The organism is Lysobacter sp. Soil_N_51, from assembly GCF_057655755.1.
This window is the reverse complement of sequence record NZ_JBDGLR010000001.1, coordinates 114,182-171,852: the sequence shown is the minus strand read 5'-3', so window position 1 is coordinate 171,852 and position 57,671 is coordinate 114,182. Positions and strand designations below refer to the sequence as shown.

50 protein-coding genes and 1 pseudogene (2 of these 51 running past the window's edge) are annotated in these 57,671 nt (G+C 66.5%); 35 read left to right on the top strand and 16 right to left on the bottom strand.

The features are described 5' to 3' along the window. Positions 1–1,104, bottom strand: the 5' portion of a protein-coding gene (gene rnd / locus AC3A4T_RS00770) for a ribonuclease D (RefSeq protein WP_487673648.1). 21 nt of this gene lie to the left of the window's left edge; 1,104 of the gene's 1,125 nt are visible here — the first part of the coding sequence; it begins with the start codon at positions 1,102–1,104; the stop codon falls past the left edge of the window. 218 nt (positions 1,105–1,322) lie between these two features. Here rnd and AC3A4T_RS00765 point away from each other — a divergent pair, with 218 nt between their 5' ends. Both AC3A4T_RS00765 and AC3A4T_RS00760 read left to right on the top strand, forming a co-directional pair. Beyond that, the gene (locus AC3A4T_RS00765; protein ID WP_487673647.1) at positions 1,323–3,164 is read left to right on the top strand and encodes a formylglycine-generating enzyme family protein; all 1,842 of its coding nucleotides are present in this window, start codon (positions 1,323–1,325) and stop codon (positions 3,162–3,164) included. Positions 3,165–3,320: 156 nt separating this feature from the next. Then, positions 3,321–4,250, top strand: a complete 930-nt coding sequence (locus AC3A4T_RS00760) for a M48 family metallopeptidase (RefSeq protein WP_487673646.1) — start codon at positions 3,321–3,323, stop codon at positions 4,248–4,250. 254 nt (positions 4,251–4,504) lie between these two features. Here AC3A4T_RS00760 and phbB (AC3A4T_RS00755) read toward each other — a convergent pair whose 3' ends face one another. From phbB (AC3A4T_RS00755) to gluQRS, 4 genes are all read right to left on the bottom strand, one after another. Further along, a complete protein-coding gene (gene phbB / locus AC3A4T_RS00755; protein WP_096414957.1) occupies positions 4,505–5,245 on the bottom strand; it encodes an acetoacetyl-CoA reductase in 741 nt (246 codons plus the stop codon). Positions 5,246–5,421: 176 nt separating this feature from the next. Next, positions 5,422–5,934: a polyhydroxyalkanoate synthesis repressor PhaR gene (phaR, locus tag AC3A4T_RS00750; RefSeq protein WP_036112324.1), complete on the bottom strand. Its 513-nt coding sequence runs from the start codon at positions 5,932–5,934 to the stop codon at positions 5,422–5,424. Positions 5,935–6,281: 347 nt separating this feature from the next. After that, positions 6,282–7,022 carry an acetoacetyl-CoA reductase gene (gene phbB, locus AC3A4T_RS00745; RefSeq protein ID WP_056111780.1) on the bottom strand — a complete coding sequence of 247 codons (741 nt, stop codon included), beginning with the start codon at positions 7,020–7,022 and terminating at the stop codon, positions 6,282–6,284. A gap of 42 nt (positions 7,023–7,064) precedes the next feature. Further along, positions 7,065–8,006, bottom strand: a complete 942-nt coding sequence (gene gluQRS / locus AC3A4T_RS00740) for a tRNA glutamyl-Q(34) synthetase GluQRS (protein WP_487673645.1) — start codon at positions 8,004–8,006, stop codon at positions 7,065–7,067. A gap of 178 nt (positions 8,007–8,184) precedes the next feature. Here gluQRS and htpX point away from each other — a divergent pair, with 178 nt between their 5' ends. Then, on the top strand, positions 8,185–9,105 hold the full coding sequence (gene htpX / locus AC3A4T_RS00735; RefSeq protein WP_487673644.1) for a protease HtpX: 921 nt from the start codon (positions 8,185–8,187) through the stop codon (positions 9,103–9,105). A gap of 257 nt (positions 9,106–9,362) precedes the next feature. Here the strand turns inward: htpX and AC3A4T_RS00730 are convergent, their stop codons facing one another. Beyond that, positions 9,363–11,453, bottom strand: coding sequence for an EAL domain-containing response regulator (locus AC3A4T_RS00730; RefSeq protein WP_487673643.1), 2,091 nt, complete (start codon positions 11,451–11,453; stop codon positions 9,363–9,365). Positions 11,454–11,649: 196 nt separating this feature from the next. Continuing rightward, positions 11,650–12,675, bottom strand: coding sequence for an EF-P beta-lysylation protein EpmB (gene epmB / locus AC3A4T_RS00725; protein ID WP_487673642.1), 1,026 nt, complete (start codon positions 12,673–12,675; stop codon positions 11,650–11,652). 288 nt (positions 12,676–12,963) lie between these two features. Here epmB and efp point away from each other — a divergent pair, with 288 nt between their 5' ends. From efp to AC3A4T_RS00680, 9 genes and pseudogenes are all read left to right on the top strand, one after another. Continuing rightward, positions 12,964–13,530, top strand: coding sequence for an elongation factor P (gene efp / locus AC3A4T_RS00720; protein WP_056111797.1), 567 nt, complete (start codon positions 12,964–12,966; stop codon positions 13,528–13,530). Between the two features lie 305 nt (positions 13,531–13,835). Further along, the gene (locus AC3A4T_RS00715; protein ID WP_487673641.1) at positions 13,836–15,176 is read left to right on the top strand and encodes a TRZ/ATZ family hydrolase; all 1,341 of its coding nucleotides are present in this window, start codon (positions 13,836–13,838) and stop codon (positions 15,174–15,176) included. 169 nt (positions 15,177–15,345) lie between these two features. After that, positions 15,346–16,125: a bifunctional 2-polyprenyl-6-hydroxyphenol methylase/3-demethylubiquinol 3-O-methyltransferase UbiG gene (ubiG, locus tag AC3A4T_RS00710; protein ID WP_487673640.1), complete on the top strand. Its 780-nt coding sequence runs from the start codon at positions 15,346–15,348 to the stop codon at positions 16,123–16,125. Then, on the top strand, positions 16,122–16,832 hold the full coding sequence (gph, locus tag AC3A4T_RS00705) for a phosphoglycolate phosphatase (protein ID WP_487673639.1): 711 nt from the start codon (positions 16,122–16,124) through the stop codon (positions 16,830–16,832). The genes ubiG and gph overlap by 4 nt, the downstream gene beginning before the upstream one ends. After that, positions 16,814–17,572 (top strand): phytoene/squalene synthase family protein, encoded by a 759-nt coding sequence (locus AC3A4T_RS00700; RefSeq protein WP_487673638.1) that lies wholly within the window; start codon positions 16,814–16,816, stop codon positions 17,570–17,572. The genes gph and AC3A4T_RS00700 overlap by 19 nt, the downstream gene beginning before the upstream one ends. Positions 17,573–17,661: 89 nt before the next feature. Continuing rightward, the gene (gene folE2, locus AC3A4T_RS00695) at positions 17,662–18,597 is read left to right on the top strand and encodes a GTP cyclohydrolase FolE2 (protein WP_487673637.1); all 936 of its coding nucleotides are present in this window, start codon (positions 17,662–17,664) and stop codon (positions 18,595–18,597) included. A gap of 327 nt (positions 18,598–18,924) precedes the next feature. Next, complete coding sequence (locus tag AC3A4T_RS00690) at positions 18,925–20,691, top strand: sensor domain-containing diguanylate cyclase (RefSeq protein ID WP_487673636.1); 1,767 nt, start codon at positions 18,925–18,927, stop codon at positions 20,689–20,691. Then, a complete protein-coding gene (locus tag AC3A4T_RS00685) occupies positions 20,688–21,548 on the top strand; it encodes a hypothetical protein (RefSeq protein ID WP_487673635.1) in 861 nt (286 codons plus the stop codon). Before AC3A4T_RS00690 ends, AC3A4T_RS00685 begins: the two co-directional genes overlap by 4 nt. Positions 21,549–21,568: 20 nt before the next feature. Continuing rightward, positions 21,569–21,667 (top strand): annotated as a pseudogene (locus AC3A4T_RS00680) (hypothetical protein); the annotation flags it as partial. Between the two features lie 51 nt (positions 21,668–21,718). Here the strand turns inward: AC3A4T_RS00680 and AC3A4T_RS00675 are convergent. The 3 genes from AC3A4T_RS00675 to yidD are packed head-to-tail and all read right to left on the bottom strand — an operon-like array spanning position 21,719 to position 24,194. Then, positions 21,719–22,606, bottom strand: a complete 888-nt coding sequence (locus AC3A4T_RS00675) for a M23 family metallopeptidase (protein ID WP_487673634.1) — start codon at positions 22,604–22,606, stop codon at positions 21,719–21,721. Next, positions 22,603–23,934 carry a dihydroorotase gene (locus AC3A4T_RS00670; protein WP_487673633.1) on the bottom strand — a complete coding sequence of 444 codons (1,332 nt, stop codon included), beginning with the start codon at positions 23,932–23,934 and terminating at the stop codon, positions 22,603–22,605. The genes AC3A4T_RS00675 and AC3A4T_RS00670 overlap by 4 nt, the downstream gene beginning before the upstream one ends. After that, the gene (gene yidD / locus AC3A4T_RS00665; protein ID WP_051546794.1) at positions 23,919–24,194 is read right to left on the bottom strand and encodes a membrane protein insertion efficiency factor YidD; all 276 of its coding nucleotides are present in this window, start codon (positions 24,192–24,194) and stop codon (positions 23,919–23,921) included. The genes AC3A4T_RS00670 and yidD overlap by 16 nt, the downstream gene beginning before the upstream one ends. Positions 24,195–24,551: 357 nt before the next feature. Between yidD and dksA the strand changes: the two genes are divergently transcribed. After that, entirely contained in the window at positions 24,552–25,643 is a 1,092-nt protein-coding gene (gene dksA / locus AC3A4T_RS00660; protein ID WP_487673632.1) for an RNA polymerase-binding protein DksA, read from the top strand. A gap of 329 nt (positions 25,644–25,972) precedes the next feature. Further along, entirely contained in the window at positions 25,973–26,311 is a 339-nt protein-coding gene (locus AC3A4T_RS00655; protein WP_487673631.1) for a hypothetical protein, read from the top strand. 128 nt (positions 26,312–26,439) lie between these two features. Here AC3A4T_RS00655 and AC3A4T_RS00650 read toward each other — a convergent pair whose 3' ends face one another. From AC3A4T_RS00650 to cysS, 3 genes are read right to left on the bottom strand one after another with little or no spacing between them, the layout of a single operon-like run. Next, on the bottom strand, positions 26,440–27,696 hold the full coding sequence (locus tag AC3A4T_RS00650) for an MFS transporter (protein ID WP_487674023.1): 1,257 nt from the start codon (positions 27,694–27,696) through the stop codon (positions 26,440–26,442). A gap of 38 nt (positions 27,697–27,734) precedes the next feature. Further along, a complete protein-coding gene (locus AC3A4T_RS00645; RefSeq protein ID WP_487673630.1) occupies positions 27,735–28,184 on the bottom strand; it encodes a SufE family protein in 450 nt (149 codons plus the stop codon). Then, entirely contained in the window at positions 28,181–29,554 is a 1,374-nt protein-coding gene (gene cysS, locus AC3A4T_RS00640) for a cysteine--tRNA ligase (protein WP_487673629.1), read from the bottom strand. The genes AC3A4T_RS00645 and cysS overlap by 4 nt, the downstream gene beginning before the upstream one ends. A 313-nt stretch (positions 29,555–29,867) precedes the next feature. Between cysS and AC3A4T_RS00635 the strand changes: the two genes are divergently transcribed. From AC3A4T_RS00635 to AC3A4T_RS00580, 12 genes are all read left to right on the top strand, one after another. Beyond that, on the top strand, positions 29,868–30,341 hold the full coding sequence (locus AC3A4T_RS00635) for a hypothetical protein (RefSeq protein ID WP_487673628.1): 474 nt from the start codon (positions 29,868–29,870) through the stop codon (positions 30,339–30,341). 403 nt (positions 30,342–30,744) lie between these two features. Beyond that, positions 30,745–31,746 carry an N-acetylornithine carbamoyltransferase gene (locus AC3A4T_RS00630; protein WP_487673627.1) on the top strand — a complete coding sequence of 334 codons (1,002 nt, stop codon included), beginning with the start codon at positions 30,745–30,747 and terminating at the stop codon, positions 31,744–31,746. Between the two features lie 116 nt (positions 31,747–31,862). Continuing rightward, entirely contained in the window at positions 31,863–33,062 is a 1,200-nt protein-coding gene (locus AC3A4T_RS00625) for an argininosuccinate synthase (RefSeq protein ID WP_487673626.1), read from the top strand. A gap of 145 nt (positions 33,063–33,207) precedes the next feature. Continuing rightward, positions 33,208–34,299 (top strand): acetylornithine deacetylase, encoded by a 1,092-nt coding sequence (locus AC3A4T_RS00620; protein ID WP_487673625.1) that lies wholly within the window; start codon positions 33,208–33,210, stop codon positions 34,297–34,299. Then, on the top strand, positions 34,299–35,627 hold the full coding sequence (locus AC3A4T_RS00615) for an acetylglutamate kinase (protein WP_487673624.1): 1,329 nt from the start codon (positions 34,299–34,301) through the stop codon (positions 35,625–35,627). The genes AC3A4T_RS00620 and AC3A4T_RS00615 overlap by 1 nt, the downstream gene beginning before the upstream one ends. A gap of 1 nt (position 35,628) precedes the next feature. Beyond that, positions 35,629–36,252, top strand: a complete 624-nt coding sequence (locus AC3A4T_RS00610) for a GNAT family N-acetyltransferase (protein ID WP_487673623.1) — start codon at positions 35,629–35,631, stop codon at positions 36,250–36,252. Further along, positions 36,245–37,207 (top strand): N-acetyl-gamma-glutamyl-phosphate reductase, encoded by a 963-nt coding sequence (gene argC, locus AC3A4T_RS00605; RefSeq protein WP_487673622.1) that lies wholly within the window; start codon positions 36,245–36,247, stop codon positions 37,205–37,207. Before AC3A4T_RS00610 ends, argC begins: the two co-directional genes overlap by 8 nt. A 222-nt stretch (positions 37,208–37,429) precedes the next feature. Then, positions 37,430–38,752 carry a proline--tRNA ligase gene (proS, locus tag AC3A4T_RS00600; RefSeq protein WP_487673621.1) on the top strand — a complete coding sequence of 441 codons (1,323 nt, stop codon included), beginning with the start codon at positions 37,430–37,432 and terminating at the stop codon, positions 38,750–38,752. Between the two features lie 154 nt (positions 38,753–38,906). Further along, positions 38,907–40,196, top strand: a complete 1,290-nt coding sequence (argH, locus tag AC3A4T_RS00595; RefSeq protein WP_487673620.1) for an argininosuccinate lyase — start codon at positions 38,907–38,909, stop codon at positions 40,194–40,196. Next, positions 40,193–41,449 (top strand): glutamate 5-kinase, encoded by a 1,257-nt coding sequence (gene proB, locus AC3A4T_RS00590; RefSeq protein WP_487673619.1) that lies wholly within the window; start codon positions 40,193–40,195, stop codon positions 41,447–41,449. The genes argH and proB overlap by 4 nt, the downstream gene beginning before the upstream one ends. Continuing rightward, positions 41,446–42,732, top strand: a complete 1,287-nt coding sequence (locus AC3A4T_RS00585) for a glutamate-5-semialdehyde dehydrogenase (RefSeq protein ID WP_487673618.1) — start codon at positions 41,446–41,448, stop codon at positions 42,730–42,732. Before proB ends, AC3A4T_RS00585 begins: the two co-directional genes overlap by 4 nt. 106 nt (positions 42,733–42,838) lie before the next feature. Beyond that, positions 42,839–43,066 carry a hypothetical protein gene (locus tag AC3A4T_RS00580; RefSeq protein WP_487673617.1) on the top strand — a complete coding sequence of 76 codons (228 nt, stop codon included), beginning with the start codon at positions 42,839–42,841 and terminating at the stop codon, positions 43,064–43,066. 108 nt (positions 43,067–43,174) lie between these two features. Here the strand turns inward: AC3A4T_RS00580 and AC3A4T_RS00575 are convergent, their stop codons facing one another. Continuing rightward, a complete protein-coding gene (locus AC3A4T_RS00575) occupies positions 43,175–44,062 on the bottom strand; it encodes a LysR family transcriptional regulator (RefSeq protein WP_487673616.1) in 888 nt (295 codons plus the stop codon). A 143-nt stretch (positions 44,063–44,205) separates the two neighbouring features. Here AC3A4T_RS00575 and AC3A4T_RS00570 point away from each other — a divergent pair, with 143 nt between their 5' ends. Beyond that, positions 44,206–44,958: an SDR family oxidoreductase gene (locus AC3A4T_RS00570; protein ID WP_487673615.1), complete on the top strand. Its 753-nt coding sequence runs from the start codon at positions 44,206–44,208 to the stop codon at positions 44,956–44,958. Positions 44,959–45,148: 190 nt separating this feature from the next. After that, positions 45,149–45,823 carry a glutathione S-transferase family protein gene (locus tag AC3A4T_RS00565; protein ID WP_487673614.1) on the top strand — a complete coding sequence of 225 codons (675 nt, stop codon included), beginning with the start codon at positions 45,149–45,151 and terminating at the stop codon, positions 45,821–45,823. A 154-nt stretch (positions 45,824–45,977) separates the two neighbouring features. Here AC3A4T_RS00565 and AC3A4T_RS00560 read toward each other — a convergent pair whose 3' ends face one another. Continuing rightward, on the bottom strand, positions 45,978–46,559 hold the full coding sequence (locus tag AC3A4T_RS00560) for a TetR/AcrR family transcriptional regulator (RefSeq protein ID WP_487673613.1): 582 nt from the start codon (positions 46,557–46,559) through the stop codon (positions 45,978–45,980). A 184-nt stretch (positions 46,560–46,743) separates the two neighbouring features. On the opposite strand from AC3A4T_RS00560, the gene AC3A4T_RS00555 reads away from it, so the two are divergent. The 7 genes from AC3A4T_RS00555 (at position 46,744) to AC3A4T_RS00525 (ending at position 56,855) form a co-directional block, all read left to right on the top strand. Then, complete coding sequence (locus AC3A4T_RS00555; RefSeq protein WP_487673612.1) at positions 46,744–47,835, top strand: alkene reductase; 1,092 nt, start codon at positions 46,744–46,746, stop codon at positions 47,833–47,835. Between the two features lie 109 nt (positions 47,836–47,944). Continuing rightward, on the top strand, positions 47,945–48,946 hold the full coding sequence (locus AC3A4T_RS00550; RefSeq protein WP_487674022.1) for an NADP-dependent oxidoreductase: 1,002 nt from the start codon (positions 47,945–47,947) through the stop codon (positions 48,944–48,946). Between the two features lie 657 nt (positions 48,947–49,603). Further along, complete coding sequence (locus tag AC3A4T_RS00545) at positions 49,604–50,134, top strand: N-acetylmuramidase family protein (RefSeq protein WP_487673611.1); 531 nt, start codon at positions 49,604–49,606, stop codon at positions 50,132–50,134. Between the two features lie 73 nt (positions 50,135–50,207). Next, entirely contained in the window at positions 50,208–51,488 is a 1,281-nt protein-coding gene (locus tag AC3A4T_RS00540; protein ID WP_487673610.1) for a hypothetical protein, read from the top strand. A 377-nt stretch (positions 51,489–51,865) separates the two neighbouring features. Continuing rightward, complete coding sequence (locus AC3A4T_RS00535) at positions 51,866–52,525, top strand: hypothetical protein (RefSeq protein WP_487673609.1); 660 nt, start codon at positions 51,866–51,868, stop codon at positions 52,523–52,525. Positions 52,526–53,354: 829 nt separating this feature from the next. Continuing rightward, the gene (locus tag AC3A4T_RS00530) at positions 53,355–55,514 is read left to right on the top strand and encodes a CocE/NonD family hydrolase (RefSeq protein WP_487673608.1); all 2,160 of its coding nucleotides are present in this window, start codon (positions 53,355–53,357) and stop codon (positions 55,512–55,514) included. Positions 55,515–55,643: 129 nt separating this feature from the next. After that, entirely contained in the window at positions 55,644–56,855 is a 1,212-nt protein-coding gene (locus tag AC3A4T_RS00525) for a right-handed parallel beta-helix repeat-containing protein (protein ID WP_487673607.1), read from the top strand. 101 nt (positions 56,856–56,956) lie between these two features. On the opposite strand, the gene pgaD is transcribed toward AC3A4T_RS00525, so the two are convergent. Then, positions 56,957–57,671, bottom strand: the 3' portion of a protein-coding gene (gene pgaD, locus AC3A4T_RS00520) for a poly-beta-1,6-N-acetyl-D-glucosamine biosynthesis protein PgaD (protein WP_487673606.1). It continues 491 nt past the right edge of the window; only the last 715 of its 1,206 coding nucleotides appear in the window; the start codon falls outside the window, past its right edge; the stop codon is at positions 56,957–56,959.

Below are 57,671 nucleotides of genomic sequence, written 5' to 3'. Positions count from 1 at the left end.
GTCCGCGGGCGCGGTCAGCAACGGTGCGAGATCGGGTTCCAGCGCGGCGCGGCGCCAGCCGGACAGGGCGTCGGGCCAGGCGCCGTGATCGAGCAGGGCTTCGAGCCAGCGCCGCGAGGCGAGCACGCCGTCGGGCAGGCCGAGCGCGGCGCTGCGGCTGGCGACGGCGTCTTGCAACAGGCGCAGGCGCTGTTTGTCGCGGGTTTCGGCGACGCCGGCGTCGGGGGTCTGGTCTTCGTCGGGCTGGACCGCGGTCAGCGCGGCCCAGATCGTCTCGCCGAGCTTGCGTGGCGCTTTGGGATGGGCGTCGAGCTGGCGCTGCAGCGCGTCCAGGTCGGCCGGCGCCTGCCGCGCGATCGCCACCGCCAGTTCGTTGTCGAGGATCCAACTGCGCGGCTTGTCGCTGTCGCGCGCGTACACGTCGCGCCAGCGCAGCAGCCGCACCAGCCGCCGCTGCGCCGCCTGATCGAGAAACTGGGCGCTGCGCATCGACAGGTGCGGCCAGCGCTCGGGGCCTTCGTTCTCGGCGTTGATCACGGTGCGGGCGGCGTCCTCGGCCAGCCATTCGCGGCGGCCGAGCTGGCCGAGCATGCCGTCGAGCGCGTCGTGCATCGCGAACAGGTGCAGCACGTCGTCGGCGGCGTATTCCAGTTGCGACGGCGACAGCGGCCGGCGCATCCAGTCCGAGCGGGTTTCGCCCTTGGCCAGGGCCACGCCGGTCAGCTGTTCGACCAGTTTCTGATAACCCAGCCCGCTGCCGATGCCGGCCAGAGCCGCGGCTTGCTGGGTGTCGAACAAGGGCTTGGGCACCACGCCGCAGGCGTGCTTGAACGCGACCAGGTCTTCGCTCGGGCTGTGCACGATCTTGAGGATGTCGGTGTCGGCCAGGATCGGCGCCAGCGCGGCGGCGATGCCCGGACGCAGCGGGTCGACCAGCAGAATCGTCGGTTCGGCCTCGCCCTCGCGTTCGATCGCGATCTGCACCAGCGCCAATTGCGGCCAGTAAGTGCGTTCACGGATGAATTCGGTATCCAGCCCGATGCGCGCGGGCTTGACCTCGAAATGCGCTTGCAGCGCGGCGGGCGTGGTGATCCAGTCGGGCATGTTCCGATTCTTTCCGGTCGCGGCCGTTAGCGGGGCCGGGCGGGCGACAATAGCTTAAAGGGCCGGGATTGGGGATTCGGGATTAGGGATTGGCAACCGCCGATGCCTCGAAACCCGCGCCGCGCGGCCTTTACCAATCCCGAATCCCCAATCCCGAATCCCGGCCCTTAAGCGATATGCTGCATCAATCGCTCAATTCATCCGGGAGAGGTTGCGGTTTGCGCGCACTGATGTGGACCAGCATCGTGGCCCTGGGGCTGTTGACCGGTTGCGGCGACCGCGCCGGCAAGGCGGCCTCGACCGAGGTGGCCGCGCGCAAACCGATCGTGACCGTCAGCGCCGATCAGGCGGTGTCGCCGGTGCCGCCGTGGCGCGCGCCGGCGATCGCGGTGACTTCGGACAACGCCGAGGACCTGCGCAAGCGCGCCGAGGCCGCGTTGAAGGCGGGCAAGCTGTACGCCGATGCCGATTCGGCGATCCCGCTGTTCGTGGCCTTGCGCGGTTTCGCGCCCAACGACCGCCGCATCGCCGCCGGCCTGGATCGGGCGATCGCGCTGCTGCTGATCGAGGGCGACGCCGCGCTGAAAAAGATCGACGACGAGCCGCTGTCGCTGCGCGATGCGCATCAGGTGGCGGCGGTGGCGCGCGCGGTCGCGCCGGAGCATCGCAAGGTCGAGGCCTATCTGGAACGCGTGGATCGCGCCGATCAGGCGCAGGAGGCCGATCGCCTGGGCGAGGAGGATCTCAACGCCGGACGGATCGGCGAGGGCGCCCAGGCCGGCCAGAACGGCGCGCTGGCGCGATTCCGCGAGGCGCTGGAACTGCGGCCGGGCGACGTGCGCGCGCTGCAGGGCATCGCCGCGGCCGAGAGTGCGCTGATCCGCCGCGCCGAGATCGCCGCCGACCGCGACGATTACGCCGGCGCCGAGCGCTGGCTGGCCAAGGCCGCGCTGGTGCGGCCCAAGCTGTCGACCGCGTCGGATGCGCAGGGCCGGATCGCCGAGCAGCGACGTGCGCGGATCGGCAGCCTGCGCGATCAGGGCATCGCCGCGCTGCCCAAGCTGCGCGGCATCGACGAGGCTCGCGGCCTGCTGGCGACCCTGCTGCGGATCGCGCCGGCCGGCGACCCGGCCGCGGCCGAACTGCGCGAACGGATCGAACTGGCGACCCATTACGGCCTGTTCCGCCCCGGCCAGGTATTCACCGACGCGATGAACCTCGGCGGCCGCGGCCCGGCGATGGTGGTGATTCCGCACGGCGCGTTCGCGATGGGCGCGCCGGTCGGCGAGGCCGACTCCAGCGACGCCGAGCGGCCGCTGCGCACGATCCGTTTCGAGCGCGGCCTGGCGGTATCGCGTTACGAAATCACCGTCGGCGAGTTCCGCCGCTTCATGAATTCCAGCAAGCACCGCGCGCGCGCCACCCGCCGCGGCTATTCGACCGCTTACGACGAACGCAGCGGCAATCTGGTCCGGCGCGGCGGGGTCGACTGGCAGTCCGACTACGCCGGCCAGCCGGCGGCCGACAATCTGCCGGTGGTCCACGTCAGCGCCAAGGACGCGGCGGCGTACGTGGAGTGGCTGTCGGCGATCACCGGCCAGCGCTACCGCCTGCCGAGCGAGGCCGAGTACGAATACGCGTTGCGCGCGGGCAAGCAGGGTCGCTATCCGTGGGGCGACGGCGCGCCGAGCAACAAGATCGGCAATCTGACCGGCAGCCTCGACGTTTCGCCCAGCGGCCGGCATTGGCGCAACGCGTTCCAGGGCTACGGCGACGGCGCCTGGGGACCGATGCCGGTCGGCAGTTATCGGCCCAATGCATTCGGTCTTCACGACATGGGCGGCAATGTCAGCGAATGGGTAGCCGATTGCTGGCACGACAATTACCGTCGCGCGCCGCGCGATGGCGCGGCCTGGTTCAATCCGGGCTGCCGCACGCGGGTGTTTCGCGGCGGTTCGTGGTCGAGCTCGCCCGCGCAGTCACGCGCGGCGTGGCGTCAGGGCACCAGTGCCGACACCACCAACGGGCGCCTGGGTTTTCGCGTGGTGCGGGATATTTGAGATCGGCGGCCAGCGGTCCATGATGGACCGCCCGCGGCGGGTCGGCGGCAAGGCGGGGCAGGTGGGCGAAGCGAGGGCGGTGTGGTTCGCGCAGGCGAACGCGGCGCCCGATGGCAGGGCGATTGACGTCCGCGAGCAGGATTCGGGAGTGTGCAGATGAGTGTCTACGGCAACCAGGTGCAGGGCGGGCGGCGCGGTTTCGGCATCGGCGGCGGATTCCGCTGGCTGATCCTGCTGGCGTTCGGCATCTACGCGCTGGTGTCCTGGTTCGGCGGCGCCAAGACCGATCCCTACACCGGCGAGAAGGCGCACTACGGCGCCAGCGCCGACGAAGAGGTGCAGCTCGGCGCGCAGGCGTTCGAGCAGGTGCTCGGCGACGCCAGGGCGCAGCGCGCGTTGCTGCCGTCGAATTCGCCGCAGAGCCAGGACGTCAGCGAGATCGCCCAGCGCCTGATCGACAAGGTGCCGCAGGTCACCCAGACTCTGGCGCAGCAGAACCAGCAGGCCGCGCCGGAGGACTACAAGAGCTTCCAGTGGAGCGTGGCGGTGATCAATTCGCAGGAGGCCAATGCCTTCTGCCTGCCCGGCGGCAAGATGGCGGTGTACACCGGCCTGCTGCCGGTGACCCAGAACGACGATGCGCTGGCGGTGGTGATGGGCCACGAAATCGCCCACGCGCTGTTGCGTCATGGTTCGCAGCGCATGGCCCAGCAGAAGCTGGTGCAGATGGGCCAGATGGCCGCGGGCGTGGCGATGGGCGGGATGGACCCGCAACAACAGCAGATGATCATGGGCGCGCTCGGTGCCGGCGCGCAGTACGGGTTGGTGCTGCCGTACGGCCGCAACCACGAGACCCAGGCCGACAAGGTCGGTCTGATGCTGGCGGCGGCGGCCTGCTACGACCCGCGTCAGGCGATTCCGTTGTGGGAGCGCATGTCGCAGCTCGGCGGCGGCCAGCGTCCGCCCGAGTTCGCCTCGACCCATCCCGATCCGGCCAACCGCATCCAGACCCTTCAGGCGTTGATGCCGGCGGCGATGCAGTTCTACCAGGCCAATTGTGCGAACAAGCCGCTGGCGACGCGATAAGCGCATAGCCACGTTTCCGACTGTAGGAGCGGCGCAAGCCGCGACCGCGACCCCACGCTGACGACGCAATTGAGGATTCGCGGTCGCGGCTTGCGCCGCTCCTACAGTTGCAAGCGCGACCTGCGAGGCGAATACGAAAAACCCGCCGAAAGGCGGGTTTCTTGCTGTTGTTGCCTTAGCCTCGCACCGAATCCCGAATCCCGAATCCCGAATCCCGATTCCCGATTCCCGATTCCCGATTCCCGATTCCCGCCTCAAAAACTCATGAACAACCCACCATTCACCGGAATATTCGCCCCGGTGATGAACCCCGCATCGTCGGCGGTCAGGAACTCCACCGTGCGCGCGATCTCGCTGGGCTGGCCGAGCCGGCCGACCGGCACCGAGTCGATGATCTTGCTGCGGATCTCCTCGGGCACCGCCATCACCAGCGCGGTCTCGCAGTAACCCGGCGACACCGAGTTGACGGTGACGCCCTTGCGCGCGACTTCGCGCGCCAGCGCCATGGTGAAGCCGTGCATGCCGGCCTTGGCCGCCGAGTAATTGGTCTGGCCGAACTGGCCGGTCTGGCCGTTGACCGAGCTGATGTTGACGATGCGGCCGAAGCCGCGTTCGGCCATGCCGTCGACCGCGTGCCGGCACAGGTTGAACACGCCGTCGAGGTTGACGCTGAGTACCTCGTCCCAGGCGCGCTTTTCCATCTTGCGCAGACTGCCGTCGCGGGTGATGCCGGCGGCGTTGACCAGGATGTCGATCGCGCCGTCGGCGCCGACGATGCGCTCGATCGCCGCGCCGCAATCGTCGAAGTCGGCGACATTGGCCGCTTCGAAGCGGATGTCGAAATCGCCCGTGAGTTGCGCGAATTCGGCGATGCGTTCGGCGCGCGTGCCCAGGTCCAGCGCGATCACGCGGCGGCCGGCGCGGGCCAGGGACTTGCAGATCTCGGTGCCGAGACCGCCGATGCCGCCGCTGACCACGGCGATGCGTTTGCTCATGGAATCGTGCCCCTGCCTGGATCGCGCTGATGCGATCGTGTCGATTGGATCGAAATATTGGTTCGTGGCCTGCGAAGCGGCGCGGTCGATGCACGCGCCGCGAACCGTCCCCACGGTTCGTCGACCAGATTTCGCCCGTCGCGCGCCGTTTCGGGCACGCAAGAAAAAAGCGCGGTTCAACCGCGCTTGTCGGGCTCGCGCTTGTCCGGTTCGCGCTTGTCGCTCTTGGGCTTGGGCGTGGTCGGCTGACCCACGCTGCCGGACAGGTTCTGCTGGAATTCCTTCCACAGGGTCATGTTGCGCTCGGTGAGCTGATTCATCATCGCCCACGGCGTCTGCCCGAGCATGCCGCCCATCTGGTTGCGGAACTGCTGTTGCTGGTCGAGAAAGACCTGCATCGAGCGTTCCAGGTAGTTGCCCATGAAGCCCTGCAGCGAATCGCCGTAGAAACGGATGATCTGGCTGAGCAACTGGGTCGAGAGCACCGGTTCGCCGTCTTGTTCGTGCTCGGCGATGATCTGCAGAAGCACCTGACGGGTGAGGTCGTCGCCGGAGCGCGCATCGCGGACTTCGAACTCCTCGCCGTCGACGATGAGCTGACGTACGTCCTCGATGGTGATGTAGCTGGAGATCTCGGTGTCGTAGAGACGACGGTTCGGGTACTTCTTGATGATGCGGGTCGAGGCCATGGAGCTTTGGCTCTAAAACGTGGTGCCTTGCAGCATGGCGCAGGCCGTGAGGGCTTGCAACTGGGGCGTGTCGCGGGACGTGAGCGTCGTGCCGCGCGCGTCCGCAGGTAGCGGACGAAGCGATCCGGCGCGAGCGCCGGCGATCGCGCGATATCGCGAAAAATCGGCGCAAAAGCGCGGGTAATCGAAGCGCGCGGCACGATCGATGCGCGGCGTGGAAGCGGCGGCGAGGGCGCGGTCGAAGCGTGAACCGGTCAGTGTCGGATCGGGCCGCGCGGGACGGTCGCGGCCGCCGATGCGCGAACGCCGGAGACCTGAACAGGCCTCCGGCGCAGCGAGTGCCGGGTTTACCAGCCCATGTACTGGCCGCCGTTGGCGGACAGGTTGGCGCCGGTGATCCAGCCGGCTTCGTCGGGCACGAAGAAGCTAACCGCGTAGGCGATTTCTTCCGGCGTGCCCAGGCGTCCGGTCGGGATCTGGGCGACGATCTTGTTGCGCACGTCCTCGGGCACGGCCATGACCATGTCGGTGGCGATATAGCCCGGCGACACGGTGTTGACGGTGATCCCGAACTTGGCGTTTTCCTGCGCCAGCGAAATGGTGAAGCCGTGCATGCCGGCCTTGGCTGCGGCGTAGTTGGCCTGGCCGTACTGGCCTTTCTGGCCGTTGATCGAACTGATCTGCACGATCCGGCCCCACTTGCGCTCGCGCATGCCCTCGATCACCGGACGGGTGACGTTGAAGCAGGAGTTGAGGTTGGTGCCGATGACGTCGCTCCACTGCTCCGAGGTCATGCGGTGGAAGGTCGAATCGCGGGTGATGCCGGCGTTGTTGACCAGGATGTCGACCGGGCCGATCTGGCGTTCGATGTCGCGGATCAGCGTTTCGGCGTGTTCGGCCGAGGACACGTCGCCGTGAGCGATGGTCACGTCGATGCCTTGTTCCTTCAACTGCGCCTGCCAGGCGCGCCCCTTGGCTTCGTCCCGATAGTTGGTCGCGACCTTGTGTCCCATCTGGGCCAGGCGCTTGACGATCGAGGTGCCGATGCCACCGGTACCGCCGGTGACGAGTGCAACGCGTGACTGCATGCTGAGCTCTCCTTGACCGCGGGGGGCGGTCTCGGCCCGATTCTAGACAGCATTTGCGCCAGGGTCGTTGTGCATCGCGGCGAGACTGGAAAGGTGGTTCGGAATCTGTGCCGGACTGAACGAAACGCGTGCGGCATCCAACGCTTCGGTGACAGTCGCTACCGCATCGAGTGCGTGCGCCGACTGGCCCAGCGCGAGCCACGCGGCGCGCAGCGCGGGCAGCGGCTCGGCCGGGTCGAGCGGGCGCGCCGCATCGGACTTGGACAGCTTGCGGCCGTGCGCATCCAGCAATAGCGGCAGATGCGCATACGCCGGCGTCGGCAGGCCGAGCGCGCGTTGCAGCAGAATCTGGCGGCCGGTCGAATCGAGCAGGTCGGCGCCGCGGACCACATTGGTGATGCCCTGTTCGGCGTCGTCGACCACCACCGCGAGTTGGTAGGCCCAGTAACCGTCGGCGCGGCGTAGCACGAAATCGCCGACCTCGCGGGCGAGGTCCTGCGCTTGCGGGCCCTGGATCGCATCATCGAACTGGACGATGTCGCCGTCGTTCACGCGCAGCCTGATCGCCGCTTGCGGCGCCGCGGATTTGTGCGCGGTCGATGTCGTGGCCACGCAGCGACGATGGATGCCGCCGACCGCGGCGAGGTCGCTGCGGCTGCAGCGGCAGACGAAGGCGCGGCCTTGTTCGATCAGGTGGTCCAGCGCGTGTTGATACAGCGCGTGGCGCCGGCTCTGCCTGACCACGGCTTCGTCGCTGTCCAGGCCGAACGCGGCCAGCGCGCGCAACTGCCGTTCAGCCGCGCCCGGAACTTCGCGCGGCGGGTCGAGGTCTTCGATACGCACCAGCCAGTCGCCGCCGTGGTGACGCGCCAGCAGCCAGCTGCCGAATGCGGCCAGCAGCGAGCCGGCGTGCAGATCGCCGGTCGGCGAGGGCGCGAAACGGCCGCGGTAGCGGCGGGTGGCGGCGGCAGCATGTCCGGACAATGAACGAAGGCTCGGTCGGCGGTGCGGGTGTCGGCGATTCTCGTTGAATTAACGGCCGGTTCGCCACATTTACCGATAACGACGGCGGCGAGTACGCCGCCACGGGACACGCAATACCGGACACGGATGTTCGCCTGAAGCCGCGCGCGGTGCGCGGCACCATAAGCAAGCCACGACCATGTTCAAACGCATAGCGCTTTTCCTCGCCACCAACCTGGCCGTGCTGATCCTGCTCGGCATCGTGATGTCGGTGCTGCAGAACGTCTTCGGCATCCGCCTGGGCAACAACGGCGCGATCCTGGTGATGGCCGCGGTGTTCGGTTTCGGCGGCTCGCTGATTTCGCTGCTGAGCTCCAAGTGGATCGCCAAGCGCACCACCGGCGCCTACGTCATCACCCAACCGCGCAACGCCGACGAGCAATGGTTGCTCGCGACCGTGCGCGCGCAGGCGCAGGCCGCCGGCATCGGCATGCCCGAGGTCGCGATCTACGACGCGCCGGAAATCAACGCCTTCGCCACCGGCGCCAATCGCAACAACTCGCTGGTCGCGGTGTCGACCGGGCTGATACGCGCGATGACCCGGGACGAGGCCGAAGCGGTGCTCGCGCACGAGGTCAGTCACGTCGCCAACGGCGACATGGTGACCATGGCGCTGATCCAGGGCGTGCTCAACACCTTCGTGCTGGTCGCCGCGCGCGTGGTCGGCGGCTGGATCGACGCGATGATGAGCGGCGGACGCGAATCGCGCGGCCCGGGCTTGTTCTACTTCGTGACCGTGTTCGTGCTCGACATCGTGTTCGGCCTGCTCGCGAGCATGATCGCGATGGCGTTCTCGCGTTATCGCGAGTTCCGTGCCGACGCGGGCGGTGCGCGCCTGGCCGGGCGGCCGAAGATGATCGCGGCGTTGAAGCGCCTGGCCCAGACGTATGGCGAAAGCACCTTGCCCAAACAGGTGCAGGCGTTCGGCATCAGCGGCGCGGTCGGGCATGGCCTGTCGCGTCTGATGCGCAGCCATCCGCCGTTGGAGGAGCGTATCGCGGCGTTGCAAAATGCGGTCGATGAGCCGGTGCGTGGTTCGGGGCGCGTGGTTATGCGTTGAGGCGAGAGCAAAAGCAAACGCCGAGGCAAGAGCAAAAGCGAATCCCCCCTGGCCCCCCTTTTGCAAAGGGGGGGCGGCAAAAGCAGGGGCGTAACAAGAAAAAACCCGCCAGATGGCGGGTTTTTTCGTTACCGAGGTTTTAGCCTTTCCCGATTCCCGATTCCCGATTCCCGATTCCCGATTCCCGATTCCCGATTCCCGATTCCCGATTCCCGGCTGTGCCCCGAATCACGAATCCCCAATCACGAATCCCGGCCTCACTGGAAGTCGTAATCCATCTCCGGCCCCGCCGCGGCCAGGAAGTGACCCTGGGCGTAGTCGATGCCGGCGGCGAACAGCAGGCTCATGCTGGCCGCGTCCTGGACGAATTCGGCCACGGTCTGGCGGCCCAGTTCGCGGGCTTTTTCGGCGATCTCGCGCACGCGCTGCTGATGGTCGGGGTTGGAGGTCAGGTCTTCCATGTAGCTGCGGTCGATCTTGAGGAAGGCCGCATCGAAATGGGTCAGCAACTGGAACGAGTTGAGGCCGGCGCCGAACTGCTCCAGGCCGACGCGTACGCCATAGTGGTAGACGCGCGACTGGAACTCCTGCGCCGCGCGCAGGTTGGTGAATACCTTGGATTCGGACAACTGCAGCACCAGCAGCTTGCCGTCGGCGCCGTGCTTGGCCAGTTGCTCGACGATGTGCTGCTGCAGGCTTTCGTCCTGCAGCGAGGCCTGGGTGATCTTGACCAGCAAGGTGGTCTGACGGCCCTGGCGCATGCGCTCGCCGATCACCTGGATCGCCTTGCCCACCACCCAGCGGTCGATTTCCCACAACAGGCCGTGTTCTTCGGCGATCTGCAGGAACGACAGCGGCTGCACCAGTTCGCTGCTGTCGTCCGGGCCCAGGCTCTGCATGCGCAGGTAGGCCTCGTACATCTCGATCGGCTCGCCGTGCAGGTTGATCAACGGCTGGTAGTTCATGACGAAACGATCGGCGTCGAGCGCGTCGCGGATGCGCGCGACCCAGGCGGCGATGCGCTCTTCCTCGGCGCGATCGACCGCGCCGGGGTCGAACAATTCGGTGCGGTTGCCGCCGATGTCGCTGGCCGACTGCAGGCACTGGCTGGCCTTGCCGAGCACCGCGGTGACGCTGGCGATCTTCTCGCCGATCTGCACGCCGCCGACGCTGGCGGTGGCGCTGAGCGAGAGGTGGTCGGTTTCCAGCACCCGTCCGGCGAAGGCTTCGCGCAGCTTGTCGGCCAGCTCGGAGGTGTGGGAATGATCGCTGTGCAGGGTCAGCACCGCGAATTGGTGTTCGCCGAAGCGCGCGGCGATGTCGTCCGGGCCGATCGCCTCGCGCAGGCGCTCGCCGCAGGCCTTGATCAGCTGGTCGGCCTGGTCCAGGCCGATTTCCTGCAGCAACTGGTTGTAATGATCGGGCTCGATCAGCAGCAGGCCGTGATGGGCCGAGTTCTGCGCCGCATCGGCGACCGCGTCTTCGAGTGAGCGCAGAAAGGTCGCGCGGTTGAACAAGCCGGTGACCTGATCGCGCTGGCGCATCGCTTCGACTTCGCGCGCCAGTTCCGGATCGATCTCCTGGCGGCGCAGCACCACCTGCAGGCATTGCTCGCCCTCGTAGGTGGCTGCCGTAAATTCCATGACCGCCGGGAAGGCGTTCCCGTCGAGCGCGCGGGCCTGGGTCTCATAGCTCGGCGGCGGCGCGTCGCCCTTGCTGAGCTGCTTGAGCAATTGCTTGAAGCCGTCGACCTGGCCGGGCGCGACCAGGTCGAGCAGGGACATGCCCTCGATGTCCTCGAACGATTCGAAGCCGAAGATCTCCAGGTACGCGGCATTGGCGCGGATGTGCATGCCCTCGTGGATGTAGGCGATCGGATCGCGCGAGGAATCGATCAGCGCGTCGCAGCGGCGCTCGGTCTCGCGCACCTGCGCTTCCAGGCGGCGCAGCGAGCGGCGCGCTTCCAGGTCGGCCCATTCGGCGCGGACCACGTTCTGCAGATGCACGATGTTGGAGCGCAGGACCACGCCGCGCGCGCCGATCTCCATCACCGCGAGCAGGGCGGCTTCGTCGACGGTTTCCATCAGCACCAGCACCGGCAGGTCCTTGCCGCTGGCGTCGACGCTCTGCATCAGCTTGTGCATCGAGACGTTGCGCGAATTGCGCGCGGCCAGGACCAGATCGGGCGGATGCTGCAGGATCAGCGCGGTCAGTTCCTGTTCGTTTTCCGGCCGCGTGGGCCGCACCGCGATGCCGCTGTTGCGCAGCGCGCTGACGATGGCTTCGGCCGCCTCGACGCTGTCGTCGACGATCAGCAAGCGCAACACCATGTCTTTGCCGAATTGCATTGACCACCTCCGTGGGCCGGTTTTATGACACGAAGCGCCGGCCTCGTCCATGTAAGGACGAAAATGTGTGACCCGTTGTTGGGTTCGATCACGCGGTCGATGCGCTTTGCCGGCGCATGTGCTTGCGCCCGCGTGCGGTCATCGGACCACGCCCCCGATCGAACTCAAAGCATCAAACCCCAGACAGATTACAACCTTACAACGGACGCTTGCCCGGGTCGCCTGCCACTTCTCGCACCAGCTTGGGCACGAGGTAGCCGGAGATGCGCGCGGCGAGCCGGCGATGCAGCTCGCGCGCGGCGGCGTCGTCGATTTCGAAATGGGCCGAGCCCTGCACGCGATCGAGCTGATGCAGGTAGTAGGGCAGCACGCCGGCGGCGTAACTGCGCTCGCTCAGCGCGGCCAGCGCCTCGACGCTGTCGTTGACCCCGCGCAGCAGCACCGCCTGATTGAGCAAAGTGGCACCGCTCGCGCGCAGGCGCTGCATCGCGGCGTCGACGTCGGCGTCGAATTCGTTGGCGTGATTGGCATGCAGCACGATCGCCACCGGCCAGGGCAGGGCGCGCAGCCATTGGGTCAGGGCGGTGTCGACCCGCTCGGGCAGCACCACCGGCAGACGGGTGTGGATGCGCAGGCGCTTGATGTGGCCGACCTGGGCCAGGGCCTCGCTGAGTTCGGCCAGCTTGGGGGTGGCGAGCGACCACGGGTCGCCTCCGGACAGGATCACCTCGTCGATGTCCGGATCGGCGGCGATCGCCGCCACCGCCTCGCGCCAGCCGGCCGCGGCGGCGGTTTCCTCGGCATAGGGAAAGTGACGGCGGAAGCAGTAGCGGCAATGGACCGCGCAGCTGCCGGTCGCGATCAGCAGGGCGCGGCCTCGGTATTTGCGGATCACCCCGGCGCCGGCCTTGGCCGCGCCGTCGCCGACCGCGTCCAGGCTGAAGCCCGGCATCGGCCGCATCTCGTCGTCCAGCGGCAGGACCTGGCGCAGCAGCGGGTCGTTCGGATCGCCGTGGCGCATGCGCGCGACGAAGCCGCGCGGCACCCGCAGCGGGAACTGGGCCGCGGCGGCGTCGCTGATCGCCAGGCCGGCCTCGCCCAGGCCGAGCAGGGCCAGCAGCTCGCGCGGGTCGCGGATCGCATCGCGCCACAGCGCCTGCCAGCGCGCGGGTGCGGCGGCCGTGGGGGCTGGGTGTAAGGCGAGTGGTGCAGCAGGTATCATGCAGGGCTAGCCTTCAGGGTTCCGAATGCCGTCATGGGTTTCGGTGCCCGGGTCCCGACCACGCGGTGTACCGCTGCGGACGGGGCCGGCGCAGCCCGACATTCTAGCCTTCCGTCGCCGCACCGGCGGTCCGGGCGAGCCCGACCCCGGCGCTCCACCGACCCCGTCGCCGCCGCAGGCCGGTCCGGGTGCGCGCCGCCACGACGGCCAGCGGCAGCCTGCGGACCCCACGGTCGCGGACCACCGGCACCCTCATCGCCTCTACTTTCATTTCGCAGGAGTTTCAGCATGGCCAGCCTAGGCATGAACGACGTCAAGACCGGACAGAAGATCCTGGTCAACAACGACCCGTGCATCATCACCGAGACTGAGTACGTCAAGCCGGGCAAGGGCCAGGCGTTCACCCGCATCAAGTACCGCAGCATCAAGTCCGGCCGCGTGGTCGAAATGACCATGAAGGCCACCGACAACGTCGAGCAGGCCGACGTGGTCGACACCGACATGCAGTACCTGTACTCCGACGGCGAGTACTGGCATTTCATGAACCAGGAATCGTTCGAGCAGGTCCAGTCCGACAAGGCCGGCATGGGCGGCGCGGAGAAGTGGCTCAAGGGCGAGGAAGAGTGCGTGGTGACGCTGTGGAACGGCGTGCCGATCGCGGTCCAGCCGCCGAACTTCGTCGAGCTCAAGATCACCGAGACCGACCCGGGCGTGCGCGGCGATACCTCGGGCGGCGGCGGCAAGCCGGCGACCCTGGAAACCGGCGCGGTCGTACGCGTGCCGCTGTTCGTCGGCCAGGACGAGACCATCAAGGTCGACACCCGTTCGGGCGAGTACGTCAGCCGGGTGAAGTGACCTGAGGTTGATGGCGATGCAATCCGTGGCCGCATTGCGCGGCCACGGCGTTGCCGATACGTCAAAGGCTGTCGGGGCGCCTCAGAAATGCTCGCCACTGTCGTTGCGCTGATTTTCGCAACGGCCCCGTTCGGCAAGGCGGACGGAAATACAGCGACGGCAGAATGGACCGCGGCCCTGGGCCGCAACCGCCGACGCACTACCGTAGAAAGCTACCTACCAACGCGGCCGCAACACCCGGGTCGCGGTCTTCGTACACCCGGCCGGCCCGGCATCGGGCGGCCCGGCTACCAGAGCGAGCGCAGATGACCACCGACACCCAAGCCACTTCCTGCGACCTGTTGATCGAAGCAGCCTGGGTAGTCCCGGTCGAACCCCACGCCGTCGTCCTCGAAGACCACGCCGTCGCGGTCAAGGCCGGCGTCATCGTCGACATCCTGCCGATCGCCGACGCCCGCGCGCGCTACGCCGCCGCGGAAACCGTCAGCCGCCCCGAATCGGCGCTGATTCCGGGCCTGGTCAACGCCCACACCCACAACCCGATGACCCTGCTGCGCGGGATCGCCGACGATCTGCCGCTGATGCAGTGGCTGCAAGGTCACATCTGGCCGGTCGAAGCGGCGGTGATCGGGCCGCAGTTCGTCGAGGACGGCATCACCCTGGCGATCGCCGAGATGCTGCGCGGCGGCACCACCTGCGCCAACGAAAACTATTTCTTCCCCGACGTGCAGGCCGCGGTCTACAAACGCCACGGCTTCCGCGCCCGGGTCGGCCTGCCGGTGATCGATTTCCCGACCGCCTGGGCCAAGACCTCCGACGAATACTTCGACCGCGCCGGCGAGGTCCACGACCTGTGGCGCGACGACGCGCTGGTCGCGACCGCGTTCGCGCCGCATGCGCCGTACACGGTCAGCGACGCCAATTTCGAACGCGTGCGCATGCTGGCCGATCAGCTCGACCTGCCGGTGCATCTGCACACCCACGAGACCGCGCAGGAAGTCGCCGATTCGATCAAGCAGCACGGCCAGCGCCCGCTGGCGCGGCTGGACCGCTTGGGCCTGGTCACCGACCGCCTGATCGCGGTGCACATGACCCAGCTCACCGACGCCGAGATCGAGTTGTGCGCGCAGCGCGGGGTGAGCGTGGTGCATTGCCCCGAATCCAACCTCAAGCTGGCCTCGGGCTTCTGCCCGGCCTGCAAGCTGCACCACGCCGGAGTCAATCTGGCGATCGGCACCGACGGCTGCGCCAGCAACAACGACCTGGACATGTTCGGCGAGACCCGCACCGCGGCGATCCTGGCCAAGGCCGTCGCCGACGACGCCTCGGCGCTGGACGCGTTCACTTCGCTGCGCGCGGCGACCCTCGGCGGCGCCAAGGCGCTGGGCTTCGACACCAAGGTCGGCTCGATCGAGATCGGTAAGCAGGCCGACCTGGTCTGCGTCGACCTGGGCCAGATCGAGACCCAGCCGGTGCATCACGTGGTCTCGCAGCTGATCTACGCGACCGGCCGGCATCAGGTCGGCGACGTGTGGATCGCCGGCCGCGCCAGGCTGCGCGAGCGCCGGCTGGTCGACATGGACACCGCCGCGCTGATCGCCAACGCGCGCCAGTGGCGCGAGCGGATCGCCGCGATCAAGCGTTGAGCGCGGGCCGCGAAAAATCACGCGAAACACGACGACAAACACGTATCGCGCGGCATCATCGCGTCGCGTTAACACCGCCGCCGATGCGCTTGCCTCACACTATCGGCCCCACCTCGACGCCGTGCGCGACCCGTGCGCAGGCGCTCGACGGACACCACGAGCAGGACTCATGAGCGCAGCCAGCAACGCATCGACTTCCTCCGGCGATTCGTCCGGCACCGGCGCGAGCCACGACAATTTCAGCCAGGCCGAACTCGACAAGTTCGGCGCCCTGGCCAACCGCTGGTGGGACCCGCAAGGGCCGCAAAAACCGCTGCACGCGCTCAATCCGGTGCGTCTGGACTACGTCGCCCAGCGCGCCGCGTTGCGCGGCGCGCAGGTGCTCGACGTCGGTTGCGGCGGCGGACTGCTCAGCGAGGCGCTGGCCGGCGCCGGCGCGCAGGTCAGCGCGATCGATCTGGCGCCCGAGCTGATCAAGGTCGCCAAGCTGCATCGGCTGGAGACCGGCGTGGCGGTGGATTACCGGCTGCAATCGGTCGAATCACTGGCCGAAGAACGGCCGGAAAGTTTCGACGCGATCACGTGCATGGAAATGCTCGAACACGTGCCCGACCCGGCCGCGATCGTGCGCGCCTGCGCCAGGCTGCTCAAGCCCGGCGGCCGCCTGTTCGTGTCGACCCTCAACCGCACCCCGGCCGCGTTCGCGCTGGCGATCGTCGGCGCCGAGTACCTGACCCGGCTGGTGCCGAAGGGAACGCATCAGTACCGCGATTTCATCAAGCCGTCCGAACTCGCGGCGTGGTTTCGCGATACCGGCCTGCAACTGGAAGACGTCAGCGGTCTGATGTACGAGCCCTGGCGCAACACCGCGCGGATCACGTCGCGCACCGAGATCAACTATCTGGCCTGCGCGTTCAAGCCGGACGTCAAGCCGGAATCGGGCGCATGAGCGCGGCGGTTGCAGCCGACGCCGCCGCCCAGCCGGCACCGGCGTTTCCCAAGGCGGTGCTGTTCGACCTGGACGGCACCTTGCTCGACAGCGCGCCGGACATGCTCGCGGTCGCCAACCTCATGCGCGCGCAGCACGGGCTCGAACCGATGCCGCTCGACGACTTGCGCGCGCACGTGTCGAAGGGTTCGCGGGCGATGCTCGGCGCGGCCTTCCCGCACGTCGATGCGAGCGAGCGCGACGGCTGGGTACAGGAGTTTCTCGATCTGTACGAACGCGAGCTCGGCTTGCACGGCGCGCCGTTCGATGGCGTCGAACCGATGCTCGCGGCGCTGGAAGCCGCCGGCCGGCCGTGGGGCATCGTCACCAACAAGCCCGAATACTTGGCGCGCAAACTGATGCCGCTGCTGGGTTGGGAAACCCGCTGCGCGGTGCTGATCGGCGGCGACACCCTGGCGGTGCGCAAGCCCGATCCGCTGCCGTTGACCGTCGCCGCGCAGCAGATCGGCATCGATCCGGCCGATTGCGTCTACGTCGGCGACGACGAACGCGACATTATTGCCGCGCGCGGCGCCGGCATGGCCTCGGTGGTTGCGCTGTGGGGCTATCGGCTGGCCGAGGACGATCCGATCGCGTGGCAGGGCGATGTCCTGATCGATGCGCCCTCGGACCTGATCGAGGCAGGCGCATGGCCGGCGACGCGATGAGCGCGGCCGTGGCGCCCGCCGGGGACGAGCAGGCGCTGCACGATTTCGCCGGCAAATGGCGCGCGCGCTGGCCGGAATGGTCGGTGGCCGAAGTGTTCGTGCCGCGCGCCCAGCGTGCGACCGCGGTGGCCTGGGCGGCGTTGCAGCAGGAACTGACCGATGCCGCCTGGGGCGGCAGCGACGCCTTGCCCGGCGAAGCCAAGCTGGGCTGGTGGATGGAAGAGCTGCAAGGCTGGCGCCAGGGCCGCCGGCGTCACCCTCTGGGGCTGGCGCTGCAACGTCAGGCCGCGCCGTGGCAGGCATTGGCCGCCGCGCTGCCGGCGCTGCGCGACAGCCGCGAGCGTCCCGGCGATCGCGGCGAAGCCTTCGATCATCTGTTGCCGGTGGCCGAGGCGATCACCGCGATCGACGCGGCCCTGTTCGAACCGGTGCCCGGGCAACTGGCCGAAGCGGCGGTGCCGGCGATCCAGTCGTCGCTGCTCGAGGCCCGGCTGGTGCTGCAAGGCGACGCGGCGGTGCCGCTGAGCGTGGTCGCGCGGGCGATGGCGCGGCCGGGCGAGGGCGCGGCAGCCGAATGGTGCCGCGAGCTGCTGGCGCAATGGCCCGATCGCGGCGGCGCGACCGTGCCGCGGCGGCTGTGGACCGCGCTGGCGCATACCCGCCTGCAGCGCGGCGACGCGGCGCGGCCGCTGTCGCCCTGGACCGCGCTGCTGGCGGCCTGGCGCGGCGCCCGCAACTGACCGTTGCAGGGCCGGGCAGGGGCCCGCCGGCCCCGGCCGCTAGAATGGCCTTCGTTGCGTATCCCCCACGCGCCCCCATCTTCGTCGCCGTGACTACATCTCATCTGCCCAACCGCTCGACCCTTCCCGACGTCGCCTTCGACGCCGCCGCCGCCGCGCGTCCGCTGGACTGGGTCGGCATGGCCAATATCGCGCTGCCGTTGCGCATCGCCACGGCCGACGGCGGCGCGATCCAGGTCGCGGCCTCGGTCGACGTGTCGGTCGACCTGCGCGACGCCAATGCGCGCGGCATCCATATGTCGCGCATGTACCTGCAACTGCAGAACGCATTCGCCAGCGAAAGCCTGACCCCGGCCGGCCTGCGCCGCGTGCTGCAGGGGCTGGTCGACGGCCAGGGCGGCATTTCCAGCGCCGCGCGGCTGGTCCTGCGTTACGAACAAATGCTGCTGCGTCCGGCCCTGGCCAGCCAGAACGCCGGCTGGAAACGCTACCCGGTCGAGATCGACGCGCGCCTGATCGACGGCCACCTGCAACTGGGCCTGCGCTTCTCGGTCGAGTACTCCAGCACCTGTCCGGCCTCGGCGGCGCTGTCGCGCCAGCTCAACGCCGAACGCTTCGCCGCCGACTTCGCCGCGCTGCATCCGCTGTCGACCGCGGTGGTCAGCGACTGGCTCGCCTCCGAGCGCGGCCTGGCCGCGACCCCGCACGCGCAGCGCAGCCGCGCCGACGTGCGCGTCGAGCTGCGTCCGGCCTTCGACGAACTGCCGCTGACCGCGTTGATCGATGCGATCGAGCAGGCGCTCGGCACGCCGGTGCAGACCGCGGTCAAGCGCGAGGACGAGCAGGCCTTCGCCCGTCTCAACGCCGAGAACCTGATGTTCTGCGAAGACGCCGCGCGCCGCGTCGCCGCCGCGTTGGCGCGCGATCCGCGGATCGAACGTTTCGACGCGCAGGTCTCGCACTTCGAAAGCCTGCACGCGCACGATGCGGTGGCACGGGTCACCGGCGAGGGCGCGCGCGACTGATCCGCGTGTCCGGCGATGCGCGCCGGCGGTTCTAGTTCTAGCCACAGCCACTGCCACGGATCGGGCCGGGACCGCCGGCAGCGATCCGTGTGTCTCGCATCGACTTTGCATGGTCGGCCGGTTGGCTCGGCGCAACGTCCGCGATTGAGCGAAAAGCCACGCGGCGGCGATGTGAGGCGGTAGCCGGCGATGCCGCGCGAATGCGGCAAGGCACGCAACCTGGCGCGAAGGCGCAGACCCAACACCTAAAGCGTGACGGCCCCCTCCATCGGAATGCGCGGCCCTTGGGCTATGCTCGGGTCAGCAGACTTAATGACCGGAAGGGGCATGGGGAAACCCTGGCGTCGTGGCTGGCAGACCCTATTGGTTCTGCTGGGAATGTGGGTGGTGGCGGCGATCGCGTCGGCGCAGGCCGTAAGCCTGTCTTCGGTGGCTCAATCCGCATCGCAAACCGCACCCACCGGTCACCTTCCGTACGATCCCTCCGGTTACCGTCCCCCGTCGCTGAGTCTGGCGCGGCTGGGGCAGGACCCGGTGCCCGCGCGCGTGCTCGGCGGTGAGTTCGACAGCCGCTTCGAAGCAGTGTCGGGTCACGAAATCTGGGCGCCCAAGCGTCAGCCGGTGTGGTGGCGGGTCACTCTCAATGAGGACGTGGCCGCGGTCGATTCGCCCCAGTTGACCATCAACCGGCCGTACCGGCGCGAGATCGAGTTGTGGCGCCCCGGTGACGGCGTGCCGTTGCGCCGTTCGATCTACGGCCCCGACACCGATTTCAACCATTCCACCCGGATGATCGTGTTCCCGTTGCCGCACGGGCTGCGCAAGGGCGATTCGCTGTACCTGCGCGTGCTGGCCACCGACGTGCTGCCGTCGGACGTGCTGATCCAGCCGCTGGCCAAGGTCCAGCGCGAGGACATGCTGCACGTCGGCCTGCGCAGCGTGGTGCTGACCGCGATGGGCGTGGTCGCGGTGCTCGCGTTCGGTTTCTGGGTCGGCCTGCGCGAACGCGGCTATGCCTACCTGGGCCTGACCCTGGTGCTGCAGATCCTCACCCTCACCGCCGACGGCGGCGAGATGCGGGTGATCCCATGGCTCAACCAGATCGCGCCCGACAGCCGCACCAACATCGTGCTCAACACCGCCGCGGTGCTCGCCAGCATCCGCTTCCTGGTGTTCTTCCTCGGCCTGCGCACGACCCAGCCGAAGGTCGCGCAGATCCTCGACTGGCTCAGCGTCTCGCTCGGCGGCCTGCTGCTGGTGTCGCTGTTCCGCACCTGGAAGTACAGCGCGCTGTACGGCAACCTCAACCTGCTGATGGTGATCGCGCTGGTGCTGTACTGCGCCGCGGTCGCGGTGTGGCGGCGCCAGCGCGAAGCCTATTTCCTGCTGCTGGCGTGGTTGCCGCTGATGTCGCTGCTGGTCGCCCTGGTCGGCGCGCACCATCAGTGGTGGCCGGAGTATCACTGGCTCGAATACGCGTTCCCGGTCGGCCTGGCGTTCGGCGGCCTGGGCCTGCTGCTCGGTCTGACCTCGAAGCTGCAGCAACTGCGTCGCGACCGCGACACCGCCAACCGCCTGGCCACCTACGACAGCCTGACCGGCGCGATGACCCGCGCGGCGATTTCGCAAAGCCTGCGCAGCGCGGTCGAGAGCGCGCAGCGCTCGCGCCGGCCGTTGTCGGTGGTGTTCTTCGATATCGATCACTTCAAGCGCATCAACGACGAACACGGCCATCGCGTCGGCGACGAAACCCTGCGTATCGTTTCGCTGCGCACGCGCAACCGCCTGCGCGCCTACGACCTGTTCGGCCGTTACGGCGGCGACGAGGTGCTGGTGGTGCTGGCCGACACCTTCCTGCGCGATGCGGTGCGGGTCGCCGAGCATCTGCGCGAATCGGTCAGCGGCAGTCCTTTGTCGATCGACGGCCGCCTGTTGCCGGTCAGCCTGAGCCTGGGCGTGGCCGAACTGCTGCCCGGCGAAACCCCCGAGCAACTGCTCGAACGCGCCGACGCGGCCTTGTATGCCAGCAAGTCGGCCGGCCGCGACCGGGTCACCGGGCACAGCCCGGACACCGTGCGCGAGGTGGTGACGTGACCCCCGACGGCGCCGGATCGGTCGCGGTCGCCGCGGCGCAACTGCGCACCGGCGATCTGCTGCTGATCCGCCGCCGCGGCGATCTGGCGGCGTTGACCGCGTGGTTCGGCGACAGCGATTACGACCATGTCGCCTTGATCGGCCGCGCCGGCTGCGTGCTCGAATTCGCCGCCGACGGCGTCACCGAGCCGGGCTTGAACGATTACCTGCGCGCATCCGACCTGCTCGTGGTCGACGCGCGCCGGCCGCTGGCGGCGAATGGCGAGGTGTTGCAGGACAACGATCGCATCGCCGTGCTCGCGCATGCGCTATCGCTGCGGCGGCCGCATTTCGCCGGCGATCCCTTGCGCGCGCTCGGCGTGCTCGCGGCCTTGCGCGAGCGCGAACTGCCGCCGCAGCCGCCGTTGCGGCGGGTGCTGCACGAAGCCTTGCTGCGGGTCGCGCGCGGCGGCGCGGAGGCGATGACCGCCAGTGAGTTCGTCTACCGCTGCTTCGCCGAAAGCCCGGTGCAGCCGCGCGGGCGGCTGGCGCCGCAACTGCTGCCGTCTTCGCCGCGCGCGCTGGAGTTTCCGTCGATCGACTGGACGGCGTTGTGGTTGCAGATCGCGTCGTGGTTGCCCGAGGAGCGGCGTGAGGTGCCGGATTTCGAAGGCGATGCGCCGATCGATGCGGCCGCGCTCGAACAGGCCTTGATCGCGGCGCGTTCGCGCCTGGGCCTGTTGTCGCGCGGCGCGGGCTTGCTGGCCGCGGCGCCGCGCGCGGCGAGTCCGAAATGGCTGCGCTTGCGCGAGCTGGAGTTGTCGCCTTCGCAGCAGCCGTTGGGGCGGTTGTTCCAGGCGGGGCAATCGACGGGTTGAGTCGCCGAACGGACTGAGCTGCAGATCGCGTGGCTTTGGCGGCAGGTAACAGCGCCTGCTGGCTGTGGTTTCACGCGACGGGTTTCAGCGCCGGCACGCAACTTCAACCGTCCGCGTAAATGCGAAGTCGCTGCGTCATTGCGACCGCGGCGATCCGCCGAGACGCCGACTCAAGGCGCGTTCTTGCCCGCCTGCGTCGCCTGCGCGCGTTCCAGCATCAGCAGCGGATCGATCCGCACATCGAACCAGTTCATGCCCCAATGCAGATGCGGCCCGGTCGCGCGGCCGGTCGCGCCGACCGCGCCGACCACCTGACCCTGCGTGACCCGATCGCCGACCTTCACGTCGATCCGCGACATGTGCAGGAAGTTCGAACTGACCCCGTGGCCGTGATCGAGCAACACCGTGCCGCCGGTCAGGTACAGGTCCGGGCCGACGAAGGTGATCACGCCCGCGGCCGGGGCCTTGATCGCGGTGCCGGTGGGCGCGGCGATGTCCATGCCCGAATGGCCGGAGCCTTTCTGGCCGTTGTAGACGCGCTGGTTGCCGAAGCGGCCGCTGATGCGGCCCTGCACCGGCCAGATGAACGCCTGGGCGAAATCGGCGCGGTCGTCGTCGCGCGCGCGCGCGGCCACCACCTGCGCCTGTTCGCGTTCGATCCGCGCGGCGATCTCCGGCGGCGGATTGACCGTCTTGGGCGGAACGCCGTTGATGTATTCGGTCGGGAAGTCGCGCTTGGTGACCGCGATGCTCGCGGTCTGCACGCGGCCCGGCGCGATCTCGACCTGCACGCTCAGCGGCCCGGTCGCATCGCGACCCACGCCGAACACCACCGTGCCGTAAGCGGTAGTGCGCAACTGGCGTTCGCCGTAACGCACCACGCTGCCCGGCGGCACCTTGCCGATGACTAGCCCGCCTTGCGATACCGCCGAAGGAAACACGATTCGCGTATCGGCCGGCGCCGCGAGCGGCGACGGTGCTTGAGCAAATACGGGATGGGCCGGCGACAGCAGCATCGTCGCGGCCAGCGCCGCGAACGCGGTAAAACCCAACCTCATCGAGCGAACGCCAGTCGCTGTCCGTTGGGCGCGCCGACCAGCGACATGCCGTCCCACGCCAGCACGCCGTTGACCCAGGTCGAAGCGATGCGGCTGTGGAAGGTGCGGCCCTCGAACGGCGACCAGCCGCACTTGGACAGCACGTCCTCGCGCTGCACGGTGTACGGCGTGTCGTCGATCAGCACCAGGTCGGCGGCATAGCCTTCGCGCAGGAAGCCGCGGTTTTCCACGTCGAACAGCTTGGCCGGCGCGTGCGCGAACTTGTCGACCACCTGGGCGGTGGTCAGGCGGCCTTCGTGGACCAGCTCCAGCGCGGCGTTGAGGGCGAACTGCACCAGCGGCAGGCCGCTGGGCGCCGAGGTGTAGGGGCGGGCCTTTTCTTCCAGGGTATGCGGCGCGTGGTCGGTGGCGAGCACGTCGATCACGTCCTCGGCGACCGCGCGGATCAGCGCCTCGCGGTCGGCCGGGTCCTTGATCGCCGGATTGCACTTGATCAGATGGCCGAGGGTTTCGTAGTCCTCGCGATCGAAGCGCAGGAAGTGGATGCAGGTCTCGGCGGTGATGCGCTTGCCTTCGATCGGGCCGGCCTGGAACAGCGCCAGTTCGTCGGCGGTGCTGATGTGCAGCACGTGCAGGCGGGTGTTGTGCCTGCGCGCCAGCGAGATCGCCAGTTCGGTCGATTTCTTGCACGCCTCGCGCGAGCGGATATCGGGATGGAAGCGCGCCGGGATATCGTCGCCGTACTTCGCCTTGTAGATGGCGAGTTCGGCGTCGATCATCGGCGTGTCTTCGCAATGGGTGATGATCGGCGTGGGCACGTCGCGGAAGATCGCATCCAGCGTGACCGGATCGTCGACCAGCATGTTGCCGGTCGAAGCGCCCATGAACACCTTCACGCCCGGCGCGGTGCGCGGGTCCAGCGACTGGATCGCGGCGAGGTTGTCGTTGCTGGCGCCCAGGTAGAAGCCGAAGTTGCCCCAGGCGCGTCCGCTCGCGCGGCGGTACTTGTCTTCCAGCGCGGCGGCGTCGAGCGTCGGCGGGCTGGTGTTGGGCATGTCCATGAACGTGGTCAGGCCGCCGGCCACCGCCGCGGCCGACTCGGTCGCCATGTCGGCCTTGTACTCCAGGCCGGGTTCGCGGAAATGCACCTGGTCGTCGATCATCCCCGGCAGCAACCGGCGGCCGCGCGCGTCGACCACGGTTTCGCCGCCGCGCGCGGACAGGCCGGCGCCGATCTGGCCGATGCGGCCGTCCTCGATGCGCAGGTCGCCGTCGTATTCGCGCCCTTCGTTGACCAGGCGGGCGTTGACGATCAGTGTCGATGACATGAGTGGTTTCCTGGCTCGGGGGAGGGCGGGTCGGCGGAAGGGTCGAGCGGCGGCACCGGATCAAAGCCGCCCGGATGCAGAGGATGACAGCGTCCCAGACGCTTGAGCGTGAGCCAGCTGCCCTTGAGCGCGCCAAAGCGCCCGATCGCCTCCATCGAATAAGCCGAACAGCTCGGATGGAAGCGGCAACGTTGGCCGAGCAGCGGGCTGATCCAGCGTTTGTAGCCGCGAAGCAGGGCGATGAGCAGGCGGTCGATCACGTTTCCTTAATGCCGGCATCGGTAGTGACGGATGCGGGGAGTCGATGTCGCAAGCCCCGTTGCAGCCGCTATTTTACGCCGCGATCGACCGGTTGTCGGTGTGGTTGCCGCAGGTGTCGCAGCAGGGTATAACAGCGCGCTTTCCCCAAACAAGGCAAGTGCAAGACGAAGGTCCGCAGCGGCTTGGACGCCAAGCTGCCGTGCTGCGCGGACCGGGCGAAAACCGGCGATCGGCCGGATTTCACTTGCGGTCATCGAACGCATGTGCATTTGATGGCCGGGTGGGTCATGCTTGACCCGCGATGCTTCCGGATCGCATCCGGAGGCGCCCTCAGGGAATAGAAGGACAAGCCGCTCGTGGCAGTGAAAAAACCTGCGAAGAAGGCCGCCAAGGCCGCCAAGAAGACCGCCAAGCCGGCTGCGAAGAAGGCGACCGCGCCTGCGGCCAAGCCCGCGCCGAAGAAGGTTGTCTCCAACAAGCCGGTGGCGAAGAAGGTGGCGGCCAAGCCGGCCCCCGCCAGCAAGGCCACGACGAGCAAGACGGCGGCCAAGCCGGCGCCGGCGGCAAAGAAAGTCGCCCCGGCGCCCGCCAAGGCGGCCGCGGTGAAGAAACCGGCGGCGGCGCCCGCGGCGAAGAAGGCGGCGCCCGCGCCGTCCAAGCCGGCGGCGGCGAACAAACCCACGGCGAGCAAGGCCAGCGGAACAAAGAAGCCCGAGCTTAAAAAAGTTGAAGTGAAAAAGCCCGAAGCTGTGAAGCCCGCAGCCAAGCCTGCCGACAAACAGCCCGCCCCGCCCAAGCCCGCCAAGGCGGCTTCGACGGGACCGGCCGACAGCATCATCTCCGACCAAAGCAAGAACACAGTGACCCAACCAGTATCCAGCAAGACACCCGCGGCCAAGCCCGCGACAACGACCCCCGCCCAGGCCACGCGCCCGGCCGGCAAGGTCGCCGTGGCCATTACGGCCAAGACCCAGCAGACGCCCGCGCCCAAGACCAAGGTCAAGGTCGTGGCCTACAAGAACGATCCCGCGACCGGTCGTCCGATCGTGCCGGACGGTTACAAGCCGGCCTCGGACGAGGAGTACATGAGCCCGTTGCAGCTCGAGTACTTCCGTCAACGCCTGCTGCAATGGCGTACCGACCTGGTCGAGGAATCCAAGCAGACCATCGAGAACCTCAAGGACGAAGTGCGCGACGTCGGCGACGAAGCCGAACGCGCGACGCGTGAGACGGAGAACTCGCTCGAACTGCGTACCCGCGACCGCTATCGCAAGCTGATCAGCAAGATCGACAGCACGCTCAAGCGGGTGGATTCGGGCGATTACGGTTTCTGCGTCGACACCGGCGAAGAAATCGGCCTGGAGCGCCTGGAAGCGCGCCTGACCGCTGAACGCACCATCGACGCGCAGGAGCGTTGGGAGCATTTGCAGAAGCAGATGGGCGATTGATCCCTCGCTTCGGTTCGTAATCCGGATCGATGCCTATGAAGAGCCCCGCGCAAGCGGGGCTTTTTTGTTTCTTGGGGTGAGCGAAAAGCAAATCCCCCTCGGTCCCCCTTTTACAAAGGGGGAAGACAAGCAGGCGGGCGTCAAGACTCGGACCAACAATTTGCAAGCCCGCATGCGAACCGAAGCCGCGCGCGCCGATCTCGAAACCTCGGAACCAAAGTCCCTTTTGAACCGCCCGAAGCATCCCCCTTTGCAAAAGGGGGGGCAGGGGATTTGCTTCTGCGCGCCCGCCCTATAGCGTAGCCACACCCCTCTCGCTCGAACCCACCATGGAAGGCTTCCTGCTGCTCCTCATCCCGATCCTGGCGATCGGCCTCAACCTCGGCCTTTGGCGGTTGTCGCGCGACTACACCCGGTTCGCCGGCGCGGCGATGTTCGTGCTGTTGAGCGGATTGATCGCCTCGCCGCTGATCGGCGTGCTGTGCTGGCAGGCGAGTCAGCTCGAACGCAGCTTCGGCAATACCCAGGGCGATGCGCTGGTGTCGGTCGCCGCGGGCGCGTTCAACGCCGCGCTGGCCTTGATCGGCGCGGTCGCCGCGGCCGTGCGCAAACCGGTTGCGCCGAAGCAGGTGTCGAACGATGAACGCGTCAGGTTGCGCAGCGACTGAGTCGCGGATCGTCGACGCGGCGACGCGGCTCACGCGAGTCGAAGCGAGCGGCGGGCAAGTTGAAGATCGCGCGCGGATCGGCGCGCAGCGATCGTCCGACCGCCCGGATCAAGCCAGGGCCCACGCTGCTACTGCAAATCGCGCAAGTCCAGCCGCCGCAGCTTCGGCGCGAGTTTAGCGGTCGCGCCGACCACGGCCAAGGTCATGCAGCCGCCGAAGATCACCGACGGCACCAGTCCCATCAGCCGGGCCGCCAGGCCCGATTCGAACGCGCCGAGCTCGTTCGACGAACCGATGAATATGCCGTTGATCGACGACACCCGCCCGCGCATTTCGTCCGGCGTGGACAGTTGCAGGATGGTCGAGCGCAGCACCACCGACACGCCGTCGCACATGCCCGACAGCATCAGCATCGCCGCCGACAGCCAGAAGTCGCGAGACAGCGCGAAACCGATGATGCACAGGCCGAACCCGGCCACCGCGTACAGCAGCAGGCGGCCGGCGTTCTTCTGCGGCGGCCGCCGCGCCAGCCACAGGCCCATCAGCACCGCGCCGGCGGCCGGCGCCGCGCGCAGCACGCCGAGCGCTTCGGGCCCGTAATGCAGGACGTCGTGGATGAACGCCGGCAGCAACGCGACCGCGCCGCCGAACAGCACCGAGAACATGTCCAGCGCCTGCGCGCCGAGCACGACCTGATTGTTGAACACGAAGCGCAGGCCTTCGCCGATGCTCTTGAACACCGGTGAGCGCTCGGCCTGCGGCGCCGGCTCGCTGACCCTCAGGGTGATGATCGCGATCGCCGCGGCCAGCGCGAACCCGGCCGCGACCAGATAGGCCGAGGTCTTGCCGCCCCAGGCGATCAGCGCGCCGCCGAGCGCCGGCCCCAGCACCAGTCCGGTCTGCATGACCACGCTGCTGACTCCGGCGCCGCGCGCGAAATGCTCGCGCTTGAGCACCCGCGCGAACAGCGACATGTACACCGGCGACAGGAACGCGCGGACCACGCCGTTGACCGCGATCGCCACGTAGATGGTCAAGGTGTCGAAACCGAAGCCGCCGGTCGGCAACACGCCGCTGGCGACGCCGGCCAGCACCAGCGTCGTCACCAGCAAGCCGTTGCAGGCGAACATGCCGAGCTTGCGCCGCGGCAGGTGATCGACCGCGTAGCCGGCGAACAGGGCGAAACAGAAATACGGAATAACCTCGGTCAGGCCGATCAGGCCCAGCGCGAACGGGTCGCGGGTCAGTTCGTAGATGTGCCAGCCGACCGTGACCGCGACGATCTGGTACGACAGCATCGCCAGCAACCGGTACACCAGCAGCCCGGCGAAGCCGGGGTTGCGCAGCAGGCGCAGGGCGCTGATCGGTGGTGGGTTGGTGGCGATCGTGCCGTCGGTGCCGGTTTCGCTGGTGCCGTCGTTGCTCACAGCCGGCGCTGCGCTTGCTCGCGAATGAAGGCCAGCAGCGAGGCCAGGCCGTTGCTGCGGGTCGGCGACAGGTGCTTGGCCAGGCCGATGTCGGCGATGTAGTCGGCCGGGCTGGCGACGATCTCGGTCGCGCTGCGGCCCGAGTACACGCGCAAGGCCAGGTAGATCAGGCCCGAGACGATGGCCGAATCGCTGATCGCGTGGAAGGTCAGCCGCTCGGCGTCGCCTTCGACCACGATCCAGACCATCGACTGGCAGCCGAGCAGGCGATGCTCTTCGGTCTTCCACTGCGCCGGCAGGTCGGGCAGCTTGCGGCCGAGATCGATCAGGTACTGATAGCGCTCGGACCAATCGCCGAAGAATTCGAATTCCTCGCGGATCGCGGCCTGGGCCTCGGCGGCGGTGGCTTCGATCGGGAACGGCGAGGTGATCGTGACCTCGCTCATCGCGAACGCTTCCAGCGCACCCCGGCCGGGGTGTCTTCCAGCAGGATGCCTTCGTCGGCGAGCTGCTGGCGGATCGCGTCGGCGCGGGCGAAGTCGCGGTCTTTCTTGGCTTGGTTGCGTTCGTCGACCAAGGCCTGGATGCGGGTGTCGTCGCCGTCTTCGCTGGCGCCGGCGAACCAGGCGGCGGGGTCTTGCTGCAACAGGCCCAATGCGAGGCCTGCGCCGAGCAATTCGTTCTTGAGCCGCGCCTGTTCGGACGGATCGGTCGCCTTGCGCGCTTCGCCGGCGATGCGCGCCAACTCGGCCAGCGCACGCGGGGTGTTGAGGTCGTCCTCGAGCGCGGATTCGACGCTGTGGGGGATCGCGATCGCGCCCGCGTCCACGCTCGCCAGATCGCGCAGCGTGCCGTACAGCCGTTCCAGCGTGCGCTTGCTCTGCTCGATCAACCCGTCCGACCACTCCAGCGGCTGCCGGTAATGCGCCGACAGCAGGGCGTAGCGCAAGGCTTCGGGCGAATGCTCGGCGACCAGATCGTGGATCTTCTGGATGTTGCCGATCGACTTCGACATCTTGCCGCCGTCGAAGTTGAGCATGCCGTTATGCAGCCACCAGCGCGCGAACACCTTGCCGCCGTGCGCGCATTCGCTCTGCGCGATCTCGTTCTCGTGATGCGGGAACTGCAGGTCGACGCCGCCGGCATGGATGTCGATGGTCTCGCCCAGGTGCGCGGCGGCCATCGCCGAGCACTCGATGTGCCAGCCCGGGCGGCCGCGGCCCCAGGGCGAATCCCAGCCCGGCAGGTCGCCGGTGGAGGGTTTCCACAGCACGAAGTCGCCCGGATCGCGCTTGTACGGCGCGACCTCGACCCGCGCGCCGGCGCGCATGTCGTCGATATCGCGGCGCGAGAGCTTGCCGTAGTCGGCATAGCTGCCGATCGAAAACAGGACGTGGTTGGCGGCTTCGTAGGCGTGACCGCTGTCGATCAAACGTTCGATCATCGCCACGATCTGGCCGATATGCCCGGTTGCGGTCGGTTCCAGGTCGGGCGCGCGCACGCCGAGCGCCGCCATGTCCTCGCGGTAGGCGGCGGCGAAGCGGTCGGTGATCGCCGCGATCGGCACGCCCTGTTCGGCGGCCGCGGCATTGATCTTGTCGTCCACGTCGGTGATGTTGCGCGCGTAGGCCAGGGCGCCATAACGTCGCCGCAGCAGGTCGGCGAGCACGCCGAACACCACCGGACCGCGCGCGTTGCCGATATGCACGTAGTTGTAGACCGTGGGGCCGCAGACATACATCGTCGGACGTGCCGGATCCAGCGGGACGAAGGCTTCGACCTGTCGCGACAGGCTGTTATAGAGATGCAGGCTCATGGATAGGCGGCTTGGGGTCGGGTTCATTCTAACGGGCCGCGCGGGCCCGCGTCCGCGATCGCGCGGCCGCGACGGCCGATCCGCGCAATGCGGCCGCTGATTCGCCATGGCCGGCAACGCCCGAAGCCCGATCGAAGTCGCGGTCGCGACCGGGCGAAACCGCGCAAGCGCGCGCGAAAGCCGAGCGCGCGGTCGCAATCACCCACGATCGGGGTGCTTGCAAGGCCCGCGCGGACGGGGCCTAAAGGCGGGATTCAGGCCATTAGCGGACACTGCTCTTACACTTTATTCACGAATCCACTCCGCGAGCCCGATGAACCGAACCGTCCTGCAGGTCTCGATCCTGGTGCTGGTCAGCGCCGCGGCCTCGCTGTGGACGGTGCCGGCGGCGGCGCAGCAGCACACCACCGTGCTGCAGGCCGAGAACGTGCGGTTCGACTACGCCCAGGTGCTGCGGGTGACCCCGGTCTACCAGACTCTGCGCGCGACCACGGTCGAGCAGCAATGCGAACCCGAGCCGGCCGACAAGGCCGATTCGCGACTGTCGCGGGTGGTCGGCGCGGTGCGCGAGGCGCTGGGCCGCGAGCGCGATCCCAAGCCCAGCACCGGCGAAAACTGCAAGCCGGTGCCTGTGGAGCGCGAATTCCGCCGCCCGATCGCCTACGACGTGGACTACGTCTACAAGGGCAGCCGGTTCCGCTCGCGCCTGCCCGAGGACCCGGGCAACAAGCTCAAGGTCCGGGTCGCGGTGACCCCGGTGATCACCCCGATCAGCACCTCGCGTTGAGCGCCCGGCCGCATCCGCGCCCCGGCCCAGGTCGCGTTTCCCGAATTTGCGGCTTGCGCCGTGCCCCCGCCCATGCGAGCATTCGCGGCCTCATGAACCCGAACTACGCCGACGCCGACGTGTTGACCTCTGCCTACATGGCGGCGGGAATGACCTCGCGTGCTCGTCGACCGTTGCCCTGCCAATCCGCTGGGTGACGGCGCGCGCCGTCGTTCGTGTAACAAGCCGCACACACGAAAAGCCCAGCCTAGCGCTGGGCTTTTTTGTTTTTACCGCCGGGATTCGGGATTGGGGATTCGAGATTCGTAAAGCAGCACTACGACTCCTGATCGTCCATCGCGCTTCCCACCCTCGCGTTCCAACGCTGTTGCGTATCCCTAATCCCCAATCTCGAATCCCGGACATGCCCAAACACTTCCTCAACACCCAAGACTGGTCGCGCGCCGACCTCGACGCGCTGCTGGCGCAGGCCGCCGCGTTCAAGCGCAACAAGCTCGGCGATCAGTTGAAAGGCAAGTCGATCGCGCTGGTGTTCTTCAACCCGTCGATGCGCACTCGCACCAGTTTCGAACTGGGCGCGTTCCAGCTCGGCGGGCATGCGGTGGTGTTGCAGCCGGGCAAGGACGCGTGGCCGATCGAGTTCGAGCTCGGCACAGTGATGGACGGCGACACCGAGGAGCACATCGCCGAAGTGGCCAAGGTGCTGGGCCGCTACGTCGATCTGATCGGCGTGCGCGCGTTCCCGAAGTTCGTCGACTGGGCCAACGACCGCCAGGACAAGGTGCTCGCCAGCTTCGCCAAGTACTCGCCGGTGCCGGTCATCAACATGGAGACCATCACCCATCCCTGCCAGGAACTGGCGCATGCGCTGGCCCTGCAGGAGCACTTCGGCACCAGCGACCTGCGCGGCAAGAAGTACGTGCTGACCTGGACCTACCACCCCAAGCCGCTCAACACCGCGGTCGCCAATTCGGCGCTGACCATCGCCACGCGCATGGGCATGGACGTGACCCTGCTGTGCCCGACGCCCGAGTACATCCTCGATGAACGCTACATGGGCTGGGCCGAGCAGAACGTCGCCGAGAGCGGCGGTTCGCTCAAGGTCAGCCACGATATCGAAAGCGCCTACGCCGGCGCCGACGTGGTCTACGCCAAGAGCTGGGGCGCGTTGCCGTATTTCGGCAACTGGGGCCCGGAAAAGCCGATCCGCGATCAGTACCAGCACTTCATCGTCGACGAAGCCAAGATGGCGCTGACCAACAACGGCGTCTTCAGCCACTGCCTGCCGCTGCGCCGCAACGTCAAGGCCACCGACGGCGTGATGGACTCGCCGCAGTGCATCGCCATCGACGAGGCCGAGAACCGGCTGCATGTGCAGAAGGCGATCATGGCTGCCTTGATCTAGGAACGAGTGGAGAGGAGTGAGGAGTGAGTAAAGCAACAGCGCCTCTCCAACCTCTCCATCGTCCAGCTCTTACTCATTCCTCACTCCTCTCCACTCATTTCTCCCCGGAATCCCCCATGACCGAGCGCAATATCGTCCTAGCCTTCTCCGGCGGCCTCGACACCAGCTTCTGCGTGCCTTACCTGCAAGAGCGCGGCTGGGCCGTGCATACCGTGTTCGCCGACACCGGCGGCGTCGACGCGGAAGAACGCGACTTCATCGAACAGCGCGCGGCCGAACTCGGCGTCGCCAGCCACGTCACCGTCGATGGCGGTCCGGCGATCTGGTCGGGCTTCGTCAAGCCCTTCGTCTGGGCCGGCGAGGGCTATCAAGGCCAGTACCCGCTGCTGGTGTCGGACCGTTACCTGATCGTCGAGGCCGCGCTCAAGCGCGCCGACGAGCTGGGCTGCAAGGTGATCGCGCACGGCTGCACCGGCATGGGCAACGATCAGGTGCGGTTCGACCTGGCGGTCAAGGCGCTGGGCGACTACGACATCGTCGCGCCGATCCGCGAAATCCAGAAAGAACACACCGAAGTCCGCGCGTACGAGCAGAAGTACCTGGAAGAACGCGGCTTCGGCGTGCGCGCCAAGCAAAAGGCCTACACCATCAACGAGAACCTGCTCGGCCTGACCATGTCCGGCGGCGAGATCGATCGTTGGCAGGCGCCGGGCGAGGGCGCGGTGGGCTGGTGCAAGCCGCGCGCGCAGTGGCCGAGCGAAGCGCTCAAGGTCACGATCGCGTTCGAGAACGGCGAAGCGGTCGCGCTCGATGGCGAAAAGATCGAAGGACACACGATGTTGGCCAAGCTCAACGGCCTGTTCGCGCAGTATGGCGTGGGCCGCGGCCTGTACACCGGCGACACCACCATCGGTCTGAAGGGCCGCATCATCTATGAAGCGCCGGGCCTGTTCGCATTGCTGACTGCGCACCGCGCGCTGGAAGAAGCGGTGCTGAGCAAGCACCAGAACCGCTTCAAGCCCGAGGTCGCGCGCAAGTGGGTGGAGCTGGTGTACGAAGGCTTCTTCCACGATCCGCTCAAGACCGACCTGGAAGCCTTCCTGGCCAGTTCACAGTCCACCGTCAACGGCGAAGTGGTGCTGGAAACCCATGGCGGCGTGGTCAACGCGGTCGCGATCAGCTCGCCGCACATCCTCAACGCCAAGGGCGCGACCTACGCGCAGGCGGCGGACTGGGGCGTGGAAGAGGCCGAGGGCTTCATCAAGCTGTTCGGAATGAGCAGCACGTTGTGGGCGGAGATCAATCGGAAAAGCTGAGAGCTAAGAGCTAAGGAGTGAGTGGAGAGGAGTGAGGAGTGAGTTAGTCAACAGCTCGCGTCCCCAACCTCTCCGCGCTCCCGCTCTTACTCACTCCTCTGTACTCGTTCCTCCCCTTCCTCCCTCTCTCCTGGCACCAGCCCCCATGCTCCCCGACGTCCTCAACCACCTGCAGGCCCTGGTGTCCTACGACACCCGCAACCCGCCGCGCGAGATCGGCACCGGCGGTATCTTCGATTACCTGCGCAGCCAGCTCGACGGTTTCCGCATCGAAGTGACCGATCACGGCGCCGGCGCGGTGTCGATGCTCGCCGTGCGCGGCAACCCGCGCCGCTTGTTCAACGTGCATCTGGACACCGTGCCATCCTCGGAAGCCTGGAGCGCCGACCCGCACACGCTGCGCGTCACCGACGATCGCGCGATCGGCCTGGGCGCCTGCGACATCAAGGGCGCCGCGGCCGGACTGTTGGCCGCCGCCGCGGTGACCAGCGGCGATGCCGCGTTCTTGTTCAGCACCGACGAAGAAGCCAACGATGCGCGCTGCATCGACGGTTTTCTCGCCACCGAGCACGGTTTTCTCGAAGCCATCGTCGCCGAGCCGACGATGTGCGAGGCGGTGCTCGCGCATCGCGGCATCAGCTCGGTGCAGTTGCGTTTTCGCGGCGTAGCCGGCCATGCCTCCGGCGCGAACGCGATGCAGGCCAGCGCGCTGCATCAGGCGATGCGCTGGGGCGGCAAGGCCTTGGACTACGTCGAGTCGCAGTCGCACCAGCGTTTCGGCGGCCTGACTGGGCTGCGTTTCAACATCGGCCGGGTCGAAGGCGGGATCAAGGCGAACATGATCGCGTCCAGCGCCGAGGTGCGTTTCGGTTTCCGTCCGCTGCCGTCGCAGTCGATCGATGCGCTGCATGAACTGTTCGGAACGCTCAGCGAGGCCGGAGTGATCGAGCGTTACGAAGAAACCTTCCGCGGCCTGTCGTTGCCGGCCGGGAACGTCGCCGACGCCGAGCATCGTCGCCTGGAAGCGCGCGATCTGGCCGACGCGCTGGACCTGCCGATCGGCAACGCCGTGGATTTCTGGACCGAGGCCTCGCTGTTCTCGGCTGGCGGCTTGACCGCGATCGTGTACGGCCCCGGCGACATCGCGCAAGCGCACACCGCCGACGAATGGGTCGCACTGGAACAACTGCAGCGCTACGCCGACAGTGTCGCGCGCATCATGGGGAGCAACGGGTAATGAGCGTTTCGATGGACAATCATCTGCAAACGCGCCAGACCATCGTGCGGCTGCTGTCGAGCATGGCCAGCGCCAAGGAGATTTCGCAGTACCTCAAGCGCTTTTCCCAACTCGATTCCAAGCGCTTCGCGGTGGTCAAGGTCGGCGGCGCGGTATTGCGCGACGATCTGGCCGCGCTGACCTCGTCGCTGGCGTTCCTGCAGGACGTGGGCCTGACCCCGATCGTGATCCACGGCGCCGGCCCGCAGCTCGACGAGGAATTGTCGGCCGCCGGCATCGTCAAGCAGACCGTCAACGGCCTGCGCGTGACCTCGCCCGAGGCGCTGGCGATCGTGCGTCGGGTGTTCCAGTCGCAGAACCTCAAGCTGGTCGAAGCGCTGCAGTCCGGCGACGGCCGCGCGACCTCGATCATCTCCGGCGTGTTCGAAGCCGATTATCTGGACCGCGACACCTACGGTCTGGTCGGCGAGGTCAAGAAGGTCAACCTCGCGCCGATCGAAGCCAGCCTGCAGGCCGGTTCGATCCCGGTGATCGCCAGCCTCGGCGAAACCGCGGGCGGGCAGATCCTCAACGTCAACGCCGACTTCGCCGCCAACGAACTGGTGCAGGTGTTGCAGCCGTACAAGATCGTGTTCCTGACAGGCACCGGCGGCCTGCTCGACGACAACGGCAAGGTGATCGATTCGATCAACCTGTCGACCGAGTACGAGCACCTGATCGAGCAGCCGTGGATCAACGGCGGCATGCGGGTCAAGATCGAGCAGATCAAGGATTTGCTCGACAAGTTGCCGCTGACCTCGTCGGTGTCGATCACCAAGCCGGCCGAGCTGGCCAAGGAACTGTTCACCCACAAGGGCTCGGGCACTTTGGTGCGGCGCGGTGAACGCGTATTGCAGGCGCAACGTTGGGATCAACTGGACCTGGTGCGGCTGCGTTCGCTGATCGAATCGGCGTTCGGCCGCAAGCTGGTCGACGACTACTTCGAGCGCACCACGCTCAAGCAGGCCTACGTCAGCGAGAACTATCGCGCGGCGGTGATCCTGATCGAAGCCGAAGGCCGCACGTACCTGGACAAGTTCGCGGTGCTCGACGATGCCCAGGGCGAAGGCCTGGGGCGCGCAGTGTGGCAGGTGATGCGCGAGCAGAACCCGAGCGTATTCTGGCGTTCGCGCCACGGCAATTCGGTCAATCCGTTCTATTACTCCGAATCCGATGGTTGCCTCAAGCAGGAGAAGTGGAAGGTGTTCTGGTACGGCATGGACGGTTTCGACGAGATCGCCGCCTGCGTCGACTATTCCAGCCGCCGCGCGCCGACCCTGGAGGACTGAGATGAGCGAGCAGGGCAGCAGCGCCTGGAACGCACAACCTCGGTTGAGCGGTGAACACGTCGCGCTGGAACCGTTGACGCGCGCCCACGCCGGCGGCCTGCGCGCCGCGGTGGCCGATGGCGCGCTCGCGCGGCTGTGGTACACCAACGCGCCCGATGCCGACGGCGTGGACGCGTATGTCGAATCGGCGCTGGCGATGCAGGCCCGCGGCGTGGCCTGGGCGTTCGCGGTGCTCGACGCGCACGGCGAGGTGGTCGGCAGCACCCGTTATTACGACATGGATGCGAGCGTTCCGCGCGTGCAGATCGGCTACACCTTCTATGCGCCGCGGGTTCAACGCACCGGCCTCAATACCCAGGCCAAGTTGCTGTTGCTGAGCCATGCGTTCGAACAATTGAGCTGCATCAGCGTCGGCTTCGAAACCAGTTGGTTCAATCTGGCCTCGCGCGCGGCGATCGCGCGCCTTGGCGCCAAGCAGGAAGGCATCATCCGCAACCATCGCCGCCATGCCGACGGCAGTCCACGCGACACCGTCGCGTTTTCGATCATCGATGGCGAATGGCCGGCGGTAAAGCGTAATCTTCACTACAAGCTGCAACAGCATGGAGCCGGACAAGATGGCTGAGAGCATAGGCATCGTAGGCGCGCGCGGACACGTCGGCGCCGACCTGATCCGCCTGATCGCCGCGCATCCGCGGTTCGAGCTGGCGTTCGTGTCCTCGCGCGAACTGGCCGGTCAGAAGCTGGCCGATCACATTCCGCAGTACGCGGCCAAGAATCCCGATCTTCGCTACAGCTCGCCGAGCCACGAGGAACTGCCGGGTTTGGGCGCGGACGCGGTGGTGTTGGCGTTGCCCAACGGCAAGGCCGCCGATTGCGTGGCTGCGTTCGATGCGGCCGGCGCCGATCCGGTGCTGATCGATCTGTCAGCGGACTATCGCTTCGACGATCACTGGTACTACGGCCTGCCGGAACTGACCCGCGCCGGTTATCACGGCCAGCGCAGGATCAGCAATCCGGGCTGCTACGCCAGCGCGATGCAGCTGGCGATCGCGCCGCTGCTCAACGTGCTCGAAGGCCCGGTGCAATGCTTCGGCGTGTCGGGTTATTCGGGCGCGGGCACCAGCCCGTCGGACAAGAACGATCCCGAAAAACTGCGCGACAATCTGATGCCGTATGCGCTGACCGGGCATATGCACGAGCGCGAAGTCACTCGCCACCTCGGTCATCCGGTCGAATTCATGCCGCATGTGGCTGCGCATTTCCGTGGGCTGACCATCACCTCCAACCTGCATCTGTCGCGGCGTTTCGATCGTGAGGAGCTGGTCGAGCACTATCACCGTCATTACGACGGCGAACCGATGGTGCGGGTGCTGGACGAAGCGCCGTGGGTCAGCAGAATCGCCGGCAAGCACCATGTCGATATCGGCGGCTTCACGATGTCGGAAGACGGGCGCCGGGTGGTGGTGGTGTCGACCCTGGACAATCTGCTCAAGGGCGCGGCGACGCAGGCGTTGCAGAATTTGAATGTGGCGTTCGGGTTCGATGAGCTGGCCGGGATCGAGATCGATCCGGCTTGAGTGATTTTTTCTGTTGCTCTATCGGACTGTTGCCGTTGCTTTTGCCCCCTTTGGAAAAGGGGGCGAACGGCCGCGAAGCGGACGTGGGGGATTCGCTTTTGCTGTTGCTTTGTGGACCAGCAAAAGCAAAAGCGAATCCCCCCTAACCCCCCTTTTACAAAGGGGGGAACTGCTACGCGGCGAATGGGTAGTGCGCAGGTAAATCGAAAATCGAGGAAAGTCATGCGTCTGTCGCGGTATCTGTTGCCGACTCTCAAGGAAAACCCCGCCGACGCGCAGATCGCCTCGCATCGCCTGATGCTGCGCGCCGGGCTGATCCGCCAGGAAGCCGCCGGCATCTATTCCTGGCTGCCGGCCGGTCTGCGCGTGCTGCGCAAGATCGAGGCGATCGTGCGCGACGAGATGAACCGCGCCGGCGCGCTCGAACTGCTGATGCCGACCCTGCAGTTGGCCGACCTGTGGCGCGAAAGCGGCCGTTACGACGCCTACGGCCCGGAGATGCTGCGGATCAAGGACCGGCACGAGCGCGAACTGCTGTACGGGCCGACCAACGAGGACATGATCACCGCGATCTTCCGCAACAACGTCAAGTCGTACCGCGCGCTGCCGATGAATCTCTACCACGTGCAGTGGAAGTTCCGCGACGAGCAGCGTCCGCGTTTCGGGGTGATGCGCGGCCGCGAGTTCCTGATGAAGGACGCGTACTCCTTCGACCTGGACGAAGCCGCCGCGCGCCGCTCTTACCAGCGCATGTTCGTCGCCTACCTGCGCACCTTCGCGCGCATGGGCATCCGCGCGATCCCGATGCGCGCCGAGACCGGCCCGATCGGCGGCGATCTGTCGCACGAGTTCCTGGTGCTGGCCCAGACCGGCGAATCGGCGGTGTATTGCGACCGCGCCGTGCTCGACCTGCCGATTCCCGCCGCCGACACCGATTACGACGGCGATCTGAGCCCCATCGTGCGGCAATGGACCACGCCGTACGCCGCCACCGAAGACGTCCACGACTTCGAGCGTTTCGAACGCGAAGTGCCGGCCGAGCAACGCATGCAGACCCGCGGCATCGAAGTCGGCCAGGTGTTCTACTTCGGCACCAAGTACTCCGCGCCGATGAAGGCGCTGGTGACCACGCCCGAAGGCGAGGAACGGCCGATCCACGGCGGCTCCTACGGCATCGGCCTGTCGCGCCTGCTCGGCGCGATCATCGAAGCCAGCCATGACGAGGCCGGCATCGTCTGGCCCGACGCGGTGGCGCCGTTCAACGTGGGCATCGTCAACCTCGATCCACTCGACGCCGAGATCGACAAGGTCTGCATCGACCTGCAAACCGAATTGCAAGCCCGAGGCCTCGACGCATTGCACGACGACACCGACGAACGCGCCGGGGTCAAGTTCGCGCGCATGGACCTGATCGGCCTGCCGTGGCAGATCGTGGTCGGCAAGCGCGGCCTGAGCCGCGGCGTGGTCGAACTCAAGCGCCGCGCGAGCGGCGAACGCCTGGAGCTGTCGCCGGCCGATGCGTTGGCTCGTGTCCTTGCGCCTTAAGGCGTAAAAACGAGTGCAGAGGAGTGAGGAGTGAGTAATAAGTCTATAAACGAGTGCAGAGAAGTGAGGAGTGAGTAAAGGCCAAACGGAAGCGACCGCTCTTACTCACTCCTCACTCCTCTGAACTATTTCCTTCTCCTCCGAGCCCGCCCCCATGTCCGATCTGCTTTGGCAAAAACCCGGCGTCAAGGTCGACGCGCGCATCCAGAATTTTCTCGCCGGCGAGGATGTGATCCTCGACCGCGAGTTCTTCGTGTTCGATATCCAGGCCAGCCGCGCGCATGCGCAGGGTCTGCAGCAGATCGGCATTCTGACCAGCGAAGAGCTTGATGGCCTGTCGCGCGAACTGGACGTGTTAGCCGACGACTTCACCGCCGGCCGCTTCGTCCTCGATGAGCGCTTCGAAGACGGCCACTCGGCGATCGAAGGCCGCTTGATCGAACGCCTGGGCGATGCCGGTCGCAAGATCCACACCGGTCGCAGCCGCAACGACCAGATCCTGGTCGCCACGCGCCTGTGGCTGAAGGATCGTCTGGCGAAGCTGTACGCGCTGTGCCGCGAGACCGCCGAAGTCGCGCTCGCACGCGCCGACGCCGAGCGCGCGTTGCCGCTGCCGGGTTACACCCATCTGCAGCGCGCGGTCGTGTCCAGCGCCGGCATGTGGTGGGCGGCCTGGGCCGAAGGCTTCATCGACAACGCCGTGCGCGCGCGCCAGACCCTGGACTGGGTCGATGCCAATCCGCTCGGCAGCGCCGCCGGTTACGGCGTCAACCTGCCGCTGGCGCGCGATCACACCACCGCCGCGCTCGGCTTTGGCCGCATGCAAGTGTCGGCGGCGTACGCGCAGTTGTCGCGCGGCAAGTTCGAACTCGGCGCGATCGACGCGCTGTCGACCGCGGTGCTCGACCTGCGCCGGCTGGCCTGGGACCTGAGCCTGTTCACCAGCGCCGAATTCGGCTTCGTCGCCTTGCCGGCCGAGTACACCACCGGCAGTTCGATCATGCCGAACAAGCGCAACCCCGACGTGATCGAATTGATGCGCGCCAGTTACGCCAGCATTGCCGCCGGCCGCAGCGAGATCGAGCATCTGCTGTCGCTGCCGTCGGGCTATCACCGCGACCTGCAATTCTCCAAGGGCGCGATCTTCCACGCCTTCGGCCGCGGCCTGGGCGCGCTGGAACTGCTGCCGGACCTGCTGCGCAATCTGGAATGGAAGCCGGAAAAACTGCGCGCCGCGCTCGATCCGTCGATGTACTCGACCGATCTCGCCGTCGATCTCGCGCGTCAGGGCCTGCCGTTCCGCGACGCCTACAAGCAGGCCGCCGATCCGGCGCGCTGGGCGCAGGGCGATCCCGAAGCCAGTCTGGCCGCGCGCGTGTCGCCCGGCGCGGCCGCGGATCTGCGTCTGGACGAGTTGCAACGACGACTGCAGGACCTGACATGACGGACGCTGATACGCATGCCGCGGCAGAGGATTTTCCGGCGCAAGCTTTGCCCGCATGGCGCCGCGCCGTGCTCAAGGTCGGCAGCAGTCTGCTGGCTGGATTCGCCGATCAAAGCGGCGGCGGCCTGGACCCGCGTTATGCCGCCGGGCTGGCGCGCTTCATCGCCGATGCGCGCGCGCAGCAGCGTGAAGTGGTGCTGGTGTCGTCCGGCGCGGTCGCGGCCGGTCGCAGCCGCATCGAAGCCGGCGGCAACGGCATCGTGTTGCGGCAGGCGCTGGCGTCGCTCGGTCAGGCTTCGCTGATCGCGTTCTGGCAGGGCTTGTCGCCGGTACCGGTCGCGCAGGTGCTGCTGACCCACGACGATCTGCGCAATCGCCGCCGTTATCTCAATGCACGCGCCTCGCTGCGCGAACTGTTGCGATTGGGCGCGCTGCCGGTCATCAACGAAAACGACACCGTCGCGGTCGATGAGCTCAAGCTCGGCGACAACGACAATCTTGCTGCCGCGGTGGCGTCGTTGGTCGATGCCGATCTGCTGCTGATCGCGACCGACATCGGCGGCCTCTACAGCGGCCACCCGCAGCGTGATCCGAACGCGCGGCCGATTTCGCAAGTCGCCGCGGTCACGCCCGAATTGCTGCTCGCCGCCAGCGGCGGCGCCGGTACGCTCGGCACCGGCGGCATGCGCACCAAGCTCGAAGCCGCGGCGAAAGCCGCGACCGCCGGCGTCGCCACCGCCTTGTTCTGCGGCCGCGATGCGCAGGTGGTGGCCGCGCTCAGTGAAGGCCGTTTGCACGGCACCCTGGTCGCTGCGCGCACCGATCGTCTGCGCGCGCGCAAGCAGTGGCTCCGGCATGCGCCGGCCAATGGTTGTCTGCGCATCGACGCGGGCGCGGTCGCCGCGCTGCACGAGCGCGGCGCCTCGCTGCTGCCCGGCGGTGTGGTCGCGGTCGAAGGCGAATTTCGCCGTGGCGACGTGGTTGAACTGCGCGCGGCGAGCGAGGGCAGCGCGGTGCTGGCGCGCGGTCTGGTGCAATACAACTCGGTCGAGGTCGGCCGGCTCAAGGGCCGGCACAGCCGCGATATCGAGGCGCTGATCGGATTCCGCTACGGCGAATCGCTGGTCCATCGCGACGATCTGGTGCTGCTCGAGCGCGGCGACACGGCGGCGGCTTCGCCCGGACCGACTCAACCCTTCGACGACGACGCATCGGATGCGCGGATCGCACCGTCACAGGAGTTATCGCAATGAGCGGCTACGTACGAGCGTTGGCGGAACGCGCGCGCGCCGCCTCGGCCGTGCTGGCGTCGGTGGACGGCGCGACGCGCCGCCGCCTGATCGAGGCGATGGCCGCGCAGCTCGATGCCTCAAGCGAACGCGTGCTAGCGGCCAATGCCGAGGACCTGCGCCGCGGTGTCGAGTCGAATCTCAGCGACGCGATGCTAGATCGGCTCAAGCTCGATCCGGCGCGGCTGAGCGCGATCGCCAACGCCCTGCGCGAAGTCGCCGCGCAGCCCGATCCGCTCGGCGAAGTGACCCGTCGCGAGCAACGGCCGAATGGCCTGGTGATCGAACGCCAGCGTGTGCCGCTGGGCCTGATCGCGATGATCTACGAAGCCCGCCCCAACGTCACCGCCGACGCTGCGGCGCTGTGCCTCAAGGCCGGCAACGCGGTGTTGCTGCGCGGCGGTTCGGAGGCGCGCGCCAGCAACGCCGCGATCGCCGCTTGCCTGCATGCGGCCCTGCGCGAACACGACTTGCCCGAAGCGGCCGTGTCGCTGATCGAAGACACCGCGCGCGAGCATGTGCTGGAACTACTGCAGCTGTCCGACTTGATCGACCTGGCGATCCCGCGCGGCGGCGAAAGCCTGATCCGTTTCGTCGCCGAGCATGCGCGGGTGCCGGTGATCAAGCATTACAAGGGCGTGTGCCATCTGTATGTGGACCGCGCCGCCGACCCCGAACTGGCCTTGAATCTGCTGGTCGACGGCAAGGCCTCGCGCCCGGGCGTGTGCAACGCGCTGGAAACGCTGCTGGTGCATCGCGATATCGCTGAAACGTTTCTGCCGCGCGCATTGGCGGCGCTGACCGCGCGCGGTGTCGAGGTGCGCGGTTGTGAGCGCACGCGCGCGCTCGCAGGCACGGCGTCCGCTGCTATCGGCGCGGCCGACGAAGCCGATTACGCCGCCGAGTACCTGGACCTGATCATCGCCGTGCGCGTGGTCGACGATATGGAGCAAGCGCTGGCGCATATCGCCCGTTTCGGTTCCGACCACACCGAAGTGATCGCCACCGCCGATGCCGAAACCGCCGAAAGTTTCGTGCGTCGCACCCGCAGTTCGGCGGTGATGGTCAATGCTTCATCGCGCTTCAACGACGGCGGCCAGCTCGGCCTCGGCGCCGAGATCGGCATCTCGACCACGCGTCTGCACGCCTACGGCCCGATGGGCGTGGAATCGCTGACCATCGAGCGCTTCGTCGTGCGCGGGGAAGGGCAGGTGCGGCATGCGGAGTCGTTGACCGGTCGCGATTGACCCGCGGCGAGCGGTTTCCAATCGCGGTGTTCCCGCCGTCGTTCGCGCGAACGCAGGCGGGTTTGCTGCGGTGAGAAGGCGTCGCCCCCGAGGTCGACAGCAGGCCGTGGAAGACGCGCTGGGCGTGCTCGCCACAAACCACTTCATGGATACGGCTGCCGTCATCGCCGCGGCGATCGGCGCACTGGAAGCCGAATCGACCGATGTCGCCATCGATCAGATCGACCAGAGCATCGCCAAGTACGCCGAGTTGCTGCGCACGCACCGGACTGAGCGGTCAAAGTCCCGCTACGAGTTTTTTGCCGGAACAGTCGGCACGGTGGGATGTCGATAACCGTCGTCGCCGGCATTCTTCGCGGATGGCGGGCAAGTCCGCTTTCAGCCATAAGCAGACATCCAGACACTCGATCGCACAGGCCCCGCCGGCGCCACCCGCAAAGGACTAGGTATTGAGCTGAGGGATCTTCGCGAACTCTTCGGTAATGAAGTCCATGAAGACAATGGCTCTCTTCGAGATCAACCGGTTGGCTGCGTACACGATCTGCATGGGCACCGGCGGAGCGGAGAACTCATCAAGAATGATCTGGAGATCACCAGACCTGAGCCCGTCTTCGAATAGCCAGGCTGGGCCTTGGCCTATGCCAAGACCCGCGCGGACCGACTCGCGTGATGCCTCGGGTGAGTTGACGCGAATTCGGCCCGAGACCGGAATCTCCTCATCCTTGAAGCGCCATGTAGCCCCTGATGCAAGCAAGGTGTAGATGACGCAGTCATGATGTTTCAGGTCAGACGGCACCTGCGGTGTCCCTCGCTTTTCCAGGTAGCCCGTGCTGGCCACGCATGCGCGCTTGAAAGACCCGATACGTCGCGCGCGCAGTGAGCTGCTGTCCAGATGCCCGATGCGGATGGCCAGCTCCGCGCCTTCGTCCAGCAAATTGACGAAGCGGTCGCTGATCTGAAGATCGAGCTCCAGATCGGGATACCGCTGCAGGAAACCGGGCACCAACGGCATGACGTACATGTGGGACAGCGCCGTCGGACATGCCACCCGCAGCAGCCCCGACGGCATGACGTTTTCCCGTAGCGACATCTCCGATTCGGAGACCGCGTCGAGTATGCGACGGACCTCCGCGTAGTAGCGCTCACCTTCGGGGGTCAACACGAGCTTGCGCGTGGAGCGATTGAGCAAGCGTGTCTGGAGATGATCTTCCAGTGCAGCCACATAGCGACTGACGTTGGGCTGCCCAATGCCGATGTCGCGGGCCGCAGCAGAGAAGCTGCCGGTTTCGACCGCGCGCGCGAAGCAGGTCATAAGCACAAACCGATCCATCTACTCCTCCGAGCTATGCGCCATTCGCATAAATGCTATGCGATAACCGGGTCTTATGACGATTGAAGCATGGGTGCATGCTTTCCGCCAACGAAGGTCCGCCACTCTGGCGGGCCTCATCCCGGACCCCAAGGAGCATCCCCATGTCCCGTCTTGCAGGCAAACGCACTCTCATCACCGGCGGCACCAGCGGCATCGGCCTGGAAACCGCCAAGCAATTCTTGGCCGAAGGCGCACGCGTCATCGTCACCGGAGTGAATCCGGACTCGATCACCCAGGCGAAGGCGACCCTCGGGAGCGACGTTCTGGTACTGCGGGCCGACTCCCGCAGCGTCGCCGCACAGCAAGAACTGGCCCAGGCCGTACAGGCCCATTTCGGCCAACTGGACGTCGCGTTCTTGAATGCGGGGGTCGCGGTCTGGGCGCCGATCGAACAATGGAGCGAGCAGGCGTTCCAGGCGTCCTTTGACATCAACGTCAAGGGACCGTTCTTCCTCATGCAGTCACTGCTGCCGGTCTTCTCGACGCCTGCCTCGGTCGTGCTCAACACCTCCGTCAGCGCCCATGTGGGCGCCGCCCAGTCCTCCGTCTACGCCGCGACCAAGGCCGCGTTTCTTAGCATGGCCAGGACGCTCTCAAGCGAGCTGTTGGGACGTGGCATCCGCATCAATGCCGTCAGTCCCGGCCCGGTCCAGACGCCGCTCTACGACAAACTCGGCGTCCCCGATGCCTACCGCGCGCAGCTCGATCAGGACATCGCAGCGAGCGTTCCGCTTGGGCGTTTCGGCACGCCTGAGGAAGTCGCCAAGGCGGTGGTGTACTTGGCCTGTGATGAGTCGAATTGGACCGTCGGCGCGGAAATCGTCGTCGATGGCGGACGCATGCTCAACGGCTGAGTGCGTCCTGCCCACAGGAGGCGGCCAGAACAGGCCGCCAGAACAGGCCGCCTGTGAACCTGGCGCCAAGCGACGCAAATGGCGGGCGTTTCGACTCACGCGGGCCTTGGCGAGCCCTGCGGTCTGAGCTGCGACTCGACGCTGACCGCATCTGATCCATCCAAGCCATCACCCTTTGGTGCATATCGCCATGTCCGAATCCATGTTGAAGCTCATCAGCCATCCCCTTTGTCCCTTCGTGCAGCGCGCAGCCATCGTCCTGCTCGAAAAGGGCGTCGCGTTTGAGCGGATCCACGTGGACCTGGCGGCCAAGCCCGACTGGTTCCTGGCTCTGTCTCCCACGGGCAAAGTTCCGCTGCTATTGGTCGGCAAGCCCGATGGCAGTGAAGTTGTCATCTTCGAGAGCATGGTGATTTGCGAGTACCTCGAGGAAACCCAGAGCGGCGCACCGATGTACCCCCAAGACGCACTGTCGCGTGCTCGCCAGCGGAGCTGGATCGAGTTTGCCGGCTCGACGCTGTCTGATGCCTGGCGGTTTCTTCACGCAACCGATCGCATCACGGCGGAGACGAGGCAGGCCGCACTCAGGACGAAACTGGAGCGGCTGGAGATCGAGCTTGGCGCTGGTCCGTACTTCGACGGCGCCGTGTTCGGCATGGTCGATGCCGTTTTCGCGCCGGTATTCCGGTATTTCGCAGTGCTCGATCCCGCCATATCCCGCTCCGTCTTCGACAAGCTGCCTCGCATTGACGCGTGGCGATCTGCGCTGGCGGCCCGATCCAGCGTGATCCATGCCGTCGGTGCGGACTACGCATCGAGGCTTCGCGAGTACCTTCACCAGCACGGTTCCTTGCACATCGCCTGATCCACCGACACTACGCGGCAGCACTACAGTCAACGCCAAATAGGCCGTTCGGGCATTAGACGATGTCTGCGCAGGGTCGCAAGCGGCTATGCAGGGCGAAGTAGCGGTCTGGTACTCCCTGTGTAAACCCCTGACGCCCGCGGAAGGGCCTGTCCTAGGTAAGCCGTTTATCCGATAGCTGCGCCAAGATCTGCGCCCGGCAGACATCCAGGATTTCGTCCGCGAGCGGCGCATCGTCGGGGCAGGACCTCGACAACACCACCGCGCCGATGGCCTGCGCCATCAGGGCGATCCGGCGCGCGCGCACCTTGTCGCTTGTGTTGTCGGCCGGCCGCCCCTCGTGGTGCGCCGGACCCGCCAGTTGACGCTCGATCCCGGCGGCGAAGGCCGCCTTGACCGATTCCGGCTGACGCGCGGCATCCGCGCATAGCGCAGCCATCGTGCAACCGTCGCCCGGCTTGTCCCGATGCGCTCGGGAGAGGTAGTGCTTCACGAAGTCCGCCAGATCGACGCCCGTCGCGGCGTCCGCGGACTGCGCCAGACCGCAGCTTGCCGCTTCCGCCATCAGGTCGGTCTTGGAGCCGAAATGTTTGTAGAAGCCGCCGTGGGTAAAGCCGGCGGCCGCCATCAGGTCCGCGACGCCCACGCCGTCGTAACCGCGCTCCCTGAACAGAGTCGACGCGGTTTCGACGATGTGCGCCCGATTTGCCTGCGCCTGTGCCTTGGTGACCTTCATAGCCGATCTCTCGCGATGTCCCGCCTGCCAGCGGAAGCCTGGGATCTTACAGCATAGATGATGTTCATAATCAAACCATTGACTTCAAAGATTATGATCGTCATCATTATTGCCGTTACCAAAACACGGCGGCCGGGAACGAGCGCTCCCTCGGCTCATCGACGATCACCATCTCTGACACGACATGACCAACACGACGCTTTTCCAGCCCTGCACACTCGGCCAGTTGACCCTCGCGAACCGCATCGTGATGGCGCCGCTGACGCGCAACCGCGCCGGCGCCGGCCTGGTGCCCAGCGCGCTGGCCGCTACCTATTACGCTCAGCGCGCCTCGGCCGGTCTGATCATCACCGAGGCGACGCAGGTCTCCGCCCAGGCGCAGGGCTACCAGGACACTCCCGGCCTGTACACGCAGGAACAGGTCGATGGCTGGCGCAAGGTCACCGATGCCGTCCACGCCCGCGGCGGGCGCATCTTCGCGCAGTTGTGGCATGTCGGCCGCGTCTCGCATGTCGATCTCCACGGTGGCATCGCGCCGGTGGCCCCTTCGGCCATCCGCGCCCACACCAAGACCTTCGTCAACAACGCTTTCGCCGATGTCTCCGAGCCGCGAGCGTTGGAAATCTATGAGCTGCCGGGCATCGTCGACGACTTCCGCCGGGCCGCCGCCAACGCCATCGCGGCCGGTTTCGATGGGGTGGAAATTCATGGCGCCAACGGCTATCTGCTCGAACAGTTCATCAAGGACGGCGCCAATCAGCGCACCGATGCCTACGGCGGCTCCATCGAGAACCGCGCACGCTTGTTGCTGGAGGTCACCGCCGCGGTGGTCGAGCAAATCGGTGCCGACCGCACCGGCGTGCGCATCTCGCCGGTATCGCCGGCCGGGGCCATTTCCAGCAGCGACCCGCAACCGCAGTACGACTACCTCGTCGAACAACTCGATGCGCTGGGCATCGTCTACCTGCATGTGGTGGAAGGCGCCACAGGCGGCCCGCGCGACGTGGCGCCGTTCGACTTCGATGGCTTGCGCCGTCGCTTCACGCGCACTTACTTGGTCAACAACGGCTACGACCTGGAACTGGCCAGCGCCCGCCTGGCCGAGGGCAAGGCAGATCTGTTCGCGTTTGGCCGGGCCTTCATCAGCAACCCCGATCTGGTCGAACGCTTGAAGACCGGCGCGCCGCTTGCGGCCTTGAATCCGGCGACGTTGTACGGCGGCGGCGCCGAGGGCTACATCGACTACCCGGCCTTGACCGACGCCCGCGCACAGTAAGCCTGCTCGCGAGACCGCGATGAAGGCGCTTCGCTCGGCGCCTTCCCAGTTCGACGCCACGCCACCGTACTTCGTCCAGGCCGCACAACCCACCCACAGGCGCATCCTCATGAAAGCCTTCATCATCGATCGGTACGGCAAGAAAGAAACCGGCCGCATCGGCGACATGCCCGAGCCGGATCTGCGGGACGATGACGTCCTGATCCAGATCCACGCCGCGGGCGTCAACCCGCTGGACTCCAAGATCAGCAGCGGCGAGTTCAAGCTGATCCTTCCGTATCGCTTGCCGCTGATTCTGGGCAACGAAGTCGCCGGCACGGTAGTGCGCGTTGGCGCGCGCGTGGATCGATTCAAGCCGGGCGACGAAGTCTATGCACGCCCCGACGATGATCGCATCGGCGGCTTCGCCGAGTTCATCGCCATCAAGGCATCGTCGCTGGCGCTCAAACCCACGAACCTCAGCATGATCGAGGCCGCCGCGCTTCCCATGGCGGCCCTGACGTCCTGGCAGGTGCTGGTCGAAACCGCCAAGCTGAAAAGAGGACAGAAAGTGCTGATTCATGCCGGTTCTGGCGGCGTCGGCAGCATTGCCATCCAGCTCGCCAAGCACCTCGGCGCTTTTGTCGCCACGACCACCAGCACGGCCAACATCGCCTGGGTGAAAGCCTTGGGCGCGGACGTCGTAATAGATTACAAGCAGCAGGATTTCGCCACGGTGCTTCGTGACTACGACGTGGTGTTGAACAGTCTGGGCAACGACGAACTGAACAAATCCCTGCAGATCCTCAAGCCCGGCGGCCATCTCATTTCCATCTCCGGGCCGCCCACCCCGGCGTTCGCAGCCGCGCGAGGACTGGCTTGGCCGCTCAAGCTGGTGTTGCGCCTGTTGAGCCGTGGCATCCGCACGAAGGCCAAGCAGAAGAATGTCGAATACACCTTCGTCTTCATGCGCGCCGACGGCGCGCAGTTGAGTGAGATCACTCGCCTCGTAGAATCAGGCGTGATCCACCCGGTCGTCGACAGAGTATTCCCGTTCAAGGATACCCACGAAGCTCTGGCCTACGCAGACGGTGGCCGCGCCAAAGGCAAGGTGCTGGTGCAAATCAGGTAGCTCGTATGCATGTCGGCGCGCAGGCCTTGCAGGCCTCGGGATTGCCTGGCCGTTCCAGTCGGCAGCGCAGCGACGTGAGTGCATACAAAGGTGTCCACGTCGGCAAGCGTGCGCTGGCGACCGGCGCATCCAGTGGCGTGGGCTCGGCGGGTTTCCACTAGCCGCCTGGCTTCACTTCGCCTTATCTTGATCATGTCGTCGACCTCGGCGCTTTTGCGATCGGTCGCCCCCGTTCCTATTCACGTCGGCAAGGTTGCGGCGTTCAAGCGAACAGCGGCCTAAGCGAACGCCGGCGACCGGTCCAAGCAGAAGCCGAACAAGTGACGCTACGGCGGTTCGTAAGCGGGGAAGACACCCGGCGACCAGCGGCGCTTGTTCGTCCCGCGCTCTATCGATCAGCAGTCTTGCTCGACGCTCGCCGAGCGTGGGCAGGCATTGCGCGAACGCCTGCCGGCCGCGCTCGAACACGATCCGATTCACGCGCCAGCCCTTGCGGCGTTGAATGAAGGTGCGCGCGACAGCAGGCGTCGACCATCGTACTCACGGTTTGCCTGTCTTCGCCGCGCACTTCGTCGATAGCCATCCGGGTCGCTGGAGAGCGCCATGAACCGAGCCATCTCGTCGCAGGCGTGGAAGCTGATCGCGAAAACGCTGGGCGTGGATGAAGCCAGCCTGAGAGCGGTCGCGGAAGTCGAGTCGTCCGGCGGCGGGTTCATGCGCTCGCCTTCGCAACTGCCCAAGATCCTTTTCGAGGGCCACGTATTCCATCGCCGGACCAAGGGACGCTTCGGCGTCAGCCATCCCGGGCTGAGCTATCCGCGCTGGGACCGAAGCAAGTATTCCGGATCGGTGGCGGGCGAATGGAAGCGGCTCGACGCCGCCATCGCGCTGGATCGCGTCGCCGCGCTGGAATCCGCGAGTTGGGGCGCGTTCCAGATCATGGGCTTCAACTACGCCACATGCGGATTCGACGATGTCGAGGCCTTCGTTGCCGCGCACAGGGAAAGCGCGGACGCGCAGTTGGCCGCGTTCGCGCGCTTCATCTCGCGTCCGAGATTCCTCAACGCATTGCGCGGCCGGAATTGGCAAGGCTTCGCGGCGGCGTACAACGGACCGGGCTTCGCGAAGAATCGCTATGACACCAAGCTCGCGAATGCCTATGCGCGGTTCGCCAACCCGAACCAATGACCGAATAGCCCTGGTTGCCATTGGGCCGGGATGCCAGTGAAGTCTCCTTCAAGAATTGGTCTGGACAACGATCATGTCGAACCGGATTTCAACTCAGCTTGTTTTTCCGTCTTTGCTGGCGCTGGCATTCGTTTTCGCGACATTCCATCCGGCGTGCGCGCAGGTTTCCGCTGCGCGCGACACCACGACATCCGCCGGCGCGGGCGTCGCCGCTGCAGAATACCCAAGTCCGGCTGATCCGACCACGGCGCCGATAGCGATCCCGAAAGTGACCGGCGTCGACGAAATCATCGAGCTCAACGATATCGCCAGGGTCACGGTGGCGAACTTGAAAGAGTGGTCGGCCACCAACGACCCGGCCAAGCTCGTTCCTTTCATCGACGGAAGGGCGGTCCGCGGCAACTACGCGGAGGAAATCCACCCGCGTAGCGGCCGTCTGTTTTTTCATCTGAAGATCAAGCCCGAAAACACCGAACTGTGGACGGATCTGCTCGGCGCGCCGCAGAGCATCCAGCGACCGGTCAGATTCAGCGTTGGGCTGGAGGATCGTTCGCCGTTCGAAACCGTCTACGACGAGCGCAATCCGATCCAGATGGTGGTCATCTCTCCGGTGTACGGCGTGATCGCGGCGATCGTCGCCTTGCTCACTGTGGTCCTGTTCGTCCGGCTGGCGCGCAAGACCAGCATCATTCGCGACCCGGGCCCCGATCCAGCCTGCGGACGGGCCAAGGCCTACAACCTGGGCCGCACCCAGATGGCGTTCTGGTTCTTTCTTATCTACGTCTCCTACCTGGTGATCTGGCTGGTCACCGACCGGCTCGACACGATCACGGCATCGCTGCTCGGACTGATGGGGATCAGCGCCGGCACGGCCTTGAGCGAAGCGCTGATCGATTCCGGCAAGAGCACCGCACGCTCGGAGCAGCGAAGGGGACTGGCGGCGGAACGACAGGCGCTGGAGCAGACCGTCGCCGACTTGCAGTCACGCCGCGCCGCGCTGGATCTGGCGACCCCGGTGTCGTCCGACAACCTGGCCCACCGCGACAACCTCGACAAGCAGATTCAACAGGCGCGAATGCGGATCGCACAGACCGAGCAGCAGCTGCCATCGCTCGAATCGACGAAATCGGCGCGCGCGACGCGCGGATTTCTTCGCGACGTGATGGCCGATCGCCATGGCTATTCCTTCCATCGCTTCCAGATTTTCGCCTGGACGATCGTGCTTGGAATCATGTTCATGTCCTCGGTCTACAACAACCTGAGCATGCCCGAATTCAGCGCCACGCTGTTGGGGCTGATGGGCCTGAGCTCGGGTACCTATATCGGATTCAAGTTTCCCGAGAAGCACGAATAGCGGTCGGGCCGCGGCGGGCGCGAACCCAGGCCGAAGCAGGCCGAGTGGATTCCAGCCGGACGGTCGTGAAACCACGCGCGTCCCGTTCTGTTTCGAGCGACAACATCCGTTGCGATTTCACATCGGCGCGGTCGCGACGTTCAACCGAAGAGCGGCTCAAGCCGGGATGCAGTGAGGCGGCCGCCACGTCGACGTGCGAGCGATCGCACGAATCCAAGCCTGACGAAGCGTCGCATCGGGCCGCGGCGCGATCAGGCGCGCCAGGCACGCAGTGCCGACATGGCCGCGAACACAGCCGAACAGATCACGCCGGTGCGCGGCGCCTCTTGTGCGCCGCGAGCGAGCCGCGCGCTCATTTACCACGAAGGAGACAGGCAATGGGATGGGAAAACGTTTATCCGAGCAACGCCAAGGGAAAGACTCCGTTGCGGAATTTCAGCATCAAGGCCCTGGTATACGACAACCTCAAGCGGGTCCAGGACATCCCCGCCGACCAGTGGACGGCGCAGATCAACACCTCCGTTCAGCAGACCCTGCAACAGTCCTACATGAACAACATGCAGAAGTGCGCCAAGTGCGTCGCTCTGGTCTGGGGCGTGTACGGTCAGATGCATGCGCAAAAGGAGTCGATGGGGGAACTGGTCAAAGCGATGACCGCCTTCGTTCCGACCTCGGGCCCCGCCAGCGTCGGCGACCTGATCTCGATGGCGGCGGAAGTCGCGAAGGATTACATCGGAAGCTACCGCAATGCGGTCAACTCACAGATCCAGGCCCGCGCGTTGTCGCAGGAGCAGCTGGCCATCCTCGCACTTCTCAATCCCGCGTCATGGAGGCAGGACGAAACCCTCGCGCAGTGGGCGGAGCAGTTGCTGGATATCGGCGAGTACGGGATACGGTTCGTGCAGTCGGGTGATAACGCAGGCAGCATCGATCAGGTCAATGTCGACGCGATGGAGGAATACGTGCGGGTCGTGCGTCCGATGCTTTATCTGTATCGCCAGAAGTACGGCACGCTCAAGTTGACGTCCGTGGTGTGACGCGGTCCGGACATACCGCTGGGTTCGGAATCACGTTCCAGCGCGGACAGGCCATTTCCGGCCATCTCGGCGCCCAAGGAACTGCGCAAGCTGCGACTGCGTAGCGTCCGGATCGCTTCGTCGCGGTTCGTGTTGTCGCGGTCGCGGCTTGCGCCGCTCCTACAGTCGGAAATGGTGCTTCGAATGCTCGCTGTAGGAGCTGCGCAAGCTGCGACTGCGTAGCATCCGGACCGCTTCGTCGCGGTTCGTGGTGTCGTGGTCGCGGCTTGCGCCGCTCCTACAGTCGGAAATGGTGCTTCGAATGCTCGCTGTAGGAGCTGCGCGAGCTGCGACTGCGTAGCGTCCGGATCGCTTCGTCGCGAGTCGTGGTGTCGCGGTCGCGGCTTACGCCGCTCCTACAGTCGGGAATGGTGCTCGCTGACTACTTGCCTGAAATCGAGGGGCGGCGATCAGCATCGCGCAGTTGCCGCGCGACCATCCCGCACTCGCTATGCCAGCCTCAGGACGAGTCCGTGCGTCCGCGAGTTGTCGCTTGCCCGATGTCGCACCGTCCGCGGGCGGTTTCGCTCCGGTTATCGCCGGCTCCGTCGCATCGGCCCCTCCCGAATACTCCGACCCGCAAGTTCGTATCGCGGCCATGCGACCATTTGCCCCGTTCGCTCATCCATGGCAATACGGCCGCCCTTCGCGGCCAGGGGAGAAAGGGATGCTTCGCGCTGTCGCGGTTTGTTTCGTAGTGCTGTCTTTGCTGTCCGGCCCGGCGTTCGCCGTCTCGGACTATCCGTTCCCCGCCGCCGCGATCGACGACCGAGCCGAGCTGGATCGGGCCATGCCCAAGCTCGCCGGGCAGGTACTGGCCGATTACACCGACGCCGACCGGGTTCGTTATCTGGGCAATGCCGCGCGCTTGCAGATCGTCGCCGGGCAGTACCCGCAGGCGCTGGCGTCGATCGAGGAACTGCGCCGGTTGTCGCCGCTCGGCGGGCCGCCGCAGCAGCGCGCGACGATGGCGCAGTACGAGATCTACGCCGCCAGCAAGCAACTGCAGGCGCGCGAACGGATCGATTTCGACACGGCGTTCCGGCGTAGTTTCGAGACGGCGTTCGGGGCGATGGACGATCGCGCCGCGGCCATCGCGATACGCGGGTTCGGCGGCGATCAGTTCGACCTGGCCTCGGAGCAGCAGGCAGTGGACGCCGCGCTGTCGGCGCAGAAGGGCAAGCCGCGGATCGATCAGGCGGCCGCGCTGGCGCTGGTTCGCCGCTATATGATCGCCACGGCCTATCGCGAGTTCAAAGCGCAGGCCGCCGAGCTGTTGGCGGCCGACGACGCGCGGCGGTATCTGATCCAGCGCGATGTCGCGGTGCGCACGCCCGAGGGCGCGACCGTGTGCGCGCTGATCGTGCGCCAGCGCTCGGCGCCGGCCAAGCTGCCGACGCTGCTCAACTTCACCATCTACGCCAATCCGGCGACGATGCTCAACGAAGCGCGTCGCAGCGCGGCGAACGGCTATGCGGGCGTGACCGGGCTCAGTCGCGGCAAGGGCTGCAGCCCCGATACGCCGGTGCCGTACGAGCACGACGGCGCCGATGCGGCGGCGTTGATCGACTGGATCGCGGCGCAGGACTGGAGCGACGGGCGGGTCGGCATGTTCGGCGGCAGCTACGAGGGCTTTACCCAATGGGCGACGGCCAAGCATCGGCCGAAGGCGCTCAAGGCGATGATGCCGTCGGTGACCGGCGCGCCCGGGATCGACGTGCCGATGGAGGGCGGCATCTTCTACGGTTTCCAGCATTACTGGCCGTTCTATGTCGCCAATAACAAGACCTTGGACAACGCGCCGTTTGAAGACAACGCGCGCTGGCGGCGCATGTTCCGGCAATGGTATGTGGAGGGCGGCGCCTATCGCGAGCGCGACAAGATCGACGGAACCACCAACGTGCTGTATCGGCGCTGGATGGATCATCCCGACTACGACGCCTATTGGCAGAGCATGATCCCGTATCGCCAGGAGTACGGCGCGATCGATATTCCAGTGCTGACCACCACCGGTTACTTCGACGGCGCCCAGATCGGCGCGCTGCATCATCTGCGCGAGCATTACCGCTATCGGCCCCAGGCCGAGCATTACCTGGTGGTCGGTCCCTACGATCATTTCAGCGGCCAGCGCGGCACTGTGGTGGCCGGCAACAGCGTGCGCGGTTATACCGTCGATCCGGTCGCGCACATCGACATCGGCCAGTTGCGTTACCAGTGGTTCGATTACGTGTTCAAGGGCGCCCCCAAGCCGGCGTTGCTGAAGGATCGGATCAACTACCAGGTGATGGGCGCGAATGTCTGGAAGCACGCGCCGTCGTTGGCGGCGATGGGGCCGCGCCGGCTGCGTCTGCATTTCGGCGCGGCGCGCGAGGACGGCACCTGGACGCTGAGCGAGAAGGCGGGCAAAGACGTGGCGCCGATCGTGCAGACCTTGAATCTGGCCGAGCGCGGCGATGTCGACCGGATCAGTCCGGGCGGCAATGCGGTCGACACGGCCATCGACACGGTCGGCAGCGTGGTGCTGGTCAGCGAGCCGTTCGCGCAGGCGGTCGAATACAGCGGCTTGTTCGGCGGGCATCTGGAACTCAAGACCAACAAGCGCGATCTTGACCTGCATGTGGATCTGTACGAACTCACCGCGAAAGGCGAATACGTCGAGTTGGCGCGGTATCAATCGCGGCTGAGTTATCAGGGCCATCCCGAATACCGCCGCCTGCTCACGCCGGGCCGCCGCGAGCGCTTCGATTTCAGCGCGGGACGGCTGGGCAGCCGCCAATTCCAGCCCGGCAGTCGGGTGGTGGCGCTGCTGTGGCCGGGCAAATCGCCGCAGGACCAGATCAATTACGGCAGCGGCAAGGATGTCAGCGATGAGACGTTGGCGGATGCGGGGGAGCCGTTGCGGATCGAGTGGTTGGGTGGGAGTTGGTTGGAGGTGCCGCTGGCGGAATAGAGGTTGTATCGCCTGATCGCGAGACCCCGCGGCTTGACATGGAAAGTCTCATTCTCTGAGGCATGCAGGGAGCAAAGTCGTGCATGTCGATTCCGTCGACGGCAATGACGCCTAACAGGAGAGTGAGCAATGACCACGAATCTATTCGCCGAGTCCGATTCACCGGGCTCGGCGCAACAAAGCCTTAGCCTGGACGGCGACGGAGTGTCCGTTTCCGTGCTGGATTTTATTCCCGTGGCGCTTCATGCCGGCATTCGCGCGGCCACCAATACGACCCCATTGCGGGACTACATCGAGGACGCCATCGCCTCGCGTGCCGGCGATGTGTCGATGGAACTGGTGTTCCCGCCGGGCAGCTACTACCTCGGCTCCAACCCGATTCGCGTCAACCGCAGCAATATCGGTATTGTCGGCCGTTCCGCCGGCCTGTCCTCGGATTCGGCCACTGCGAACCACATCGAGATCGGCGACGGCGTCAATGCGCGGGCGAACATCAACGTACGCGGACTGACGTTCGAGAAAACGGTGGTTTCCACCAGCGGCTATGCGGTCAGCATGAACCTGGTGACCAACGCCAGGGTCGAGCGCTGCGTCTTCTACGGCAACAACAAGCTCTACGGCGGGGTGAAGTGCCGCCGCACCATTCGCGTCAAGATCATCAACAACGACGGCGAAAACTTCGCGCCGAACGGCAAGGGCGTGCTCTGGACCGGTACCGCGGCCAGTCACAGCATCGATCTGCATGTCCGCGACAACGAGTTCTATACCATCCCGTCCGGCATCGGCCTGGATGTTCAGGATTATTGCGAAGGGCTGTATTGCCGCCAGAACACGTTCTTCGCTTGCGGCGCGGCCGGCGTTTCCATTGCCGGCGCGTCCGAGGCGTCGACGTTGCTGTCGTACAAGATCGACCTCAACGATCTGGATTCTTGCGGGTTCGGCATCTACAGCAACTACGCCGACAATATGTCCATCGGCGTCAACTGGTTCTCGGCCAATACCTCGACCAGCATCCGCCTCGACAGCGGGTGCGCCGGCGTGGTGGTGACCGGCAATCAGATTTATGGCAACGGACACGTCGGCATCCAATGCGAGGCGGACGACGTGAACATCGTCGGCAACCTGATCACCGCATGCACGGACGGCGTGGTGTTGGGTGCGGCCTGTGTCGGGGCCACGCTCAGCGGCAACAGCATCAACGGCAACGCAGGGTATGGCGTCAATCTGCTGTCCAACCCGAACAGTGTCACCGCGGTGGGCAATACCGTCCGGTCCAACATCATCGCCAATATCAGCGGCGGCGGTACTAACTTGAATGTGGTTAGCAATCTGACGGCTTGAAGAAGAGGGGCGAAATTATCGCCCCTCTTTTTTCCGCATTTAGCGAGGCTACGGGTGGAAAATCCCGGCATCTTCGGGTGGTCTGGTGGTTGGATTTATGTTCAGTCCCGTGGCTTGAACTCCACCGGCACGATCACCACCGCGGCGATCGCCTTGCCGTTGCGCACAGCGGGCGCGAAACGCCAGGTTCGCACGGTATTGATCGCGGCGCGGTCGAGCTCGCGATGACCGCTGCGCTTGAGCAGATCGACCTTGAGCGCGCGTCCGGCGGCCGAGACCTGCACCTTCAATTTCACCAGGCCGCCTTCGCGATGACGCTGGGCTTCCAGCGGGTACGGCGGTTTCGGGCTGAATCCGGGCAGCGGGCGCGGCTTGGCGTTGGTGGCGAGGGGCTTGGCGTTCGCGCGGGTTTTCGTGCGCGAGCGTTCGGTCTCGGCCTTGACCCGCTCGGCTTCGGCTTTCTCCACCGCCGCGGCGATCGCCCTGGCGAGCTTGATCGGTTCGTCGGACAGGCGCGCGACCATCGCTTGCGTCTGCTCGGCGAGTTGTTCGGCGCTCAACGCGGGCCGATCCATGCCGGGCGTGCCTTCGACGCTGCGCATCGGCGCGCTGCTCTCGATCTGCCGATACGCCTGCGACACCAGCAACAACACGCCGACCACCAGCGCGATCGTGGCCAATGCCAGCACCACCATCCAGCCGTTGCCGGGCGCGGCCTGGCGGGTGAAGCGCGGCATCGGCGCGGTCGGCGGAAACGGCTGCGCGGGCAGGGTCGGCGTCACCGCGGTGACCGACAGCGGCAGCGCGTGGTTCGGG

Coding starts and splice junctions, on each gene's coding strand:
- AC3A4T_RS00555 (WP_487673612.1), top strand. CDS start 46,744: ATGACCAACACGACGCTTTTCCAGCCCTGCACACTCGGCCAGTTGACC.
- argH (WP_487673620.1), top strand. CDS start 38,907: ATGTCCGATCTGCTTTGGCAAAAACCCGGCGTCAAGGTCGACGCGCGC.
- AC3A4T_RS00620 (WP_487673625.1), top strand. CDS start 33,208: ATGCTCCCCGACGTCCTCAACCACCTGCAGGCCCTGGTGTCCTACGAC.
- AC3A4T_RS00610 (WP_487673623.1), top strand. CDS start 35,629: ATGAGCGAGCAGGGCAGCAGCGCCTGGAACGCACAACCTCGGTTGAGC.
- AC3A4T_RS00715 (WP_487673641.1), top strand. CDS start 13,836: ATGACCACCGACACCCAAGCCACTTCCTGCGACCTGTTGATCGAAGCA.
- epmB (WP_487673642.1), bottom strand. CDS start 12,675: ATGATACCTGCTGCACCACTCGCCTTACACCCAGCCCCCACGGCCGCC.
- cysS (WP_487673629.1), bottom strand. CDS start 29,554: ATGAGCCTGCATCTCTATAACAGCCTGTCGCGACAGGTCGAAGCCTTC.
- AC3A4T_RS00585 (WP_487673618.1), top strand. CDS start 41,446: ATGAGCGGCTACGTACGAGCGTTGGCGGAACGCGCGCGCGCCGCCTCG.
- AC3A4T_RS00630 (WP_487673627.1), top strand. CDS start 30,745: ATGCCCAAACACTTCCTCAACACCCAAGACTGGTCGCGCGCCGACCTC.
- ubiG (WP_487673640.1), top strand. CDS start 15,346: ATGAGCGCAGCCAGCAACGCATCGACTTCCTCCGGCGATTCGTCCGGC.
- AC3A4T_RS00565 (WP_487673614.1), top strand. CDS start 45,149: ATGTCCGAATCCATGTTGAAGCTCATCAGCCATCCCCTTTGTCCCTTC.
- AC3A4T_RS00560 (WP_487673613.1), bottom strand. CDS start 46,559: ATGAAGGTCACCAAGGCACAGGCGCAGGCAAATCGGGCGCACATCGTC.
- AC3A4T_RS00675 (WP_487673634.1), bottom strand. CDS start 22,606: ATGAGGTTGGGTTTTACCGCGTTCGCGGCGCTGGCCGCGACGATGCTG.
- AC3A4T_RS00625 (WP_487673626.1), top strand. CDS start 31,863: ATGACCGAGCGCAATATCGTCCTAGCCTTCTCCGGCGGCCTCGACACC.
- AC3A4T_RS00655 (WP_487673631.1), top strand. CDS start 25,973: ATGGAAGGCTTCCTGCTGCTCCTCATCCCGATCCTGGCGATCGGCCTC.
- AC3A4T_RS00690 (WP_487673636.1), top strand. CDS start 18,925: ATGGGGAAACCCTGGCGTCGTGGCTGGCAGACCCTATTGGTTCTGCTG.
- AC3A4T_RS00570 (WP_487673615.1), top strand. CDS start 44,206: ATGTCCCGTCTTGCAGGCAAACGCACTCTCATCACCGGCGGCACCAGC.
- AC3A4T_RS00550 (WP_487674022.1), top strand. CDS start 47,945: ATGAAAGCCTTCATCATCGATCGGTACGGCAAGAAAGAAACCGGCCGC.
- AC3A4T_RS00730 (WP_487673643.1), bottom strand. CDS start 11,453: ATGCAATTCGGCAAAGACATGGTGTTGCGCTTGCTGATCGTCGACGAC.
- AC3A4T_RS00575 (WP_487673616.1), bottom strand. CDS start 44,062: ATGGATCGGTTTGTGCTTATGACCTGCTTCGCGCGCGCGGTCGAAACC.
- phbB (WP_096414957.1), bottom strand. CDS start 5,245: ATGAGCAAACGCATCGCCGTGGTCAGCGGCGGCATCGGCGGTCTCGGC.
- phaR (WP_036112324.1), bottom strand. CDS start 5,934: ATGGCCTCGACCCGCATCATCAAGAAGTACCCGAACCGTCGTCTCTAC.
- AC3A4T_RS00540 (WP_487673610.1), top strand. CDS start 50,208: ATGTCGAACCGGATTTCAACTCAGCTTGTTTTTCCGTCTTTGCTGGCG.
- AC3A4T_RS00645 (WP_487673630.1), bottom strand. CDS start 28,184: ATGAGCGAGGTCACGATCACCTCGCCGTTCCCGATCGAAGCCACCGCC.
- AC3A4T_RS00670 (WP_487673633.1), bottom strand. CDS start 23,934: ATGTCATCGACACTGATCGTCAACGCCCGCCTGGTCAACGAAGGGCGC.
- AC3A4T_RS00760 (WP_487673646.1), top strand. CDS start 3,321: ATGAGTGTCTACGGCAACCAGGTGCAGGGCGGGCGGCGCGGTTTCGGC.
- htpX (WP_487673644.1), top strand. CDS start 8,185: ATGTTCAAACGCATAGCGCTTTTCCTCGCCACCAACCTGGCCGTGCTG.
- proS (WP_487673621.1), top strand. CDS start 37,430: ATGCGTCTGTCGCGGTATCTGTTGCCGACTCTCAAGGAAAACCCCGCC.
- phbB (WP_056111780.1), bottom strand. CDS start 7,022: ATGCAGTCACGCGTTGCACTCGTCACCGGCGGTACCGGTGGCATCGGC.
- AC3A4T_RS00525 (WP_487673607.1), top strand. CDS start 55,644: ATGACCACGAATCTATTCGCCGAGTCCGATTCACCGGGCTCGGCGCAA.
- AC3A4T_RS00700 (WP_487673638.1), top strand. CDS start 16,814: ATGGCCGGCGACGCGATGAGCGCGGCCGTGGCGCCCGCCGGGGACGAG.
- efp (WP_056111797.1), top strand. CDS start 12,964: ATGGCCAGCCTAGGCATGAACGACGTCAAGACCGGACAGAAGATCCTG.
- AC3A4T_RS00535 (WP_487673609.1), top strand. CDS start 51,866: ATGGGATGGGAAAACGTTTATCCGAGCAACGCCAAGGGAAAGACTCCG.
- proB (WP_487673619.1), top strand. CDS start 40,193: ATGACGGACGCTGATACGCATGCCGCGGCAGAGGATTTTCCGGCGCAA.
- gph (WP_487673639.1), top strand. CDS start 16,122: ATGAGCGCGGCGGTTGCAGCCGACGCCGCCGCCCAGCCGGCACCGGCG.
- AC3A4T_RS00615 (WP_487673624.1), top strand. CDS start 34,299: ATGAGCGTTTCGATGGACAATCATCTGCAAACGCGCCAGACCATCGTG.
- argC (WP_487673622.1), top strand. CDS start 36,245: ATGGCTGAGAGCATAGGCATCGTAGGCGCGCGCGGACACGTCGGCGCC.
- AC3A4T_RS00635 (WP_487673628.1), top strand. CDS start 29,868: ATGAACCGAACCGTCCTGCAGGTCTCGATCCTGGTGCTGGTCAGCGCC.
- AC3A4T_RS00530 (WP_487673608.1), top strand. CDS start 53,355: ATGCCCAAGCTCGCCGGGCAGGTACTGGCCGATTACACCGACGCCGAC.